This window comes from Legionella lytica (assembly GCF_023921225.1).
GTDB classification, from domain to species: Bacteria; Pseudomonadota; Gammaproteobacteria; order Legionellales; family Legionellaceae; genus Legionella; species Legionella lytica.
Window position 1 is genome coordinate 550,714 of sequence record NZ_CP071527.1, and the last position, 57,671, is coordinate 608,384.

Genomic DNA, 57,671 nt, shown 5'->3' on the forward strand with positions numbered 1-57,671 from the left:
GATAGCAACCAGAAAAGGATGTCATATCATGGGATTTGTCACCGAGCTAAATAAAGCCATTGAATCAGGGACTGAGCGATTTCAAGAATTTATTACCCAAAAACTAGAAGCAGATGAACATTATCTAAAACAATCCTTTTGGATGCCGGATTCCACCCAGTTGACGGCAGTAAATTATTTAATTCAACAACATCAAGAACCTGAGCTCGATGCAGAGCGGGATAGCGCACCATCTAATTTGACTCCTTATATTTCTTTTGTTTTAACAAGAGCACAGGATAAAAATGTTGGAGAGCCAGTACATTATGCAATTTCTTTGGGCAAATATCGTTTGGCGAGCAATCTTTTAGAACAAAGCTTTTTTGATGTAAATCGGCGGAATAAAGAGGGGCGTACTTTATTGTCCCTGGCATTAGCCACTAGAAAAGTACAATTATTGCGTGCAGTTTTAGCACGGAACCCCAATATCCATGAAAGCAATCAATTATCAGATGAACCTATCGAATATCAGCCCCTGCATCAGGCAATTTTGTCTAATTTTGGTTTGGGTGTAAGAGCATTAGTGCAGGCGGGAGCACAATTAAACAACCCTGCGGGGCCTTTGATGGATACACCGCTTTTGCTTGCGGCACGACTAGGGAAAATTAAAGCGCTTGCTGCTTTGCTGGCCTCTTCAGAGGGAGAGCTTGACCTTGAGGCTGAAAATAGTGATCGTGCTGAATCTTACGAACATGGCCATAACCCGATAGAAGCATTATGCCAGCTTTTAGCTCTGGAGCCCAAGAAGACATCATTAATCGACGGTGTTGCTATGTTACTTTGTCATGGTGCGGAACCACCTCGTCGAGAAGAAATGCGTCAATTATTGGCAAGCAAACGCATGGAACTGCTAAAAGCGATTGATTTATATCTTGAAAAACACAGTGAATTGGTTGATCCCTTTGTAAGGCGATGCCATTTGATTGGTACTCCTTTGCATTCAATTATCTATGTGGATCATTCTTGGGGCTATGCATTGCGTCAACTTTTTGGCCGCCCCAGTTCTGCGGGGTTTATCGTAGAAAGTTGGGTTACGCGAAAATATGGAGATAATGCAGAAAATAGTTTGGGTAGTGTGGAGCTGTCTTCTAAGGCGGGTTCAACTTATACCGGAAAGGAAGACCCAATTAAATTACATGCCGTATTCTCAGAGCGTTATCGATTAGCTTATAACAGTCAGCGAATTACGAACCCCTGGAGTACTATGAATTGGATGATTGCGGAGGGGTTAAGCGATTGGGCTGCTGTACTTAAATATTCAAAAGAACATCCTACTAGTAGAACACGTCTTATTATTAACGACATGATTAAAGCAGAAACTAAAAATCTGCATGAAGATATACCAACGAATGCGAGCACTCCGGTTATCGTGACCCCTTAACTGTGGCGATTTTGCAATAGCTCATAGGTTGGGTCTATGGCCTGAGGGATCGACTCGTTTTAATTAAGAGGAGCATGTATTATGCTCCTCTAAAATTATCTCCCAATGAGTCTCAACGTTTATTTTTTTCCTAATCAGTTGGCATCCTAGATAAAAGAAAGACAAGACCCTCCGATGTTTATAAGAGTTTGCTTGAAAATCATAATGTAATTTTAATTTCTCCGCTGAAGCCCCCGTAATCCAGGCAATGAGGCTAGCAATGGCCGCGAGTAGTAACCAAACTGTATACCGTTCTGGTTTGAAGGTGATGTTGTTATCGAAGCTAAAGCCATACCGAGTCGACTTAGTATCTCTAAAGTTTTCTTCAATGGTCATTCTTCGTTTGTATTTAATGCGAGCGAGATTAGGGTGTTCTTTAACTTCCTCTAAAGACGTCACAAGGAACCAAGGTTCTCTCCATGAGGCACTGTATTTCCTAGAGTCCTTGCCTTGGGCAGGTTTTTTCGTTTTGGTCATTTGATGACGCCCTTTAGGCGTTCCTTTGTAAAGGACCACATGATGAAGGAGGACATTGGTTTTCGCGATAGCCCAAAATCCTAAGTAACGTGCTTTATTCGTGGCCTGGGAGAACACCGTTTTAATCGCATAAAATCCACCTCCTGCATCATACTGAGTGATTCCTCGTACACGTCCTACATAATCCCACCCCATAGCTAATACCGATTTTAGATTGTTTAAGAAATTGCGATGGATGTGCGGATTGTTTTCTTTCGATTTAGGATGAATTTCTTCATAAAGAGTAATACCTCGACCTGGTGCAGGAAATACCGCGCGCAGTAGGCACTGCTCTTTACCCTCACAATAATATTGGCTATTTGGAATACTTGACCAATCCACAACTATATCAGGAGTTGCGGTATGTTTAAGAACTCGACTACATATACTTCGATAAATTATGAGCGATTCACGCTGATAAAACTGATTACTTAGAAAACGGTCTATTAAACGAATACCGGAGCGCTCTTTCGCTTGCCCATTCAAACATCGGCCTAATTGACTTAATTGAAGCTCCTTACTCTTTATTACACCGTTTACTATCGTAATTAAGCTTTTTAATCGTGTTTTATGAATTGATGAAGAGAATAGTTCATGTAAAATAGTGCTTACTTGCATCGTATGGCCTCAATGAGTCTTTGGTCGGAATCAATGAGATCACGTTATACGATGCAAGTCCAGATTTTTAAAAACGAGTCGATACCTCAGGTCTATGGCCCAACTTAAAAGTTATAACCGTGGTGCGAGGTGCTATCTTTTAGAAAAAAACCTAGGCATGACTTCACGAGACAAGAGTATCTACTTGCTTAAACTTCATATACCTCCTAAAATCCTAGCTTTCTTAAAATCGGTCAGGAGAGTAGTACATGGGGTGGAACGAGCCAGAGAAAGGCAAAGATCCCTGGAAGGGTAAAAATCAACCTCCAGATTTGGATGAAGCTCTAAAACGTCTTCATGACAAGTTGAAAAAGATGTTGTTTGGGAACACTGGCAAGCCTGGAGCTGAGCCACCCAAAACATCCAATTCGAATACTAGTTTAGTGGCAATAATGGTCGCGGTGTCTGCATTTATTTTGTGGGTATTGGCAGGGATTTTTATTGTTGATCCTGCCGAACAGGCTGTCATTCTTCGCTTTGGTAAATACGTAGAGACTGTAGGGCCGGGGCCACATTGGATACCTAGACTTATTTCATCTAAAGTAGTAATGAATGTCGATAGACTTTTAGATTATTCTTATTCCGCTCAAATGCTGACGAGTGACGAAAATTTAGTTTCTGTATCTTTAGCGGTACAATATCGTATTGGTGATTTACAACAGTATTTGTTTAATGTAGCGAATCCTGAAGAAAGCTTGCAACAAGCGACTTCTAGCGCATTAAGACAGGTTGTTGGCACAACTACTTTAGACCAAATCATCACTGAAGGGCGAGAGATTTGGGGGAATCAAGTACAAGAAACCTTAAGCAAAACTTTGGGTATGTATAAAACAGGTATTGTGATTGTCAACGTATCTCCTCAACCTGCTCGTGCTCCTGAGAGTGTACAGGATGCTTTTGATGATGCCATTAAAGCACAAGAGGATGAAAAGCGTTTTAAAGAGCAAGCTCTTGCCTATGCCGCTAAAGTCGTTCCGATTGCAGAAGGTAATGCTAGCCGTATTAAGCAAGAGGCAGAAGCTTTTTCTAAACAGGTTGTTTTGCAGGCACAAGGTGAGGTCGCTGAGTTTTTAGCATTACTTCCACAATACACGCTTACACCGGAAATAACCGCGAAACGCATGTATCTGGATACAATGCAAATGGTCTTAACTAAGAGCAGCAAGATTATTGTTGATGGTAAAGCAGGCAATTTATTGTATTTACCCTTAGATAAGTTAGCGAAAGGTCAACCAGATCCTTCTCCTATTGCTAGTAAGCACAGTGCGAAAGCAGAGCGTGGAGCTACGGCTGAGGCGGGTAATTTGATTGATGGCCGTATACTTACCAGACCAGTTTATAATCAAGGGGGACAGCAATAATGAAGAATTCTACTAGAGCCCTTGGTATTTTATTGTTCATTGCGCTTTTGCTGTTTTTTGCCTGCGTATTTACTATAACTGAAGGACAGCAAGGGATTATTTTGCGTCTAGGCCGTTTAGTAAATGATGGCGATACGGGTAAGGTTAAAGTATTCGCTCCAGGTTTGCATTTTAAAGTTCCATTCATTGAAAACGTGCGTATTTTTGATACTCGCATTCAAACGATGGACATTAAATCAACACGTATTGTCACCAAAGAAAAGAAAGACGTGATGGTAGATTACTACGTGAAATGGCAAATTATTGATTTGGCTCGCTATTTTAAATCCACAGGCGGTAATGAATTTAAGGCGGAAACATTATTGGAGCAGCAGCTCAATACTTTACTGCGTGCGCAATTTGGTAAACGTACTATTTCTGAAGTTGTCTCTGGTGGTCGTGATGATGTGATGGATTTATTACGTGTTGCTGCGGAAAAGCAAGCGGGTGAATTGGGTATTAATGTAGTTGATGTGCGTATTAAAGGGATTGAATTGCCAGCAAATACCAGTAATGCTATTTATCAGCGCATGCGTGCTGATATGCAAAAAATTGCCAATAGACATCGTGCTGATGGACAAGCCGCTGCTGAAGAAATTCAAGCAAGGGCTGATGCTGATGTGATGGTATTACTTGCACGCACAGAGAGTGAAGCACAAAAAGTACGCTCTATAGGACAAGCAAAGGCTGCATCAATTTATGCGGAAGCATACAGTAAGAATAAGGACTTTTTTACGTTATATCGTAGCTTATTAGCGTATGAGGGTAGTTTTAACAGTAAAAGAGACATCCTGGTTTTGGATCAAAGCAGCGCATTTTTTAATTATTTTATGCAACCAATACCAAAAAATGATGGTATCACTGCTAAAAAGTAACTATAATGTCCGATTTTGCTGAAATCAGGTTCAATTCCTGGCAGTGTTTTCAGATTAAGAGTGGATCATGGGTAAGAACGTTGTTGTTTTAGGTACACAGTGGGGCGATGAAGGCAAAGGCAAAATCGTCGATTTATTAACGCAAGACGCGCAGGTCGTTGTTCGCTATCAAGGCGGACATAATGCGGGGCATACTTTAAAAATTAAAGGGGTGAAAACAGTTTTACGTTTAATCCCATCAGGTATGCTTAGACCGCATGTTACCTGTTACATTGCGAATGGCGTGGTTTTGTCGCCAGAAGCTTTATTGGCTGAAATTAAAGAGCTTGAGGCGACCGGACTTGATGTTCGTTCTCGCTTGCGAATTAGCTTGGCTTGCCCATTAATTCTCCCATTCCATGTTGCTTTGGATAAGGCACGTGAATCTCATATGGGGAAATCCGCTATTGGTACTACAGGTCGTGGAATTGGCCCTGCTTATGAAGATAAAGTAGCGCGACGCGCATTAAAAGTGGGTGATTTATTCCATCCTGAACGTTTTGCACAAAAATTGAATGATGTACTAGGTTATTACAATTTTGTCTTGACTCAATATTTCAAACAACCTGAAGTTGAGATGCAGCCTATTTTGGATGCTGCAGTAATGTGGGCAGATGAACTACGCTCTATGGTTTGTGATGTTCCTACTGCGTTACATGAACACCGTGAAAAGGGTGACAACATTCTATTTGAAGGAGCCCAAGGGGTCTATTTGGATATTGACCATGGTACTTATCCATTTGTTACGTCTTCAAACACCTGTGTGGGTTCGGTAGTCAATGGTGCTGGTTTTGGTCCTAAGTTCATTGATTACGTTTTAGGCATTACTAAGGCATACACAACGCGTGTTGGTGGTGGTCCTTTCCCAACTGAACTTTTTGACGACGTGGGCAAGCGAATCGCTGAGCGTGGTCAAGAATTTGGTGCGGTGACTGGCAGACCTCGTCGTTGTGGTTGGTTTGATGCGGTTTTATTAAAGCGTTCTATCGAGTTGAACAGCATTACTGGCTTGTGCATGACTAAATTAGACGTTTTAGACAATTTAGATGTGTTGCGTATAGCGGTAGCGTACAAAGACAGCAATGGCAATTTAGTATCACGCCCACCTCAAGCAGCGGATGATTTTGAAGGTTTAGAGCCAATTTATGAAGAAATGCCAGGTTGGAAAGAGTCTACGGCAGATGTGACTAATATGGCTGATTTACCGGCGAATGCAATTGCTTATTTGAAGCGTATTGAATCCTTACTAAAGGTGCCTATTCATATGTTATCAACCGGACCAGAACGCGATTCTACAATTATTCTTCAGGATCCGTTTACTGCATAAGACCTCTTGGGTTGGGCTTTACAGCCCAACCTACCCATTCAATCTCATTGTTCAAGATCTCCCGGCAATTGCTCTTTATTCGAATGTAGGTTGGCTGTAAAGCCCAACATTTCATCCAGAGCGGAAGCTATTAGAAACATTTAATACTGACTCTCAAAAGCGTGTAACTTCTGCTCAAGATTCCACTGCAGCTGCCCTTTTTCATTATTCTTAAGGAATTCCTTGCAGTTAGCACTGTTTAGAGCTTGGCATTCTGTCACTAATTGTGCCTTCTCAGCATCTGCCCAAATGCTTTTTCCCGGAGCAAAAGAGTAGGTTAAGGCATTACGGTTTATCTGTTTTACGGTTTGATAATCTAAACCATGTCCAATCACTGCTTCTACATATTGAGTAGTTAAATCCGTACGCAAAATCCCTTCATCATCTGTAGATAAAACTACGGGAACATGATGTTTTAAATAATAGTTTAAAGGATGCTCTTTTCCGGAAACATTTAAGATTCGCTTATTACTAATTAAATTAATTTCCACAGCTTTATGCTGTTTTGCCATATAGTTCAAGGTTTTCTCCGCATCATCTTCATGAGCAATATCAACACCATGGCCAATCCTTTGCGCCTGTCCGGTTAAAAGCGCATCGTGAATATGATAATTTAAGTCACTTGGCGTAGCTATTTCCGAAGTAATTTCGCCCGCATGCAGGGAAATATTAACTTGCGGATAGATTTTATGCAGGTATTGAAAGATTTGCATTTGTTGTCGATAGTCACGCAATGAAATAATGCCATCTTCTGCTTGTACGAGGTTTACGCCCACTAAACTTCCAGCCCTGCTTTGCGAACGAGCAGCTGCTTCAAATGCATTGAGTGTTTGGGCAAAAACGGCATCTAAAGGTTGTTCTCTTAAGGAGTAATATAAAAATTTAAGTGTAAGTTTACAGTTTTCGGATTCAGGATTGCTATCACAACTTAATTCCTGCCGCGCTTGTTTTAGCGCGTTCTCGGTTTCTGCAATGGTATTTTCAATATTTTTTTGAAAGTCTTGATTCGCTAATAAAATTTCTCGCATTTCCGCAAACGAAGTGGCCCCTTTAAGTAATACACCAAAACTAAGTGAGTTTGCATTATCGGGTAAAACCATTAGCTCTAAGTATTGTTCATGTTGATTGGCAGCTCGTTTAACTACATCAACGATGAGTTCAGGACTGTGATCCATGACGATGGGCAAAAATTTGAAGAAGCTATTAAAAAAGTGATCGTGGCTTGATTCTGCTCCTGGAACAAAGTCTTGTAAGGACCAAGCTCTAACCGTTTTAGTATAAAGTGCCGGCGTATTAGTTAGTTCACTCATACTCATTTTGTCTTTACAGAGTTCTGCATTGTCATTGACCGCAAAGGTTTTCGTATCCAGACAATAGTCACCTTTTGCTGCTATTTCAAGCATCGCTTCGGGGTATGCACCTCCGGCCAAATGATAATGTAATTCTCCTCCCTTAGGCATCTTTTTGAAAAAGGCGTATAGGGCGTTGGGATCATTTTTCACCTGCTCAAAATAGCTTTGAACGTTGGCCTGGGCTTGGGAAATTATAAAAAGGCCAAGCAGCGAGGGGAGTGATTTAACTATGTTCATAATGTCCTTTGGGGTCACCATTAAAGTTGGATTATCTCATAAAAAAAGTGAGGATTAAAACGTGAGCCTTAGTAAGACAAGATATTTTAAGATTTGTTGAGGGTTTCATTATACCCATTGTATTTCGACTTTATTCATTGCAAAATGATTTTACCAATATCTAACCAAATCAAATAAATATGACCAAATTACTATCAAGATTTAGCGCTATTTTGAGTGTTTTTATTGGCGTTATGTTTTACCTCGGCCTTATAACCGCTGGGGGCAGTGCTTCCGCAAAAACGATGAGGCAAACCATTAATATTGGTATTTATGCGCCCTTTTCTACGAAATCAGCTTACATCGGCAGAAACATGTTGGCCGCAATGGAAATTGCTCGTGCTCAAATAAAATCTGCTGAAATTAATTATGAGTTTTATACTTTGGATACGCAACACAAGAATGAGCATAGGGCGGATACCTTACAAAAATTCATTGAGGCACGTCATATTAATGTGCTTTTGACCGAAGGTGCTGCATCAGGTGCGGTAGTTGCTCCTTTAGCCGCAAAAAATAATATCATTCATTTTTGCTTAGGCTGTGATGCCATTGCTGATGGCAAAAATAATTTTCAGGCACAAAGTCCAAACCATCAACATGGAGCCGCATTAGCAAGTACCATGAAACCTGAGTTTGTCGCGCAATTCAAACAGGAATATTTTAGCCAACCAGTTACTGAAGCGGGTTATGCTTATGATCTCTTCCATTTATTAAATAGCAGTGCGGTGCTGGCAATGAAAACGAATACTGGGTTTTCCAGCAAGGCGATTGCAAGCCAGTTATTAGCGCTTGAGTCTGGCACAGGCGTTATGGGCTCTTTTAGCTTAAATAAAAATGGGCTTGCTTACAGTAAGAACATTTTGACTGCTTAGTTATTTATTTTTCGTTTATTTTGGCTAGAAGAGCATGTTCTATGCCCTTCTAGTCTCATTTATTTAGCTACTCAATTAAATCGAACGCTCGCTAAGGAATGGTGGCTACCCCCACATCGACTGAGACAAACCCATTATTTCCCACAAGAGCGATTACTTCAGCCACAAAGGGCTAAATACCTTGAGGCAGGGTAGATAAAATAGCGGGAGATAAAGAAATAGTCCAGCTGCCAGCAACATCTGTTGATGTTGTGTAGTTACTCCATTAACTGTTAAGGTAACTGGATCTTCTGCAAGATTACGGTAATTAATACAATTTAATCCTGCTGCAAAACCGTTGCAATTAGTCCCATTGGAAATAAAAGGAACTGCATCAAAGCGCTTGTTATTGGCTTGTGCGGGATTATTTAAAATATTTTCCAGGCGTGCTCAATAAGCATCCTGGTGAACAAGGTAATTGGTTTTTTCAAATTCAAATTGGCAAGGTAATTTCTGTCCTTATCTTTCTGCGCTAAATTTTATTTGTGCAAACGAGGATAGTTCATAGCCTAAAGTGCCATTAAAATGAAATAAACTTATTGACGTAGGTATCCGAATTTCTCTGAAACGGGCGATAACCTGTATGGGGGGGCGGCTATAGCTATTGATGATAGTTGTGGCGATTCATGTCAGCGCAGAATGGGGCATCGAAGACTAAATCTGCAAGCCTACTCAATAGTAGGCTTGTTTAGATGGAGGCTAATGGGGTGGGTTAGCGCACTAAGGATTTCTTCAAGATAACAATACGCTGATACGCCTCATCAATACGTTTCTGCTTAATTTCACCAGAACGGATCTTGGCTTCAATAATTTGAATTATTTGCTCTGGGTCTTGTTTTGCTGCCAAGGTATTACCAAAAATAAGCATATCAGCACCCGCATTGATGGCCAGCACTAAGGCCTGTTCTAAGCCATAATGATCGCTAATTGCTTTCATTTGCAGGTCATCGGTAATAATAACACCATCAAAATGCAGGCGGTGACGTAAAAGATCGGTTAACATTTTATGCGATAACGTTGCTGGCAGCCCTGACGTGTCAAGCTGACGGTTAACTATGTGCGCACTCATGATCATGCCACAAGAATACTTTTGTCCTAATAAGTGCCGATAGGGCTCTAATTCGGACATTCTCCAGGTATCGGTAACATCGACAAAGCCTAAATGTGAATCCGCTGTAGAGCTACCATGTCCAGGAAAATGCTTATAAACGCATTGGAGTTTTTTATTTAAAAAATTTTGCGAATAAATTTCCGCATCTTGAATAACCGTATTGGGATCGCTAGAAAAACTGCGTTCCTTTCTAGCAATTACAGGATTATCTGGATTGATATTCACGTCAAGTAATGGCGAAAAATTTAAATTAAAACCTGAATTGACTAGGGTTTTCGCCATGAGTTCGGCGTTCGCTTCAGCGGCTTGTGGGCCTTGTTTACCTACCTCTCCTGGAGTTAGTGTCGCAGGAAATCCATATTGTTCGCTGAGACGTGTAACTTTTCCACCTTCATAATCCACCGAAATGAGCAGCGGTAAAGCAGGGCGATGGTATTTTAAATTAGCTTGCTTAGTAAAATATTGTAAATCACGATTTAATTGTTTTACTTGTGCAGGAGACTCGATGTTTTTATCAAAGATTTGCGTTTGCCCATTGTAGTCAAATAAAATGACTCCACCAATATTATCTTTGGCAATTATTTTTACTATTTCTGATTGCGCATCAATGTGCTTGCCATCAAACCCAATAAGCAACATCTGACCAATTTTATCATGTAAACTGATGGGAGCAGCTACTGCTGCTATGCTGGTTGTGATACACACTAAGAATAAAAAAATTGACTTTAAGTAGTCCATGTTTCACTTTAATTTAACCAAATATTGCAATAATGTACCATTTTGGTTTATTTTTATCAAGTTAATATTCTCTGTTGCCTGTTGTTTAACGAGTTTAAAACATTCTTTAATAATCAATACGATTTTCGTTGTATTAAATGGAGCAAATGTGGGGTAGAGAATATTGTGAGTAGTGCAAGTTGTAAGCTGGGCTGTAAAGCCCCAGCTTACAAGCTGCTTTTTATTTATTAGTAGCTAACGCCATACCTTCTAATACAGTGAACGCAGTATAAAGTTGATAGTCATTATGTAATAGCTCATCAAGTTGAGCTTGAGGACTTTTTGCAACTTTTCCTGCATTGGTTTTATTGAGTAAGTGACCATTTAAATCTGCTTCACTAAATCCTGTCACATCTTTATTTTTAGTTGCAGTATTTTTAGGAATTTCCAACTCATTAACCACGATATCAGGTACAATTCCTTTCGCTTGAATTGATGCTCCTGATGGAGTGTAGTAAAGGGCTGTAGTTAACTTAATTCCTGTTTTACTATCCAGTGGTAATACAGTTTGCACTGAACCTTTACCAAAACTAGTAGTACCAAGAATCACCGCACGTTTGTTGTCTTTTAGAGCACCGGCAACAATTTCTGCAGCAGAAGCAGAGCCATTGTTAATTAAGACAATCATTGGTGCATGATTTAAGACATCAATTCCCTTAGACAGAGCAGTAAAGTCTGTGCCAGGTAAACGACCTTTAGTAGACACAATCGTTTCTGGTTTTCCGGATTTATCTTTACCAAGGAAGGCATCAGAAACTTGAATTGCAGCATCAAGTAAGCCCCCTGGGTTGTTTCTTAAGTCCAAGATAAGACCTTTTAAGTTACCGCCTGATTGTTGTTTTAAGCGCTCAATAGCTTGCAACATATCTTTTCCAGTTAAGGCTTGGAATTGGGTCAAACGGATGTAGCCATAGCCTGGAGTTAATAGTTTGCTTTGCACGCTTTTGATTTGAATTACTTCACGTACCAAATCAAAAGTTAAGGCTTTATTTACTCCTTTACGCAGCACTGTGAGCTGAATCGTGCTGCCTGATTTGCCGCGCATCAGGTTAACAGCATCTTTTAGAGAGAGGCCTTGAACTGATTCTTTACCTAATTTAATGATGTAGTCACCAGACTTGATTCCTGCTTTAAAGGCAGGGGTATCAACTAAAGGTGTTACGACTTTAACCACACCGTCCTCCATAGTAACTTCAAGTCCTAATCCACCAAATTCACCACTAGTTGATGTTTGTAGTTCTTTAAACTCTTCCTCATCCAGATAACTTGAGTGAGGGTCTAAACCACTGAGCATCCCGCGGATGGCATTATCAAATAATTCCTTGTCGTCTGTGGGTTTCACATAATATTTTTTAATTTCACCTATTGCATTGGAAAAGCGCTGTACATCTTCCAATGGCACACCCTTAGATTCAGAACTGGCACTAGTATCTTGGGGTTCATCAGCTGTAAAGGCCGTCAGAGGTAACATCAATGTGAACGCATATACTACAGCAAGCGTGCAAGGATATAGTTTTCTTATCAACATAGCGATCTCCTCGGATGCAGGCCAACAAAATAAGCCGTCTTCTTTTTTTATTCTTAAATATTTTAAATGCAATTTAAGTGCCAGAGGTGTAGGCGATTACTTTAAATCCTCTTTATTCTAATTTGTTAAAGTAATCAACAGCCTGCCTTTTAACCTACGACAACCAAGCAAGAGGAGGAATTGCTTTTCCCCTTAGTCTTATTTCGAAGTATAGACCGTTTTCTTTAATTCCGCCGCTATGACCTACTGTAGCAATTTGTTCATTTTGTTTGACCGGTTCTCCCTTTCTCTTAAATAGCGATTCATTATGGGCATATAAGGTCATAAACCCTTGTCCATGATCAATAATAATGAGTAAACCATAGCCTTTTAACCAATTACTAAAAACGACTTTGCCTGGATAAACGGCAGTAACTACCGCTCCTTCATCGGCAAAAAATGTCACCCCTTGGTTCATCTTGCGTAAGGCCTGTTTCTTAGACTGGATGGGATACGGCAATTTTTTGCGCATTTGGTTAAATGGCATGCTGGGTTGCGGAACGCTTTGTACAGCAAGAGTCTTTAATAGATTCGCTAAAGTATTTTTATTCTTTTGGGCTTCTTGTAATTTATTTTGTTTACTTTGAATTTCATTATTCAATGAGTTGATTAATGAGGTATGATAATTTTTATTCTTTTCCAGTTGCTGCTGGTTTATTGTTAGTTCCTGTTTAAGCTTTTGTGTGGCAGCCAACTCATTATTAAGTACTTCCTTGCTTTGAGTTAACTCATTTCGGGTTGCATCTACTTGTCCAATAAGTTGTTGCCGTGACTTAATGATGTATTGATAATAAGTTAAAATACGGCTTATCTTGTAGGGATCATCCTGGTTAAGTAGCCATTTTAACGGCTGGTACTCTCCCATTTGATAGCGGGCCCGGATATGATTTGCTAACAATTGCTGCTGTGCGGTTAGCTGTTGGCTCAGTTGATTAACCTGTTTTTGTAAGGTAGTGATTTTTGCCGCTTTATTATTTAAAGTTTTTTGTATGGTTCGTAATTCTTGTACGCTTTTACTGATTTGTTTTGCAGTGACTGATAACTCACGATTCAACACGCCGCGTTTGTCATTGGCGGTAGTTAATGTTTGCTGTAAATTATTAATTTGCACATCGATTTGTTTGAGTTGACTTTGGGTTTGTTGAAGGCTTGATGGCGCTGCGTGCAAGCCCAAACAAAGTAGCATGCCTAAAGACATGCTTACTCCATTATTTCTTAATTTCTTTGTGCATTTAATCATGAGTCTTTTTCTAACAGTTGATGTCCGGACATTTCTGCAGGGGGTGTAATTCCCAATAGCGCCAGAATTGTTGGTGCTATATCCGTTAAATTTCCTTCAGTACGGGTAAAATGCCAATGACCTCCAACATAAACTAAGGGAACTGGCTCACTGGTATGAGCAGTATGGGCTTGGTGTGTTGACTCGTCAAACATTTCTTCGGCATTACCGTGATCAGCGGTGATGAGTAGTTGTCCACTTTGTTGTTCCAGTGCCTCCCAGACTCGGTGCATGCACTGATCCAAACATTCAATCGCACGAATAGTGGCATCGAAATCGCCAGAATGTCCTACCATATCTGCATTGGCATAGTTACAGATAATGACGTCATAGGCTTGGTTGTTAATTGCCTCTACCAAACGATCAGTTAATTGCGGCGCGCTCATTTCCGGTTGTAGGTTGTAGGTGGCTACTTTAGGTGAAGGAATTAAGACGCGTTCTTCATTGCTAAAGACTTGTTCTTTGCCTCCATTAAAGAAAAAGGTGACATGAGCATATTTCTCTGTTTCCGCAATACGTAATTGCCTCAGCCCATGAGCCGCAATCACTTCTCCTAAGGTGTTAGTTAAAGGTATTGGCGGGAATGCGGAAGTAGTCGCTAAATTTTTATCATATTGAGTCATACTGACAAAATGCGATAAGCGAGGACATACTTGGCGGTTAAATTGCGTCAATGTGGTATCGATAAATGCTGTAGTTAATTGTCTTGCCCGGTCTGCACGGAAATTAAAAAATAAAATTGCATCCCCATCATTAATGATTTTTCCGGTGCCAATTTGGGTTGGCGGAATAAATTCGTCGCTGAGATTTTGTTGATAATACGATTTAATGGCGGCTTCTGCATCTGCGAATTGGTGTTGGCTTTGGCCTTGAGTTAATAAGTCATAGACAGGGACGATGCGTTCCCAACGATTATCACGATCCATAGCGTAATAACGGCCACTAATAGAGCAAATTTGTGCAACAGGATATTTTTTCAGTTCAGCATTTAGGCGTTCAATACTATGTAGTGCACTTTTGGGGGGGGTGTCCCGCCCATCCAGAAAGAGGTGCAAACAAACGGAATGAAAATTATGCTCGGCGCAAAGAGCAAGTAAAGCAAATAAATGCCGTTCATGGCTGTGAACACCGCCTGGTGAGAGTAACCCCATAATATGGAGCGACTTGCCGCTTTGTTTTAAGTCGTGGAGCATATTAAGAAATACTGTATTTTTAGCAAACTCACCCTGAACGATGCTTTGATTAATCCGGGTAAAATCTTGCTGAATTACACGACCTGCGCCAATGTGCATGTGCCCTACTTCTGAGTTGCCCATTTGCTCGTCAGGTAGGCCCACAGGTAAGCCTGAAGCATTTAAAAGTATATGAGGGCGTGTTTGCCACCATTCATCCCATTGTGGGGTATTGGCTTGAGCAATAGCATTGTGTTTATTATTCTTATTATAACCCCAGCCATCTAAAATCATCAGCAGCAGGGGGGCTTTCTTGTGCATGCAATGCTCCATACGTTAAATAGAACGTAATTATACGCAACACATCGTTGAATAGCTCTTAAAATTTTATGTTAAAAAGGTTAGACTATGCACATTTTTTTAGGTTGGAAGAGTCGTTTTGGAACAAAAAATTCCCCAGCACATTGCTATCGTTATGGATGGAAATGGGCGTTGGGCTGAAAGTCAAGGTTTGCCACGCATCGAAGGTCATAAAGCGGGAGTTGAATCCGTACGAAAAATGATCCGCGCATGCATGGAAAAAAAAGTTGCTTGTTTAAGCCTATTTGCATTTAGTTCTGAAAATTGGGCACGTCCAATGGACGAAGTATCTTTTTTAATGGGATTATTTATAGAATCGTTGCGCCGAGAACTTAGCGAATTGAATGAGAATGGCGTGCGGATGTGTTTTACTGGAGACCGCAGTTTATTGTCTCCTGCACTGCAACAACAAATGCGTGAGGCGGAGTCCGTTACTGCGAATAATGCGCAATTGACTCTGAATATAGTCGTTAATTACGGCGGCAAATGGGATTTGGTTACTGCTGCGAAAAAAGCCGCACAAGCAATTGCTCAAGGACAATTGACTCTTGATGAGCTTGATGAAGCGTGTTTTGCTAGTTATTTGGATACGGCAAATTTACCTGATCCGGATTTATTTATTCGCACGAGTGGTGAATTACGCATCAGTAATTTCTTTCTCTGGCAACTTGCGTATACAGAGCTTTATTTTACAGACGTACATTGGCCAGATTTTGGTGAGGACGAGCTAGAAAAAGCCTTAGCTTCATTTAGTAAAAGAAAAAGGCGTTTCGGGCAAATTTCTAATTGAACTAATGCATGTAGCTTAGAAACTACGGTGCTTAGGTCAAGATCTATCATCTTCGTGTTGGCGGAGATCCCTCTCTAGGGTGGTTTGAGATCACATTTAGAGATGGATTTCTCCTGACGCGGAAATGACAGTATTCTTAACTTAAGTATAGTGAGTTTAGGGGTTACATCAAATCATCTATAGAGGGCAGTCTTATGTTTTTACAACGATTAATTACTTCCTTAATTTTAGTGCCCTTGGTTTTATTTATTATTTTTTACGGGCCACCTTGGCTATTAGCAAGTATTGTCGTCTTGATTTTTTTAGCTGCAAGCCGAGAGGCTTTTCAATTAATTCCCTTGCAGAACTTAGGCATGCAAATCGGTTTTCTTGTTCTAATGTTAGTGGCATTATGGGGATGTGGCTATTTATTTTCATATTGGCTTGGACTGGGATTAATTCTCTGGGCTTTTAATATTGTTGCTATTGTTACTTTTCCCAAGTCACAGGAATATTGGGGGTATCCTGCGGTGGTTGCCGCTGCTTGTTTAGTGCTTTTACCCTTATTTATTCAAAGCTTGGTTCATTTGTATTATTTGCCAAACGGAAAGGAGCTGCTCGTTTATTTGCTGTTTTTGATTTGGGCCTCTGATATTGGTGCGTACTTAAGTGGTAAATTGATGGGCAAAAATAAGCTGATTCCTCAAGTCAGCCCAGGAAAATCCTGGGAAGGCGTGCTAGGTGGTTTAATTTTGTCTATGATTATAGCAGGGGTTGGCAGTATGTATTTTCATCCCGTTGCTCTGGGATACTGGTTATTTCTAGCTTTTTGCACGGTAATTATTTCAATTTTCGGCGATTTGTTTATCAGTATTCTGAAGCGGCGCTGTCATTTAAAGGACACAGGAACTCTGATTCCTGGTCACGGTGGTATTTTAGATCGCCTGGATAGTTTGATTGCTGCCCTACCTGTCTTTTACTTTGGATTAACTGTGGGGTAGCGCCATGCTTTTAACGTTACTGTATTTTTTATTGGCCCTATTGTTGTTGGTCACGATCCATGAATATGGTCATTTTCAAGTTGCGCGGTGGTGTGGTGTAAAGGTACTGCGCTTTTCTTTTGGTTTTGGCAAGATTTTAGCAAGCTGGAAAGACAAAAAAGGGACTGAATATGCCTGGTCTCTTTTTCCCTTTGGTGGTTATGTCAAAATGCTTGATGAATCGGAAGGTGAGGTGCCAGAAAACGAGCGGCATTTAGCCTTTAATAATCAATCTGTTTGGAAGCGTATTGCTATTGTGCTTGCTGGACCAATGTTTAATTTCATTTTTGCTTTTTTTGCTTTGTGGTTGGTTTTAGTTATTGGTATGCCATCTCTGGCGCCAATGATTGATGGGGTGCGTCCAGGCAGCATTGCCGCAGAGGCCGGACTTAAGGCAAAAGAGGAAATCATTTCATTAAATAATATTAAGATAAACAGTTGGCGGGATTTTCAATATGCCATGATGCCTATGGTGGGTTCTAATGAAACGGTTCATCTCGTCGTCAAATCTTTAGAGAACGGACAACAGAGCCAAATCTCCCTACCTTTAGCCAATTGGGTTCTGGATGATAAAAAGCCCGATCCACTAAAAAGCTTAGGAATAGAACCTTTTATTCCGTCGATCCCACCGATTGTTGGCGAAGTGATTCCTGACTCTCCTGCAGATAAAGCAGGATTAAAAATTGGGGATAAAGTTTTGACGGTGGATGGTAAATCGTTTACTGATTGGTTATTTTTGGTCGAGTACGTACAGGCACGCCCTGATGAGCAAATAAACTTAAAAATTAATCGAAAAGATGTGATACAACAGCTTACGGTACATGTTGGCAGCCACGATAATAAAGGAAAAATTGAAGGCTTCTTGGGGGTAAGATCTCAAAAAGTCAAATGGCCTGAGCGTTGGCTGCGTATGGAGCGCGAACAACCGCTTGCTGCATTAAATACAGCGTTAAGACAAACAGCTCAGTTAACTGGTACAACGTTTATTTTAATGGGACGTTTAGTTACCGGTAAATTAGGCTTAAATAGCATTAGCGGCCCGGTTGGTATTGCTCAAGGAGCTGGAGACTCAGGGCGTGGTGGTTTAGCTGCGTATCTCTTTTTTCTGGCCTTAGTAAGTATTAGTTTAGGCGCTTTAAATTTATTACCAATTCCTATGCTTGATGGTGGACATTTGCTGTATTATGTCCTCGAAGTTATCCGAGGCAAACCCGTATCCGATAGTTTAAAGTCAGCTGGGGCATATGTTGGCTTACTCTTGTTGGCGGCGTTGATGTTTATCGCCTTAACCAATGATTTATCACGATTGACGGGTTAGCGGCAAAATAGAATGTAGCTTGGATGCTTGCATCCTGGCTACGTTAGAAATAGAAGCTTGACAGTCGTTTCTACTTCCTATAAAAAGTGCATCAAAATTTAATGTATCTGGGTATTTTTTATATCCGGAATCACATGCGTACTTCGTATCGCCATAAATTGCCATTTTAGTATTTGCTAAAAGAACATTTAGAATCGAGCGAGGTAAAACTGGACGTAAAATAATAATGAAAAAGATCAGTAGTAAGTTTTTAGTAGGGGTTTGTTGTTCAGCGCTTTTGGCTTGGTCTACACAAACAATGGCAGATGAAGGTTTTGTTGTTCGCAGTATTAAGGTTACCGGTTTGCAACGGGTTTCTACTGGAACAGTATTAAACTATATTCCCGTGCAAGTAGGTGAAGAAGTTGACTCCAGTTCAACTGGTGAAATTATTCGTGCTCTTTACGACACGGGTTTTTTCCAATCTGTTTCCTTAGAGCGTCAAGGTAATACCCTCGTTGTTAATGTGGTTGAGCGCGCAACAATTGGGGCTATTAATATTACTGGAAATAAAGAAATCCCTTCCGACAAAATGAAAGAATTCCTTAAGGAAATGGGATTAGTGAAAGGGCGCGTGTTTCAAACTTCGACTTTAGAACGTTTAGAAAAAGAATTAAAGAAAGCTTATACCTCCAGAGGCAAATATAATTCCCGTATTGAAACCCGTGTAACCCCACTGACAGATAATCGTGTAGCGATTAATATTACGGTTTCTGAGGGACGTGTATCACGAATTAAGAAAATCAAAATCATAGGAAATCATGATTTTAAAGACAGCGAACTATTACCTGAACTGTCATTATCCACATCGAATTTATTTACTTATTTTACGAAAAAAGACCAGTACTCTAAAGCCAATATGGATGCTTCATTAGAAGCATTGCGCTCTTTTTATTTGGATAGAGGGTATTTGAAATTTAATATTGTTTCCTCTCAAGTTTTATTATCTCCAGATAGAAAAGATGTATTCATTAACATTCATGTTGATGAAGGCCCTCAATACCGTTTTTCTGGTTATAAGGTAGTCGGAAAGACGGTAGTTCCCAAAGAAAAAATCGACTCTTTGGTTCAAGTGCGTAAGGGAGCTGTGTTCTCACGCAAGAAGGTAACTGAGTCGATTTCGGCGATTGGTTTGGCATTGGGAGATGTGGGTTATGGTTTCCCTGCGATAAATGCAGAGCCGCAGTTAGATGAAAAAGATAAGACAGTATTTATTACCTTCGTGGTTGAGCCTGGACGTCATGTTTACGTGCGTCGAATTAAATTCCATGGCAATACGAAAACCAGCGATTACGTATTACGTAGTGTGATTCGCCAAGATGAAGGTGGATTGCTGTCTTTACATAATATTAAAGAATCTGAACGGCAATTGCGCTTATTAGGTTATTTGAAAAATGTGGATGTGAAAACAACACCAGTTCCTGGGGCGAATAACCAAGTCGATATGGACGTGCAGGTAGAAGAAGCGCCATCGGCAGAAGCAAGTGCTTCGATTGGTTATGGTACGAACGGGTACCAAGTTAATGCGTCAATTAATCAACATAACTTTATGGGTACGGGTCGTTCCATGGGGGCGGCATTTACGTCCAGTAAATGGGGTCAAGATTACAATGTTAGCTACTATAACCCGTTTTTCACTGATACTGGGATTGGGCGAGGCGTAAATCTGTATTTTGCACGAGTTGACCCGAGAAACCTAAACGTTAGTACCTACAGCTCTAACCGCTTTGGTGGTGATGTGAACTATAACTTCCCATTAGGTGAAGCAAGCAGTTTCCAATTAGGTTATGGCTATCAGGATGTAGAAATTAAAAGCGTAGGTTATGTTATTCCTATCCAGAATTTCGTAACCGCATATGGTCGTCATTTCCAAGAGATTCGTTTATCTTCTGGATGGGCTAGAAACAGCTATGATCAATTCCCATATCCAACACGCGGGATGAACCAACAACTTACAGCTGTAGTGGCGTTGCCGGCTAGTTCCAATTCGTTGTCTTATTATAAGGGCTCTTATCAAGCACGTCTGTACCAGCCTATCATGCGTGGATGGATTTTCTCCTTGCAAGGGTTTGCTGGTTATGGAAACATGTTTAATAACAGAGGCTTACCGTTCTTCGAAAACTATTATGCGGGGGGGACTGCACAACCAGGTCAGGTTCGTGGTTACGACAGCTTCTCTTTAGGCCCATTAGATAATATACATAATTCCATGGGAGGTAACTTCTTGGCGAGCGCAAGTGCTGGTCTTATTTTACCTTATCCTTTAAGCCGTGATAATGTTAGAACCACCATCTTTGCCGATGCGGGTAACGTATTCGCATACAATACGGCACCTATATTTACTGGTTATGACGCCGGCCCAATACGTTATTCAGCGGGCGTATCTGTAGAATGGCGCTCTCCATTTGGTCCATTAGCATTTAGCGTCGCGAAAGCCTTGAATCCACAACGTTTCGACCAACAACAGTTGTTCCAGTTTGCGTTGTCTTCTGGATTCTAGTCAATTTACGCGTAGGCTGGGCTGCGAAGTTCAGCATTGCGCATAATGCATTTGCAGTGAGTAAAAAGGCTGGGCTTTATAGCCCAGCCTACGTATCTACGCACCGTCCAAAAATATTTTCAATCTCATCTTTGTATATATCGCAACCCATTTCGAATTGTGCTAGCATCTTGTTCTTTAATTTAGGAGAGAGCTTATGAAGCGGTTTGGTGGCGTTTTAGCCTTTGTTTTGAGCGTATTCTGTGCTAGTGCATTCGCTGATGCAGCAAAGATTGGTGTTGTTGATTTACAAAAAATCATGCAGACTTCCAGTCAAATGAAAGATGTCCAACAAAAGTTGGAAAAAGAATTCAAGCCACGTCGTGACAAGTTAGTTGCTATGGAAGCTAGCCTGAAAGCGGATATGGAAAAATTTAAACGTGATAACGCAGTAATGAGCGCTACTCAGAAGAAAGATCTAGAAAAGAAAATTATTGCAGCGCAACAACAATTCGAGCGTGATGGTCAACAATACCAACAAGAATTAAGCACTGCCAACAACGAAGCGATGGAAGGTTTATATGCCAAAGTTCGTGCAGCAATTTCTAAAGTTGCTAAAGATGGCAAGTATGACTTAATCGTGCAAAAAGATGCGGCACCTTTCAGTGCTGATACTCTTGATGTAACTGATAAAGTTGTTAAAGCAATTAACTAATTCGGTGCGATAAAGTTGCTAACTTTAGCACAATTAGCTGAGCGTTTAGGTGGCGTGTGGCATGGTGATGCTAATCACGCCATTTTTTCTTTGGCATCCCTGACCCAGGCAGGGGCTCAGGATCTGGCTTACTATGATAATCCTATATTTGCTCAAGCTTTAAGTAATACGGCAGCAGGTGCCGTATTACTTAAAGCAGAGCATCATCACGCGTATTCTGGGAATACAATTATTGTTACTAGTCCCTTACAGGCGATGATCAAGGCTACCCAGTATTTATCCCCACAGAAGCAGCGAATAGTTGAAATTGCAGCAAGTGCACAAATACATCCTACTGCTCAATTGGGGCCTAATGTAGTCGTCGGTGCTTACAGCGTTATTGGTGCGGGTGCACAACTTGCTGAGGGGGTTGTTATCGGAGCGCATAGCGTGATTGAAGCGGGTGTACGTATTGGTAAAAACAGCCATATTGCTAATAATACGGTGGTTCATGCTGGGACTCAAATTGGCGCACAAGTGGTTATTAACTCCGGCACAGTGGTGGGCGCATCACCTTTTAACTATGTAAAACAGCATGGCTTCTGGGAACAAGATCCTGTTGTTGGCGGTGTTATTCTTGAGGATAAAGTTCATTTAGGGGCTAATACGGTCATTGATCGTGGCACCTTAGGTGATACCTATTTAGCGGAAGGGGTTTGTGTTGATAATTTAGTACAGATTGCCCATGATGTGCTGATTGGTAAAAATACCGTGATTGCTGGATGTGCTGCAATAGGGGCTTATACACAAATAGATGCGGATTGCGTTATTGGTGGAGCTAGCAGTGTAGCTGCTTATGTGCACTTGGTGGCAGATGTAGTGATTACCGGCATGTCTACTGTAAGTAAGTCCATTGCGAAGCCAGGTATTTATTCTTCAGGGACTCTAGTTCATGAACATAAGCGTTGGCGTCGTAATGCGGCACGATTTCGACGCTTGGATGATTACATAAATAGATTGGGTGCTATTGAAAAAAAATTAAGCACATAATCATCCGCCCTTGGGGCAAAAATAGTAGAAATATAAACCAACCCTACGATTAACAATTGCTTTGGACAGATTAAAGCAGGATAATGACTCCTCTTTATTAAGAAGCCCGAACGGTGTAATTGAACGTACCTGTTCAGTCATACCCAAACCTGATACTAAAACAGGAAAATAAGAATGAGCGAATCTATGTTGGATATCAAACAAATTTTTAATTTGTTGCCTCACCGTTACCCAATGATATTGGTTGATAGGGTATTAGATTACAAAGTTTTTGATTATTTGACTGCAATAAAAAATGTTACGGCTAATGAGAACTTTTTTAACGGTCATTTCCCAGAAAATCCAGTAATGCCTGGCGTGTTAATGCTAGAAGCATTAGCGCAAGCGAGTGGGATTTTAGCAGGGTTATCCTATGAGCATGGCGATAATGTATTACATTTTTTTGCAGGTATTGATAATGCAAAATTTAAACATGTAGTTACTCCGGGAGATCAATTACGCTTGGAAGTTAAATTCTTAGGAAGGAAAAAAGCGTTTTGGCGTATGCATGGCGAAGCTTATGTAGGCGATAAACTGGCCTGCTCTGCTGATTTATTAAGTGCAGCAAAGGAAATTCAAAAGTGATAGATGAAAGAGCAATAATTCACCCATCTGCTAAACTAGCGAAAGGTGTAACAGTAGGTCCTGGCGCAGTAATTGGTGCAGACGTTGAAATCGGTGAAAATACCTGGATCGGTCCTTATGCAGTGCTTAAAGGTCCAACAACCATAGGCAAAAACAATAAAATTTTCCAATTCGCCTCTTTAGGTGATGAGCCACAAGACGTTACCTATAAAGGAGAGTCTACGCGCTTGGAAATAGGTGATGATAATATCATTCGCGAATATTGTATGATTAACCGCGGTACCGTAAAGGGTGGCGGGGTGACTCGTATTGGTAATAATAACTTCTTAATGGCTTATACGCATGTTGGCCATGATTGCATGTTAGGCAATAACATCATTCTTATTAGTTATGGCGCATTATCAGGACATGTAACGGTTGATGACTATGCCATTGTTGGTGGTTATGCTGCAGTACATCAGTTTTGTCACGTAGGCGCTTATGCCTTTATTGCACGAGCTACTTATGTATCTAAAGATGTGCCTCCTTATATCATGGTTGCTGGATATACCCCTTCGGTATATGGCATTAATACAGTAGGTTTACGCCGACGCGGATTTTCTTCCGAGACAATCACCTCACTGCGTCGTGCTTATAAAGTGATCTTCCGCAAAGGGCTAACAGTGCAGCAATCCATTGCTGAATTGGAGTTGATGCAGAATGAATGCCCTGAAGTGATTCCTATGATTGATTTATTAAATCGATCAACACGCGGTATTGTACGATAAGCTAAAGACTACCTGCTTCGTTGATGAGTGGGCGGATATATCAAACCGGATTTGATACAAACCAATGTAAAAGGTCAGCTTTCATAATTGCCAACGTGCTGCGGCTTGTCCGCGGCATCCAGGGAAGGGGCTGACTTTTAACAAAATCATAAGTTAGAGTGACAGCCTATGTTAGACATTCAATTATTACGAGATGACCCTCAATTCGTTGCTTCCCAGTTGTTAAAGCGCGGTTTTCAATTTGATATCACTTCATTTACAACGTTGGATGAAAAGCGTAAAGAACTTCAAGTTGCAACTCAAGCTCTGCAAAATGAACGAAACACTCGTTCCAAAGCGATTGGTATCGCCAAATCTCGTGGTGAAGATATTGAGCCGATGCGCGAAGAGGTTAATCGCATTGGTGCAGAGCTTGAGCAGAAAAAACAAGAGCTCGATGACTTATTACAACAAATTGAAGCAATAGCTTTACGTTTGCCTAATATTCCCCACGAATCAGTACCTGTTGGTACCGATGAGAATGATAATGTGGAAGTGAGACGCTGGGGAACCATTCCCAGTTTTGATTTCTCCGTGAAGTCGCATGATGAGCTTGGCGAAGCATTAGGACAGATGGATTTTGCTATGGCTGCCAAGTTAACCGGTAGTCGTTTTGTGGTGATGCGCAATCAATTAGCCAGATTACACCGTGCTTTAATCCAATTTATGTTGGATGTTCATACACAGTATCATGGCTACCAGGAGATTTATGTTCCTTATATTGTCAATGCAGACAGTTTATTAGGTACAGGCCAATTGCCAAAATTTGAAGAGGATTTATTTAAGCTAACTGGTGATCAAGGTTATTACTTAATCCCAACAGCAGAAATTCCTGTGACCAATACCGTTCGCGATACCTTACTTACCGAAGATATGTTGCCAATGCAATATGCATGTCATACCCCTTGTTTTCGTAGTGAAGCCGGTTCATATGGTAAAGACACTAAAGGGATGATTCGCCAACATCAATTCGAAAAAGTAGAGTTGGTTTGGATGACCAAACCGGAAGAGTCTTATAATGCGTTAGAAAAACTAGTCAATCACGCAGAAACAATTTTACAGCATCTGGAATTACCCTATCGGGTGGTTACTCTGTGTTCTGGTGATATGGGGCCTAGTGCTGCAAAAACCTATGACATTGAAGTATGGTTACCGAGCCAGAATACGTACCGTGAAATCTCTTCTTGTTCAAATATGGAAGCATTCCAAGCTCGTCGAATGAAGGCTCGATATCGACGTAATGAAGAGCGCGATATAGAACCGATCCATACTTTAAATGGCTCTGGTCTTGCTGTAGGTCGAACCTTGGTTGCCTTGATGGAAAATTATCAGGACAAAGAGGGAAACATTAATATCCCTATGGCTTTACGACCTTATTTGGGTGGTATGGAATCTATTCGCGTTAGCTGATCTCGTTATTGCGAACGCTAATGACGCATTTAGCAGGTAGCCTGTATTACGCTGTGCTAATACGGGCTACAAAAAGCTTTTTTCTTTTCTTCCAATTCAATTCTATAATTAAAAAAGATTCTCTCTGCATGTAAGGCTCAGAGCAGTTAATCAACCAACCAACCCAGGAACCAGTCATGTCAACGCAAGCGATTGTAAAGATGGGTAGCAAACAATTGGGAGTTCCCTCGACACCTCTTGTTAATTTTGATCCAATTAATACACATCCGGAAATTGCAACCTTGCTGCAAAACATGCGTGATACTATGGAGGAGAAAGGCGGGGTGGGGATTACTGCGCCACAAGTTGGTTGTAACAAAAGAATTATCATGCTGGGATTTGAAAAGAGTAAACGTTATCCGAATGCAAAACCTGTCCCTTTTACCATTTTGATAAATCCTTCCTATAAAGCCATTTCTGATGAAATGGTTGATGGCTGGGAAGGCTGTTTGAGTCTTCCTTGTTTGCGAGGTTTGGTGTCACGGTATAAGAAAATTGAATACAGCGGATATGATCCTGAAGGCAATTTTATTACTGGGATTGCGGAGGGATTTCATGCGCGTATTATTCAACATGAATGCGATCATCTTGATGGGATCTTATTTACTTATCGCTTAAAAAGTTTACATGAATTTGGCTATGAGGACGAATTAGGTCCACGAATTTATAAATATTAAAATCCAAGCTCTATACTATTAAAATTAATTAATTTAGATTAATGATATTCCTTCTTTTCAATATCCTTGTTAAAGTAATTTGATTTAAGATTAACGCATAATACTATTAGTGTGCGGACCTAAGATGCAGCATGAATGATTTTTTTGATTCAACGAGTTCATTACAATTTTTATTCAATTATTTAAAACAGCAAATCAGTTTAGCGGGCATTAACACAGAAGCTTTGCTTGAGTTAACGAATCAAGAACAAGAAGATGAGTTGTCAATACTTGAATCCAACACTCTGCAACAAGAACTAGCGGCCAAATGCATTCAGCGTGTGTGGCGAAAAAGGCAAATTAACCTCAGATTTATCCAAGACCCTTATAACACGTATTTATCCATGATGGCTGAAGATGATGAGCAACGCTTGTTCTCCAGAATTATGTTTGGGCGCCATGCGGCTGAATTACCACCAACCTCTAAATATAAAACTACTAATCCCTATATTCATATTCGTGCTTATTATCATCGCGATGATGATTTACCTGCCGTTTTTTTAAAGCAATTACTGTTGCAATTTGCAATTGATCCAGAGCTTGAGAGCGTCAATGAGTACATGCCAGTAAGCTTACTGAGGAATACTCCAATCGAAGAAATCATAAAGAACCATTTTCCTCCAATCAAAGCGCCGATTGAGTTAATTAAGAATGCAGACCATACCATCGGTTTGTTAGTGATTCCGCGTTGTAATTTTGGTCAAATCCTTAAAATAAAGGAAATTGTTCGCGCTTGCGGTGTGGTGGCTTCTCCTTGGGAAATTGCCCAAAATATTAAAACGGAGCTTTATCCTGAGCTTATAAACTCAGAAATTTCAGAGTTTGATGATTTGCCAGTAACCACAGAAGAGTTGAAACAAAGCTCTGTATGGAAAAAAATAATCACGATTGCTGCTGGTGACCGTCATCCCACGCGATTATTAGCCATGAATCTTGCTAAGTTAATACAAGCCTTGCCTGAAATGACTCCTGCGGCCATAAAGCGGATTAGCTTGCTACTTGAGCTAACTCATACCTTTTATGAGTATCACTACCCACGTTATGCATTCTGTATTTATGTGATTATCCATGAGATTAGTTTGGCTTTATTAAGACAATCCGATGAACAATTTCTCGTAAATAGTTTTAATGCATTTATTAGTGAATCCAAAAAAACATTTCTTAGTTCCTTAGACCTTAGTGAAGAGCAAATTGTTAATTCGCATTTTGTCGCTTTTCCCGCGCTTTCAGGAACAAATGCGTATACCGTAGCCATGCAATTAGCTAGGCAGATGCACACGCATACTGGTGCTGAACCTAAGATTAAAGTATGCACTCCCAGCTATTATGAATTTGCTCATATTACTAAAAATAACCTTACTAAGTCTGATGCGGATATTTATATTCTTTCTGCGGGACCCATTGTTAATAAGGATGGTCTAACGCCTGGAGTAGATATTAATCATTTTGTCAGGCGCAAATTGATTGAAAAAAAACGAGACAAACCATTAACTATTATTGTTGATGCGACTACGGCTCTGTACTCTAATTTACGATTAATACCTGAAGTTCAAGCATTAATAGCATCGGGACAGCTTTCAATCATTTTGCATGAAAGTCATCAAAAATTTGGTTTGATTCATAGCGATCAAGCACAATACGGTCGTGTGCTAGGTCTTTGTGCTAAAGGTAATTTTGCTGAAGAGCTTATTCATAGGATGCAGCAAAATTCTCAAGATGATTTTAATCGCCATGTGGATATGCGTATAGGCGCTTTTATTAGTAGTATTTGTGGCAGCTCGCTAGAGGAGATTAAACAACAGCATTTTCGCAACGGAGCGTTGTTAAGAAACCTATTAATTGAATCCTTATTAAGTAATAAGGAGATTGTCACTCATAAAGATATGCTGACTAATTTGGATCAATTGTATTTTACTACATCTCAGCATGCTTCATTTAATAATATTACCCGCAATATTATTGAGCCAAGGGATAGTTTTGGCCATTTTAGTTTTACTAAAATAGGGGTGGGAAAATATCATCGTATTAGTGCTGATGCCTCTGATCCTATTGATTGCCTCATTTTGGCATCTCAAATTTATATTGCACAGCAATACAAGGCTGAGCAGTTAGCAGAAATTTTATTAATGCATGCTCGTGGAAGTGCATGTTTAAGCTTTGAATATCAAATTATGACACTTGCAGTGCTTAATAAAATTAGCGCTGGGTTAACTGAGATGGAGGGGATCAATTTATTAGAGTTATTTGTAGCTATGCATTACTTATTAGAGCGCTGTTCTAGCTTTTCTGGTCGCCAATACTATGCACGGGTTGTTACATACCTTGAAAGTTTAGAAGAAGCACTTGTTGCTCAATACCAGCCGCTAAATCCTACGCCTTTTTTAGGCGCGGTGAAGATTCTATATCAAACGGGGATAACGATCACTCCATTGATTGAGCTCCTACATACACATGGGCACATTGATTTGCTTGCAAAAGTGAGTACGGAAACTTGCTTACATCAATACATTAAACAGAACGCTTTAACGCAAAAGCAAGTAATGGTTGTGTTTGCTCTTTTGGAAGCACAACTGAATATTGCGGATTATTTAGATTTTATATCTAATGAGAAATTTTGTTCTGGGGTCTTAAAAATCCATGATGCAAATCAACAGATCTTAATGAGTTTAAAAAGCGCGCCAGAAAAGTACCAGAAAGCGGGTGCTGCATCTCTTATTTACCAAGCGGAATGTTATCACGCCTTAAAGAATTATTATCAGCTTGAGCAGCCTGCAAGAGGAGCGGCGCAGGCATTAATTGCCTCATTAGAGAAAGCAAAAGACCGCTATACGCAGGATGTACTCCATCATGATCGATGCTCTGAGTCTCAGGCGATGCGGTTAATTTTAATGGTGGTTACTAATTTCATTGCTAGTTTAACCTTAGGAGCTGCGCATGCGATTCATTATAAAAGCACAGGCCGTATTTTCTTTTTTGTAGGTACTAATTCTGAGAATGCATTACATGCAACACATAAAAATTTGAATGCTGAGTTATGCATGCCATTGGAGGTTAAGGCTGGAGCGTGACATGACCGATGGTAAACCAATCTATTGGCATAGCCTGGTTGCTCGCAACCAGGCTATTCGTTTTAATAACTTCTTTGTAACGCGAAATTTGCTAGCTTAGCAAGCGCATCTCTATATTTTGATTCCGGTAAAATCATTAAATGAGACAGGGCTTTGTCAATTTCTTGTGCTGCAATTTTTTTGGTATATTCGATGGCTTTCGTTTCTTCCAGAGCAACCAGAATTTCGGGTAAAAACTCAAGACTGCCTTTTTTTAAACTGTCGATAATTTGTTGCTTTTGTAACTCCGAACCATGCTGCAGGGCATGAATTAATGGTAGAGTCGCTTTACCATCTGCCAAATCATCGCCAATGTTTTTACCTATGGTTTTGGCATCAGAGCAATAGTCCAACGCGTCATCAATAAGCTGGAAGGCATTGCCCAAGTGTAAGCCATAAGCATAAATACTATCTTGGACTTCTTTGGATGCATCACTTAACATCGGACCAATACAGGATGAGGCGGCAAATAACAAGGCTGTTTTTGCACGAATAACATCGAAATACTCATCAAATGTCAGGGCAGGGTTATGGCGGTTTGATAATTGTTTCACTTCGCCACAGCTAATATCCAAGGCGGTATTAGCAAAAAGTTTCAAAATGGCAGGGTTGCCTGAGTCTACCATTAATTGGATTGATTGGGTAAACAAATAATCACCGACTAAGATGCTTGCTTTACTTCCCCAAATATTATTTGCGGTTTCACGCCCTCTTCTTAGCGTAGATTCATCGACAACATCATCATGCAATAAGGTAGCTGTATGAAAGAACTCAACCATGGCCGCTAAAGCAATATGATTTTGGCCTTGATAACCACAAGCATTACTGGCTAATAGCACCAATAGAGGACGCAGCCGTTTGCCACCACTTTCAATAACATGGTGGGACATATCATCAATTAAGCCTATCTGAGATTCAATTTTATTAACAATTAAAGCATTGACCGCGTTAAAATCATCAATTACTGTTTCGCGTATACTCTCAATCGTCATTGTTTTTCCTCAACCATTCAATCAGCAAATGCTAAAGTTGTACCGGGTAATTGTCAAGGCATCCGTTCAGGTAATGGTGATAACTTAAGGTAAAATGGTAAGCAACGAGTAGGCTGAGTCGTAAGGCTCAGCAAATAATTTGTGCTACACCAGATGCTGGACTTTTTAGCCCAGCCTACATTCATCAAGATATGGGTAGGTAAGACCTACACATTAAACAGGAAATGCATTACATCACCATCACAAACAACATACGCTTTACCTTCCAAGCGTAATTTGCCTGCTTCTTTCGCGCCTTGTTCGCCGCGATAGTTAATAAAATCATTATAAGCAATTACTTCCGCACGAATAAATCCTTTTTCAAAATCAGTATGGATTACACCAGCTGCTTGTGGAGCTGTTGCACCTTTATGAATAGTCCATGCTCTTACTTCTTTAACACCCGCAGTAAAATAAGTTTGTAATCCTAACAGATCATAGCCTGCACGAATTACTTTATGCAGACCTGGTTCACTTAAGCCCAAACTTTCCATAAATTCTTTACGATCTTCGTCATCGAGCTCAACCAGCTCGGCTTCTGTTGCCGCACATAAAGCAACAACACTGGCTTTTTCGTGTGCTGCAAGTTCTTGAACCTTATCCAATAGTGGATTATTTTCATAACCATCATCATTAACATTGGCGATATAAAGAACGGGTTTCGCTGTAAGTAAGAATAAACGGCGTGCAATAAGTTCCTCATCAGTCGTTAATTCCAGAGTGCGTACTGGATAGCCTTCATCTAAATGGGCTTTGATTTTTTCTAAAGCTTTCACTTCCGCAATGGCCTCTTTATTACCACTACGGCTGTTCTTACCCGCTTTCAGCATGGCTTTTTCAACAGCTTCCATATCGGCTAAAGCTAATTCGGTGTTAATTACTTCGATATCGCTTAAGGGATCAACTCGACCCTCCACGTGAATTACATCAGTATTTTCAAAACAACGTACTACATGAGCAATTGCATCAGTTTCACGAATATTAGCTAAAAACTGATTACCTAAACCTTCACCTTTGGATGCACCTTTCACAATCCCTGCAATGTCAACGAATTGCATGGTTGTTGGAAGTACTTGCTGTGGCTTAACAATTTCACTTAAGGCATCAAGTCGGGGATCTGGAACAGTCACAATACCCACATTGGGCTCGATGGTACAAAAAGGGTAATTCGCTGCTTCAATACCAGCTTTGGTTAGGGCATTAAAAAGAGTTGATTTACCAACGTTAGGCAAGCCTACGATTCCACATTTAAATCCCATGAATAGTACCTCTGTTAAGCGTTTAATTGATTCATTGCTCTGGAAATATCACCAGATAAAAGTAAGGGCATTGCTGCAATGCCTCTATCGATTGCATCATAAATATGTTGTCTGTCCTGTGCGGACGGTTTATTGAGTACATATTGGTGCACTAAGTCTTTATGCCCAGGGTGGCCTATACCAATACGTAAACGATGGAAGTTTGGGCTGCCTATCTGGCTAATAATATCTCTTAAACCGTTGTGCCCGCCATGTCCACCACCGGTTTTTAATTTAATTCGTCCTGCAGGTAAGTCCAATTCATCATGAACTACTAGTATTTCTTCAGGTTGAATGCGGTAAAATTGGCTGATTAATCGTGTTGGTTGTCCACTATGATTCATGAAGGTTAGGGGTAAAACCAGTCTGCCTGAATGATTATTCAGTTCGAGTTCAGCCAGCTCAGCCTGCATTTTTTTTTCTAATTTGAATGTAGCGCTATGTCGTTGCGCTAGGGCTGTTGTAAGCCATCCACCTGCATTATGACGCGTATGCTCATAAGCTGAACCGGGATTACGTAAACCAATGATAAGTTTTATCGCCATGATGAGTACGTAGGATTAGGATTTGGGGTTAAGTAATCAGAGCCAGGCATGCCTGGCTCTGATCGCGGAGAAAAATTACTCTTCGCCTTTCTCTTCTGAATCAACAGTTGGTACAGCAGATGCTGGAACTTCTGTTGCTTCTTCAGTTGCGCTTACTCGAGCCATATGAATGCTCACAACAGGAGCGTCGTGGCTACCATCTGTAACATCAACAGTTAAGTTTACGCCTTTTGGTAATTTCAGATGTGATAAATGAACAACATCATCAAGTGCTACTTTAGACATATCAACTTCGATGAACTCTGGAAGATCTTTAGCTTGGCAACGAACTTCAACTTGAGTCATTGTGTGGTTAATCATACCGCCAGCCTTGATACCAGGAGCTTTTTGCTCATTGATAAAATGCAGAGGTACTAATTTAACCAGTACGTCTTTCTTAGAAACACGTTGTAAGTCCATATGCATTATTACAGGCTTGTATGGATGGCGTTGTAATGCTTTTAAAATCACGTGTTCTACTTTTCCATCAATAGTAATGTCGAAAACACTAGAGTAGGTACTTTCTGCTTCTAATACTTTGATTACTTTGTTGTGTGGGAAAAGAATAGACATTGGTTTTTTGTCTCCGCCGTAAATTACTGCGGGAACTTTATTTTCAAGACGACGTAGGCGGCGGCTCGCACCTTTCCCCATATCCGTTCTTGTTTCTGCTTCTAATAGAATATTTGACATTATTATATGCTCCAAAAATTAAATGGCCCTTACTTAATCCGCGACCAGATTAAATACCAGATCCAAGAATATATTGACATTTCTCAACTCTTGGCCAAAATATTCAAGTTCGTAAAAAATTACGTACCTTAAAGACTTTGCTAAAAAATCTGGAAAGGGTGGCAAAGTATACAATATTTTAAAATGAACATAAATAGAAATTGCACTTGAAGTCGTTGGCATAATTTCATAGAATATGCGACTTTATTGAATTTGTGATAGCCAATCAGGCGAATTGGAGAAAAATTATGTATGCGGTAATCAAAACTGGCGGTAAGCAATACACCGTGAAGGAAGGCGATGTACTTAAAATCGAATTGCTGCCTGAAGATGTTGGCAACGAAATTAAATTCGAAGAAGTTTTAATGTTAGCTGATGGTGACAAAATTGTTTGCGGCACGCCATTTGTTGCTAAAGCAATTGTAAAAGCAGAAGTACTTGATCATGGCCGTCACAAGAAAGTCAAAATCATCAAGTTCCGTCGTCGTAAGCACCATATGAAACAAATGGGGCACAGACAATATTATTCGCAAGTTAAAATTACTGCGATTAGCAAGTAAGAGGGGATAGCAATGGCTCATAAAAAAGCAGGTGGTAGTACTCGTAACGGCCGCGACTCGAATCCTAAGTTTCTTGGTGTGAAGCGTTATGGTGGCCAGTTTGTTAATGCAGGTGAAATCCTTGTAAGACAACGTGGTACTCGTTTCCATGCAGGTCCAGGTGTTGGCGTTGGTCGTGATCATACTTTATTTGCCTTAGTTGAAGGTTTGGTTAAATTCGTCGTTAAAGGCGAAAAAAATCGTAAGTATGTAACTATTGTTGCTGAACAAGAAGCTGCAAACTAGGAACATTTAAGTTCCACCGATTGTCTTTACACGTAGCCTGGTTGCTTGCATCCGGGCTACTGTGTATTAAGATTCAGAAAACGTAGCCCGTATTCGTAATAGACTAATACGGGGATATGTGCCACAACATCTCGTATTACGATTTCGTCTAATACGGGCTACGAGTTTAGGGACGGGTTTTATGCCGGTGCTCCTTAACTTGCTCACACTATGTTCCCTGTCCCTGACAACTAGAATTTTCTTTATTTTTGAGGTAAGCCATGAAATTCGTTGATGAAGCACTTATTAAGGTTGATGCCGGTAATGGTGGAAATGGTTGCTTAAGCTTCAGACGCGAAAAATTCATTCCTCGCGGCGGCCCTGATGGTGGTGATGGCGGCGACGGTGGCAGCGTTTATTTCGAAGCCTGCAGCGATCTCAATACCCTTATCGATTTTCGTTATATGCGCCATTATAAGGCAGGAAACGGTCAACCCGGTATGGGCGGAAACTGTTCGGGAAAAAAGGGTGACGATTTAATTATTAAAGTTCCCGTGGGCACGTTAATTTATGATGTTGATAGTGGTGAATTACTTGGTGATATTAACAAAGTAGGGGTACCCGTACTTATTGCTCAAGGTGGATTCCATGGTCTAGGAAATACTCGCTATAAAAGCAGTGTGAATCGTGCTCCCCGTCAAACTAGTCCCGGGAGTCCTGGAGAGTCAAGACACTTACGTCTCGAGTTGCGGGTTTTAGCGGATGTTGGCTTGCTGGGCTTACCTAATGCTGGAAAATCGACCTTGATTCGTGCTGTTTCCAGCTCTAAGGCGAAGGTTGCCGATTATCCTTTTACTACCTTGCATCCTGGTTTGGGCGTTGTTAGTGTTTCTTCACATAAAAGCTTTGTGATGGCTGATATTCCTGGACTTATTGAAGGTGCTTCCACTGGTGCGGGCTTAGGGCATCGTTTTTTAAAACATTTGTCTCGTACTTGCGTATTGTTGCATGTAATCGATGTGGCTCCTTTGGATGAGAGTGATCCAGTGGCTTCCGCTAAAGCAATTATCAATGAATTGGCTGAATACAATCCTGAGTTAGTACAAAAACCACGGTGGCTCGTACTCAATAAAATTGATATGTTACCGGATGAGGCCAGTCGTAATGAACGCATCCAGACCATTATTGATGGCCTGGATTGGAAGGATAAGGTATTCACTATTTCCGCAATCAGTGGTCAAGGAACCCAACAATTGTGTTACTCATTGATGCAATTGATTGATGAGATGAACAATCCTGAAGCTTGACCATTCTGCCGCATGCTCTCGTACTGAGGGGGTGCGGTAGGGAATAGTATAAGTTTCTATGCCTTCATTTTTTCCATCATGGTAGTGAATCGTCAGCTGCGTCGTACCGGTGATCGGTTTCTTGTGCCAATAATCTTCTAAGCCAGTAATATGAAAATATGGCTTCGTTTTTTGTAAACCATTAAAATTTACTAAATGGTGTAAGCCAGGTCTGCTTAGAATATTTTGTAATAAACCACCAGTAGCTTCATCAATAATCGTCATTGGTTCATTGCGCGTGCTAATGAGCTCACGTAAGGCATCGGATGCTTTTTTATCCACGGTACTGATTACATGCGGCGCCACAATTGGTTCGATAATGGCCTTAATCTGTTCAACTACGTTTGGCCGGCAACGTACTTTGAATTCAATATAAGGCGACTCCCAACGATAGCCGGTTTGGCAATCAATTTCGGCTAATGCTTCTTCCAATGTCTGGGAGATTTCGCTTTCAGCTAAGCCAAAAACCTTCCACTTTAGGATTTGTTTTTGACTATGCGATGTTTCCTGCAACATAGGGAATGCATAGTCATTAAACATGGGTAAACACTCACGAGGAGGGCCAGGAAGAAGAATAAATGTTTTATCGTTCCAGCGATAATAACAGCCCATGGCACTCCCATTGGCGTTGGGAAGTAGTTTGGCATCGGCAGGAAAGAGACATTGTTGTCTATTGCCTTGATTTAAAGGTATTTTGCTATGTTTTAAGCGTTCTTTAATATGCTCTAGGGCTTCGCTATGTTCTACCAATTCTACTCCGGTAAACTTCGCTAAAGCAAAACGTGTGAGATCATCTGTAGTTGGCCCAAGTCCCCCAATAATAATGATAATGTCGTGATTTGCAGCTAAAAACTGTAAACAGTTAATGATATCTTTTTCTTTATCGCTGCAAGAAAGTTGAAAACCTAAGGACAAACCTTCGGTGCTCAGGGCGTGGGCTAGATCATGGCCGTTCGTATTTAATGTATCTCCATGAACGATTTCATCGCCCGTTGCCAAGATAGCTATGGTCATGTGAGTGCTCCTTGAATGCTAAATCACTCCTTGAGTGTACCGTATAATTTGAAAAATCTGTAATAGTTGTTGACTTTTGTGCGCAGATTGCCTAATAAATGAGATGGTTATGAATCTGCTAAGCTTAAGCTATAACTAGATTGCCCAATTGAGGCAGCACAAATCAGTTTCGTAGTGCATAATAATAATTAGACGAATTAGCGTCATCCTGGGATGACGTTCCCTATGTGAGTAAGGAGAAAGTATGGAGTTTTCAAGCCGTTATGTTGCGCATGTTCCCGATGCACAGGGATATGTTAATTATTCGGCTGAGGAAAATAAAGTCTGGAACATTTTGTTTGAGCGTCAAATAAAATTAATTCCAAACAGGGCTTGTGAGGCATTTATTACCGGGTTGCAAACCTTAGGTATTAATTCACAAAGTATCCCTCAGTTGCCTGATTTGAGCCAGAAACTCAAAGCAAAAACAGGGTGGCAAGTGGCTCCTGTGGCAGCGTTGATTTCAGCACGAGAGTTTTTTGAACTCTTGGCAAGAAAACATTTTCCTGTGGCAACATTTATACGTACCGAAGAAGAATTAAATTATGTAAAAGAGCCGGATATTTTCCATGAGATTTTTGGACATTGTCCCATGTTAACAGACAGCATTTATGCTGATTTTGTGCATGACTATGCCTGTAAGGTATTAAGTTTTCCAGAGGAAGATTGGCCTTTATTGCAACGCATGTTTTGGTATACCGTAGAGTTTGGTTTAATCAAGAGTTCTAAAGGTTTAAGGGCTTATGGTGGTGGAATTCTATCTTCCATTAGCGAAACAGTATACAGTGTTGAAAGTGACATTCCATTGCGTGTTTATTTTGATCCCATAGTTGCGTTCCGTACGCCTTATCGGATCGACAGACTGCAGCCAATCTATTTTGTGATTGATAGCTATCAGGTTCTGTATGATTTTGTTTTATCTGATATTGGCAAATTGTTAGAACGTACACGTGAGTTAGGTGAGTTTCCCCCATTATTTGAGGTGGATCCAGGTAATCCAAATATTCATATTCGGGCTTGTTAGGTTGGATAATTCTTAAACGGAAGTGTTTTTTATCTTTCTCTTGCTATATGATTTTACTGATCTATGGATAAAGCGTATTGTAATGCCGGGATAGTCTTGATAACATCGGCAGACATGCGTTGTCCATTGGCTGTACGTCAAGGAGCATTATTTGATTAAGGTACTAATTGTTGATGACCATGCATTGGTTAGAATGGGAATTCGACGATTACTTGAAGATTTGTCGGATGTAAATGTAGTTGCTGACGCTGAAAGCGGTGAGCAAGCTTTAGCATTGGTTAAACAACATGGCCCTGATGTTGTGCTTCTCGATATGAAAATGCCGGGCATTGATGGCTGGGAAGTAACCCGCCGCTTAAAAAAATCTAATCCTCATGTGAAAGTAATTGCCGTGACTGCGATGTGTTCTGATGTCTTGCCTACTCGTGTTTTACAGTTAGGGGCCATGGGCTACCTCACTAAAGAGTCTGGTGCCGAAGAAATGGCTGCCGCAATACGTAAAGTAGCTAAGGGTGAAAAGTATTTAAGTGCGGAGATTGCCCAGAAAGTGGCGATTAACAGCTTGGAGGAAGTACAAGGCTCACCTTTTAATATGCTATCAGAGCGCGAAATGCAGGTGATGCTCATGATCACTAGCGGGATGACCGTTCAAGAGATTAGCGACCGATTGTTTCTGAGCACCAAAACAATTAATGGATATCGTTATCGTACTTTTGAAAAGCTGGGCATTAAAAATGATGTTGAGCTGACCTATCTTGCGTTAAAACACGGAATTATCGAAAACCCAACTGATATAGCATCAGAAGATTAACATGCAAAATCGCGCTCAAGAGCTGGCGCAATTTCTTACGAAATTGCCCAGCGATCCAGGTATTTATCGAATGCTGGATGAAGCAGGGACGGTATTGTATGTTGGAAAAGCGTCGAATCTTAAAAAAAGAGTTAGTAGTTATTTTAATAAACAAAATACTGGCGCTAAAACTCGTTCTTTAGTCAGCCAAATTGCATCCATAGAGATATCGGTTACCCGCAGTGAGACGGAAGCTCTCTTGCTGGAAAGTAACCTAATTAAAGCACTGCGACCAAAATACAATGTGTTGCTGCGTGATGACAAAACCTATCCTTATATTCATATTTCAGATCATCCTGATTTTCCGCGCATTGAAATCTATCGATCGAAAAAAAAGCCATTAACGGGAAATTTTTTCGGTCCTTATCCGAGTGTTAGTGCAGTTAAAGAAACTATTGTAACCATTCAGAAGGTATTTAAAATTCGTAATTGCCGGGACAGTTTTTTTAATGCACGTTCACGTCCTTGTTTGCAATATCAAATTAAACGCTGTACGGCTCCTTGTGTTGATTACATTAGTCCGGAAGATTATCAGCGTTCCATTCAAGATGCGATACGCTTTTTACAAGGAAAAAGCCAATTAATTCTTGATGAGCTGGCTGCTCGTATGGAAAAGGCGGTAGAGGAGTTGCGTTTCGAAGAGGCTGCGGTACTTCGCGATCAGATTAAAAATTTGCGCTTGGTACAAGAACAGCAAGGTATGATGCAACTCAGTGGGGATGCCGATGCCATCGCTATTGAAGTAAATCCGGGGTTTTCGTGCATCCAATGCGTTACCATCCGCGAGGGACAGGTATTAGCTAGCCAAAGTTTCTTCCCTTCTATGCCTGCGAAAGGTTTAGATGAAGAGCTTAATATGGATGAGTTATGGCAGCAGACATTTGATGCTTTTATGGGCTTTTATTATCTTGATACACCGGAGCGTATCCCGCCACTAATTATTACTAACCATACATTATCGGATCATGCTCCTCTACAAGAAGCATTAACTCAAAAGCGCGGTAAAGCCTGTAAAATACAAATCAACCCTCGTGGTGCTAAATCACGCTGGATGGATTTTGCCGCGAATAATTTGCGTGTTTCTATTGCTGAATATGTGACCAAGCATTCAACGATGCGGTCGCGTTTTACTGAATTAGAAGAGTTCTTACAACTTAACAAACCAATTGAGCGCATGGAGTGTTTTGATATTAGCCATACCCAAGGGGAGTCGACGGTTGCTTCATGTGTTGTTTTTGATCATGAGGGTCCTAATACACGTGAATATCGGCGCTTTAATATTGAAGGCATTACGCCTGGCGATGATTATGCCGCGATGGAGCAAGCAATTACCCGTCGTTTTAAACGGTTGCTGGAAGCCCAGTCATTGCCGGATTTGCTGATTATTGATGGCGGCAAAGGGCAAGTCGGGGTAGCGCAGCGGGTACTTGGGTCGTTAAATATTTCCGATGTGCTGTTATTAGGTGTGGCTAAAGGTCCCTCTCGTAAGGCGGGGTGGGAAAAATTGATTTTAGTTCATGAAGAACGAGAATTAATTTTACCCGATGAATCGAAGGCCTTACATTTATTACAACATATTCGCGATGAAGCCCATCGTTTTGCCATTACGGCGCATCGTAAGAAAAGACAAAAACGAGGTTTGGAGTCTTCCTTAGAAGAGATTGAAGGAGTCGGTTCTAAACGTCGACAAGCCTTATTACATCGTTTTGGCGGGATCCGTGAACTGGTTAAGGCACCTTTAGAGGAAATTGCTAAAGTCCCAGGGATAAGCGAGCATTTGGCTCTGCGTATTTTTCAGTATTTTCATCCTGAGTAAGTTGGTTTGAGTCCGGTTTCCTCGGAAGGATGATAATTAGCACTATTAATCTTCACTTAATCTTTTTTTGTTATGCTTAACCTATGGAACTTTTATATAATGAAGTGACGATATGGGTAAAAAGAAATCAACCGTTGTTTTGCCGATAAAATCTTCTACCTTAGGAAGAAGGATGGAGGTTGATCTTGAGCCTTTACGTGACTACAAGCACTTTTGGCAAGATGGGGAAGGATATAAAAGCCACATATGGCAAGTTTTAGCTGATAATTACATCAATAAACCCTATCTTGATGTTCCGGCTTTATTTCGTGGCTATGTTGATATTACTCATGATAATTTTACTGTATACCATCGTAACCATGACACTACGCATGCCGTAAGACAACGGATTTATGCGCAAAAATATCTGGATTTGATTCAAAATTATGGCAATGAAGAATATGCTCCTCTTGCTACAGAAATTAATAATAATGATGAACTAAAAGCGTGTTTGGAATTGGCCATTTATTTATGCCGTAGTGGTCGAACCAATGAAAAATCAGGCAAAGATGATCCTTCCAATGCCAAACGTTCAGCCGAATTATTTGCGGTTGTGGCTACGGAAATGGGTTTTGAACCAGGTTTGGTTAATTTCTTAAGGTTTGCAATAGGAACACATGCTCCCAAATTAGAAAATCATCACGATTTAGTTGATAAACTACCTGGAGAACATAAATTAGCGTTAGCTCATTTATTAAAAGGGGTAATTGATTTAAGTCATCATACTGATTTGGTGCGATGCAAGGTTGGCCCTCCTAAAGAGCCCGTTCGTGAGCAAATCGACGAAGAGTTAGGCGAGTTTTTAGATCCTAAAAAAATTGACGCGAAGCGTGCGACCACAAACTTTTTAGTTCATGCTACTCAACTGTGCAAAATGACCGGTACACGCGTTAAATTCGAAGCATTTTCACAACAGGATAAAGAAAACAATCCTAAATTAAAAGCGCAACACGCACGCGATGTTAGTACGTCAATGGAACAATTACGTGCCGTAAAACTCGATCCGCATCGAATTATTCATGAAGGCCCACGAGGTGATTTTGCTGAATTATTAAGACAGGTGTCATTGACTGGCGTTTTGGATTTAACAAATAAGCAAATCAACACCGTACAATTGGAGCAAATAAAAAAATGTATTGTAGAAAATCCAATTAAAAAGGCATGCCTATTAGGTGTAAAACCTATCGATGCACAAAGAGACTTGGTCGCGGTTTTAAAAGAAAAAAGCGTCAAGCAAAGCCTTCCTATTGAAATGAACCATACCGAATTTCTCGGACAAAAGCTCGTTGAGGATTTTGATAACCAATTTCGTCAGCAGGCGATAGACCGACAAAAAGTCTCTATGCGTTTTGAACCCTCTCGTCTTGGGGCTGCTTATGCGAAAGGCTGGGGGGCCTTCTTTTCTCAATTATGGAAAGAAATTAAGGGGGATGTGCCTACCTTTGGCGGTGATACCCACTATACGCAAATCACAGAGGTTAAAAAACTATCTAACCCGGCGCTGGAAGAACAATATAATGCGCTAAAAAAACCGGTTGATCCGCTTTCTGGAGTTCTTTCTAAAGAGCTGCAGACCATACAGACTGAGGATATCCAATTAGAGCCTGGAGAAATGTTGCTTTATCATGGTACCAATTCAGATGTTTCGCCGTTAATTATGCAAAATGGTTTTGATGAAGGACGCTGTAAATACGTTAAGGGTAATGGTTATGGGCCATTAGGCAAAGGCGTTTACTTTACTTCAGAATTGTCTAAAGCAGCGACCTTTTCTACATGTACCGAATGTAAACAAAGCGGTATGTGCAACTGTGTAAAAAAAGGAACCGACCAACCTGCAGATCGAGTCGTTTTAGCCTGCAAAGTTTTTGTTGGTCATCCTGAAATTGTGCTGAAAAAAGGAGGCTTGAAAGAGCATACGCGTCCTCAAGAGCCTTTTGATTCATATATGGCTTTATCTAAAGATATTGACCCAATTTCTCAGTTTCGTTCCACCGAAGTCTGTGTGCCTTCAGGAAAGCAAATTATTCCTCTTTATGAAATACGTTTTAGTTCCCAACCAAATCTGCTTAAAGGGTCTACTTGGGAAGAAACTATTGAAGAGAATGGCTTAAAGGAATTTCATGGCCATGAAATTAAGGCTTCAGTAAGCTTATTAAAAGGATTACAGGCATTAAGAGATATTCCGGCTCCTTTTGAAGTCGTTAAAAAGCAGGCGAATAAGGTCGAGACAGTGATTCAAATAGCAATAAATAAATTAGAAAGGAAAGAGCAAGCCTTGCAAGACGAATCGCCTATAAATCAAGGTCATTTGGACAAGATTGCCATTCAATTACGTGACTTACATAATATGAAAGGCCAGTTAAACACCTTGCAAAAACAAGAAGTTGATTTAAAACCAAATTTAGAAAAAGAAGCAATACACAGTAAAGGACCGGGATTTTTACAAAGAGTGCTGCGTTTTATTTTACCAAAAAATTATGCACTCAAAAGAGAAGGTGCGGCATTGGCAACTGAAATTAATAACAATGCAGAGAATCCTCAGGAATTTCAAGCCAACATGACTCAGTGGCTTAATTTAGCCATCGAGCGCAATCAGCATAAAGCAGGTAATGGGGATGTATCTCATCGTGCGGTGATTACTCAAAAGTTGATTCACTTAAGAGATGCCTTGCGTGATTTAGAGCAAAAAAATCTAAATAATGAAGATTTAAGTAAAGAAATTGAACGATTAGTTACGCACACATTAGATGGTTTTAAATCCTATGGTGATCTTGTACCTAGAGTGATGAATTCAACTGCTTATAAGAGTTTATGTACGTTCCAAGAAACGGCATCAACGATTGTTGGTAAGACTTTTACTACAGTGCATAGTGCCTTACGAGGATTGGCTGTTTCTAGAAAGGTTGACTCTGAGCCTGAGTTAGAATTGGGTACCAAAAACTCCGTGGAACCGAGTTTTCTAAAATCACAGCAGGATGTTGATTTGTCCAAATCATTAGCACGTGAATCTCTTGATGAGGATGAGGGTTTTGTTTTGATTGGCGAAGAAGAACCGAATAATTTATCCACTCTGTCCGTTTGATGATTTCCTCATCGCGACCGTATAGCATCTCATAATAGGGATGCGGTGGCATAAGAAATTAAAGTTAATCTTCTAAAAAGATTCGAATTATTAGTGGTTTACGGTATAGTAGCTGAAGTTTTTACTGGATTTGGAATAACGGAGTGATATGGGATCCTGAGCAATACGCCATCGGAAATTATTTTCAGACGCAAATTAATGAAAAATTTCGTAGTACCTTTAGCGTACGTCCTTTTGGGGATATTTTAGATGTTGGCTGTGGAGATGGCCAATATACTAATTTTTTAGCTAAAACCTATAAAAATAGTCGGATTCTTGCTATTGATAATTCTGCAGAAATGATTGCTCATGCAAAAGATTATTGGACGAGTAAAAATCTTTCCTTTGAAGTTCAACGTATTGAGAAATATCATCAGTCCTACATGTTTGATTTTGTCTTGTCTTTTTGGTGTTTGCAGTGGACTAAAATTGAAGTTGCTTTTGCCAATATATTTCAAGCGTTAAAAATAGAAGGGCGATTTTATGCGACCTTTTCTTCTTTTTCTGAGAGTAGTATCTTACAAATTTGGTATGAGTTGGCCAAAAGAGGCCTGCATAGTGAGGTGGCAAATGACAATATTCAACGGTTGTTACCCTATGAGAGTTATTTCTATCGTGTGTTGAATACGGTGCATCGTATCCCTTTTCGCCATGTTAAAATGAATTTAAAAACCTATCGAGTTGCTCTTCCTAATATTAATTACATGAAGAATTTAATATTGATTTTACCAGCCATAAAAAAAATACCTGAAGCACAGCAGGGACAGCTGATCGCTGATATGCTGGATGCCTTTGAACATATTTGCCAGCATAAATATGGGGGTAAGCTCTATTATGAGACACGACCTATTTTTATAGAAGCGGTTAAGTAGTCATCGATATCATTGCATCGGACATCAATTTGCCTTGTATAGGCGCTTAAAGACAACGGAATTTTAGTAAATAGCTATTGACACAATAATAGCCAAAAATCATAATTTATTTTCATCATGATGATGAGGCACCCGGATTGTCGACGGTGTTGGAGTAATAGCTTACGTGAGGGGCGTCATCCTGAACGAAGTGAAGGAGCTCCTGAATAAAGTATCACTCTTCTGGACTAGTATTCTGTCCAATTCAGGATAATCTTCGTTGTAAACGCCTCAGGATAACGTGTTTTTGAGAACTATTACGTTATAGAAACTGATATAAATGGATGTATAAAATGTTCGAAAAACACAATAATAAACAGCGCAAGCAAAAACAGATACAACAACCCAGCAGAGCACTATCGGTGGGACTTATACAAAATGAGGAGCCTGACCGTACCTATTATATTACCAGCACGATTGAAAATATTGGCCATTTTCTTTTTTCTCAAACCCAAGAGCTTTATAAAGCAATTAGTCTTGCATTTTCGGCAGACTCTTTAGATTGGCGCAATTTTAAGCGTTACGCATGGCCTGTTGTAAGTTCAGGGATTGCTTTGTTCTTTGGTGAATTATTGACTCGAGGCATAAGCCAATATCAGACCGACAGTGAAGATTATGATTTTGTTTATAAATTTATTCTTGGCGCTGCAATCTTAAGCTGTAGTGCCTTAAACCGGATTACCGATAAACATTTTAAGTCAACGGCCGCATTTTCTGCCGCAGTTGCCAGTGAAGTTGTTGGTATTGTTTACATGTATTATTCTGTCTTCACCGGAACGCAACGATTGACTAGCGAACAATTTTCCGAAGATTACTCCTTAATTGCTAGCATTGGTACGAGCGCTTTATTTACGCCCTCTGGTATTGCGTTTTTTGCCCAAATAGCGCAGAAACAATTATTAAAATGGCAGCATAATCGAGGAGCACAACGTTCTGATACGGCGACTATTCCTAGTGGTTTAACTCCAGTCGGTAATTTCTACTTTCAACTTGGCCATATCATGGCTAGGGAGTTGATGCCAATACCACGCTTATTTCAGCTCGGCCTTATTGCGGAAAATATCCGTCAGGGAGAAGGGGCTCTTCGGCAATTTCGTAATGTTCCTGCATTAATCGCTGATTTAACGCCGGCAACAATTAGAGAGTCTTTAGCGCAACAGGCGATGATTCAAGATGACTATGAATATAATCATAAGGAATATCAGGTTTTAAAATTTACTCCCCAGGGGGCTCATTTTTTTACGGTGCTAGGATACTTGCTACGTACGGGCGATTTGGTTTTTTGTAATGAGGCAGTTGATTTAGCGTCGGTTAAAATTTCAGGGGAGCTGGTTGCCTTAAAGCAAGGTGAGCAAGGACAATTTCTTAAGGAGCTTGGACAACAAAAGTTTAGTGTGAACCTGAAAGCACAAAATGGTGAGGATGTCTGGATAGAGCATCGTTCCAAAATGGCATGGGATAGTCCTCATAAAACAGTTAGTTTGCGTTTGGTGCGTGATGGCAAGCAGCCAGGGGTGATGGTTGGAGATAAATTAAATTTGTTTGGAGCTAATAATTTTTTTATTCAAATTAAACCAGCAGATGAGTTTTTGTCAAATAATGACATCCACAAAGTAGCAGTAATTAATCAGATCATCGGTGATCGTAAACGCAAGAGTGTGTACCATTCTCTTATGGCATCGGCTGCATTGGCGGTTTGTACGCAACAGGATCTGCGCTTGCTACCTGCAGAAATGTCAAAATATACGTTCAATGTTTTTCAGGCCATGATTCCTTTTTCAGAACAATTTTTGCGAGAAATGGTTAATGGGCAATTACTGAAACGACTAAATAAAAATCTCCGGGATAGACCTTTAGAAACCATTGATGCGCTGCGCGTAGTCGATTTATGTCATGCGCTCAGTGGGTATTATCGCGATCGCTTTCCCAAAGGTGTTGCGATTATTTCTGACAAAACTGGGACTTTAACTACCAATGGTATGAATGTGTTGGGACTGTGGACTACTTCAATGTCTGCTCAAATACAGCATTTAGTGAAAGAGAAGGATCCTCGTCTTTTACCCGACGGCACGCAATTATCAGAAGTGTTCGAGCTTTTTTGTCAGGCATATACTAATAATCCGAAAGAGATGGAGCCTGAGGAAGATGCGATATTACAATTACTTAATTCATTGTTTCATCAAACGTCTAATTTACAGGTTGCTGTGCTCGGAAATAATCATTTTAGAAAAAATATTTCCCTAAATGAGAGCGAAAAAGAAATAGAAACATTTCACTTAGGTTTATATCGCAATTTTGGTGGGCGTTTAACTTTAGTGCGTGACGGTTCAAGCCACCGCCTGGTTTTTTGTGGCATCCCAAAGGCTAGCGCTTTTAATAATACCTCTTTGCTTCGTGATTATTACAGCATGAACACTCGCACAGGTGTTTTATCGCGCGATTGGTGCATTGCGCGAACGGAACTTAACGAAAAACAATTTAAACAGCTGCAGGAGTATTTTGATCAGGATAATAAAAAAGGCATTGAATCGTTCCTTATGGAGAATCCCTTGTTGTTGGAAACTATGCAACATCATGGAACGTTTATTATTGACAACCCTATTAAAAAAGGTGCGGAACAATTTATTAGTTCTTGCCGCAGTATACAGGTGCCAGTATTTGTTGCTACGGGAGACACTACTAAAGCTGCAGAAAATATTGCCAATGTCTTATGTCCTGAGTACGCAAAAAAAATTAGTATTTTACGTGCTGAACATATAGAGAGCGATAATATTCGATTAGATGAGGAGCATATTCCTGCGGAGAGTACAGTCATTTTTTCTGGCATCAATTCTGCGGTGTTGGCAGCATTTCATAAATTATTGGCCCGCGATAAATCAGCACGCCCAGTAATTATTTTTGCGGAAATGAGTACGGAAGGAAAGGGTATTTTGGCCCGCTTTCTGAAGGATAATCAATTTTTTATCGTGGCTAATGGCGATGGTAGCAATGATGTCTTGATGATGAAAGAGGCTCATACGGTAATCGCTCATTGTGCAGAAGATAATTCATTAGCTCCAGGAGTTGGCTCCTTCGCTGATCTTACAGATGTGCAATTACGTCGGCTTTTATGTTCGGATAAATCATTTTATGAGTTGTTTGATATTGCGGATCCACGCAGTATTTTTATCCAGCTTTTTGCAGAAACAGCTAATTCTCAAGAGAAGGGGATGTTGGCGTTGACGCTCAAAAGCTGGAAAATAAACTTTGAATTGATGCGTAATGTCTTAGGAACTGAGTCAGTAAAAGAAATGTATCAGCAACATTGGTTTAGTGTGGGTTTTGATTTGACCTGGCTATGGATTGCTTACTACGAAATCATGCAAAGCGTAGGACTTCCCATGGATAATCAAAATATTAGTGCCTCAGGGCTGATTAGTAACTTTATGGGGCTGGCAATGATGGTCGCCATAGTTGAATCATTAAGCAATTATTTAGCTTTTGGTGAGTCAACGAATCTGATTACTATGTTTTCGATGTTAATGCTCTTACCAATTATCTTAAAGAGTGTATTTTCAAGTTTTCAGGCTGTACAAGATAGGATTTATCCGGAGTCTCCCAATATTGTTGAGCTTGATGAGGAAGAGCAACCTGTGGAACCGCAAAGTCAGCCTCAATCCTGGTGGGGTTCGATACGCTCATTCTTTCATAATTCTCGAAATGCACGCACATTAACTCATGAAGAGGAACATTTGCTTAATTATGAAATGAAGCACTAGTTAAAAATTGTAGCCTTGATGCAGCACGGCGTAATCAAGGCTACATTAGAGCGCCCCTTCAGGAGGACGTGCCTTTTAACGCCTCGTCTAGACTAATAAACCGATACCCATGAGACGCATACATTTGTAATAAATCATCTAAAAAATAACTATTTAAAAGATTCGCATGCAGCAGCAAAACTTGCTTTGTTGAATCGCATCGCTGACGGTATTCCGTAAAAGCCGTTTGGTGCCAGACAAAGTCAAGATACTGTTGGCGTAGTTTATTTAGTAATTCTGGATTTGCGCGCACTTCGTCAGTAAGTTTTAAATTGAAGATAAAATCTCGGCTATCAATAGTTACTGGAGCTACACGATAATGGTTTTTCTTTAAATAATGAAGCACCTGTTGTTTCTTAACGAAACTGCTTTCGGCAAGATAAGGGTAGCGATAATACTTGGTTTCTGTCATGAGGGGAGTAAGAATTTTATCAGCCCGGTCCACATCGGCAATATAAGATGAGGCGGATATTTTTCGTAAGTTAACGTGTGAATAACTATGGCTACCCAAAACAAAGCCACTATCTAAAAATGCATGAAGGTCTTTTAAGTTATCTTCATTGAGATTTTGAGCAATAACAAAGCCAATGGCAGGAGCTTTATGTTTAGTTAATGCTTGAGTTATTTTTTCAAATCTAGCATGTTCAATAGGTAAATCATCCAGGGTAATGGCAATCGTACGCTCTTTAGGAATACAGGGTGTATTAGGTGCTGTTGCATAGGTAATTATTGAGATGATGATTAAAAAAATAGCTAAGGTAACAGAGTTTCTCCGCATTACAAATCCCAATTTAATAAGACGTTCGTTCTTGGATAGAGAGTTTCCATGCTTGCCATTTTACCATCACAATTGTCTAAATTGTAGTTGTCTTAGTGGGACGGTCCTAGGAGGGGGCTGTTGCATCTTCATGAAAAGAATGTTATCAAATTAGACTGGTTTAAAATTAATCTATTTTTTATGTGTATTTTTCAAGGACATGTCTCAAGGAGTGAGCATCATGGGAAGAGAGAAAAAACAGTACACATCATATCAAGCAATGCCGAGTAGCTTGCGTTTTTGGCTGTATTCTGAGGCTTGTTATACTGATGAAGAATTAGACTTAAGGGCGTGGGTATTAGATATTCGTGCCAATTCGGGAATTCATGCAGATTACCTCAGCAATTCAGGCTCTTGGTTTTCTAATGATGATGAACAGGCGTTGATCAATGTTTATGATAATTCTTGGTTTTTTTCAAGAGCGTATAAGACACGTCAGGTTCTAAAGATGGGCGATTTTTTAGTAAAACCTGTAGACGCTCAACGTTTACAATGGCCCCAATTATATGAATTGATGCAACGAACAGGGGATTATTTAAGGCTACGCAATAAAAATTTGCGGGTAGAGCATTTAAACCAGCCAATGAATTTTATTATGCTGGATATAAATAATATCCTGAAAGGGATAAGCCAGAATCCTAATATTGGACAAACTCAGAAGCAATTAGAGCATCTGTATTATTATATTCTTGCTATTGAAACAAATACTTCGCCCTTAGTTGGTTCCGATCGGTTATTTTTAGCAAATTTGCGTACAGCAATTAATAATGAAGTAAAACCTCATTTAACACATCTCTCTGAATCCCAGTTATTAAAAGACCGTTTAATTGAATTAGCTAAGGCAACGCAACAACTTTATACTGAATGTAATCGAGGAGCGCATTTTGCGCTTAATCCTAATGCAATTAATCCGCATCCACGAGACTTGATTAGTGGGCAACTTGATGATTTAAAAGCTTATCCAACATTGGCTGCTAAAGAATGTGCTAAAAAAGAAACTCAAGCGCTTGCAGTGCCAACATCTGTTTTGAGTTTGTCGTCAGTGGAATTACGCGATTGTGCCAATTTTAATCTCATCAACATGGAGGATGAGGTATTGCAGCTTTATGCCAAAGCAGTCGTTGATTTAAATGAGTTGGCGCGATTTCAAAAAATCATCGAGCAAACTATTGGACTTTTAGGGCAAGCTGGAGAAGTTTATACCGTTTATCAATTTAAAGAACAGTTAACACTGTTGCTCAAACAGCTTGACCATTTTGTCGATTTTTCCGCACAAACAATGGACGACTTATTGTTTGAAAACACGCAAGCCTATCATAAGGCGATTCAGGATGAACAAAAGTTATCTTTTTTCCAACGATGGTTTACTTCAGAGCAAGAGAAACTGGATGCCTTTATTAAAAACCAGGATATATTAGCCCAATATCCTTCTACGACATCTGAGCTTGCGAATACAAGACAGGGTTTGAAAAAAAATGTGGCTCAGATTTTAGAGCATTTAAACAAACCAGCAATTCAAGAAACAAATTTTGTTGCGATTGCTGATCAGGCGCAAGAATTAAATCGCTTGATGGGTTCAATGCATGAGTGGGTCACCGTGCAATATGAGGCTAAGGGATTAACTCCACCTGAAAAGCCCGAGCAGTTACATATTTTACCGGAGGTACACGCGCCTCCTCTGGCTGATTGTGCATCACAAACGGTAGAAGAAATTATATCGACTACTAATATAAGCACTCCATTCTATCAGGAACGTATGGCGGCTCCGAATATGACTTCGGCTATTTGTCCTCCGGATCAACCAGAATGCTCCACAGTGAACGTTTCACAGACGAGTACGCAGAATTCCATTTATCTAATCGGTTTAGTCACCTTACTTCCGATTGGGTTAATTCTTCTGTATTTATTTCTTAAATCACGCGAAGCTTCAGAACCCATCGTGTATGGAAGTAAGGAAGAGTTTCACGAGGCGCTTGTGAAGTTAGAAGATTTAATTGCCCAAGTGAAAATGGCTGATGAGTTTGATGAAGATGGATATGATAAATTGGACTTTGATGATTTTATTAGTAAATATGAGCGTTTACGTAAAAAAGCAGGTTTGGGATGTTATGAAGTAGGAAATTTAAATGAGCTTTATGATGATATGAATGTTTATTATGAGGAGTTTTTGAAACAAAAGCTGTATTTGCGATAATGGTATTCGAGGTAAGGTTGCAACTACAGCGAATTACCGCGGCTTGGCCGCGGTATCCATACAAAGGAAGTCCTTACTTGAATTTTGCGTGGAATCCGATCATTGTGATTGTTGATGAGTCAATGAGGTTCATGCTTCCATTCAAGACCTCGCGTGTTCGCTGAACCTACTTTTTTTTCTCTAAAACTCAGGCTAAATTACTGGTAAAAATAACAATATTGGTACTAAACTTATTTTATATGCTCGTAGTACTAAAAAATGCGGTGAAGTTTTAGCAGGGGATCGCTAAAGCATTTTTCTAGGATAAGAATAATTAAAGTAACTTAGAATTTAAGCATAAATCTTGCATAAAATAATAAAAAGTTAGTGAGAAAGGGGCGGCATATGAAAAAAATAATGTTAATTGCATTGATGATGCTTATGGGTGCCGTAGCAAATGCAGGGTTTTACGGTACAGGATTATGTGGGTACCCACAGTATAATTGCATCACCATAGTTTCAGGACAAAATTGGGAAAATCTCTTTCCTGATCCACAGCAACGTGATGTCGTACAACGTATCAATCGAACTTATAACCCGCTATGGGCAGGTAAAGTGATTGCAGTACCTAAAAATTTGGCATACCTAAATATGTTAGATGTTGCACCATTTCCTCTGAAAATACCCAGTGAAAACCAAAAAACGGTTATCGTGGATCAAGATAAACTTGCTTGGGGCGCTTATGATGCTCAGGGACATCTAGTGAAATGGGGACCTATTTCTTCAGGAAGAGATAAATGCTCTGATTCCAATCATTCTTGCCGCACCTTGACCGGAATTTTCCGCGTCTTTAGTAAAGAAAATGAAAAATGTAGCTCAGATGTCTTCCCTATTGGTAAAGGGGGAGCCAAAATGCCGTATTGCATGTACTTCCATAAAGGTTTTGCATTGCATGGTTCAGATGACATTCCTGGTGTGAGAGCTAGTCATGGCTGCGTGCGCATGTTTGTTGAAGATGCTAAATGGTTGAATCGTGATTTCGTCGAGTTATCTAGTGAGCGTAATAATTTCATGGGTACGGTTGTGATTGTACGTCCAATCAATGACAGTGAGAAAATATGATGAATACTCTAAAAAAATTCACCTCAATTTCTTTAATGCTTTTTGTTGGACTATTATCGACCCAGCTTGAGGCCGCGAAAGCTAAAAAAACGGATCCACTCGCGGCCCAACAAAAGGCTGCAAAAGAAGAGGCTAGATTCCCCATAGGGTGTATTCCAGTAGGTCATGAGCAACGTCTTAAGGTGTTATCTCTTTTCCCTGGAAAAGAAGGGGCTTTGCAATCATTATACTTCTTTTATAATAAACTACCTCAGACCGTAAGCTTGTATCAAATGCGGGATGAAGACAGTGAGTATTCCACCCGCTTCAATCACACCATTGGCCCTAATCAGTGGGCTGCATTGGCTACAGGTGAGCCTTTGGTTCGATTTGTCTGTACCTTAGGGGATGGCAAAAAATCATATGGAAAAATAGTTGATTGTGCGGATACGGTTAAAATTTGTGAATATGTGCACGTAAAATTTGGTTTAAATAATAAAGGCAACTTCTGGGTTTCCGATGGCAACTCAAGAAATGGGGCCGTTAATGATGTAGTACATTATGGCATTATACCAGGGGTATAAATATCAATTCAGCAATGGGATTGCCAGTGAATTAAGATTGAATTGCCATGTATAGAGGGAGAATCTTCATGAAATCGCTAGTGCCTTGGGTATGTTTGCTCGCAGCAACCACCAGCCAACAGGTTGTTGCCGATGATTTCAGCGCTTATCGCTTAGGAAATTATAATACGGCGATAGAGCCGTTACTGAGTCAAACCGGAAAAAATGCAGTTGCTGATTATTATTTAGGACGCATTTATCTTTATGGATACGGCCAATTAAAAAATACCCAGTTAGCAATGCGTTATTTTACGCAATCCGCACGTAAAGGTTATTTACCTGCAATCATGCTTGTTGCGAAATATACTTTATTGCACGACAAAGACCCAGAACAAGCGGTAACCTGGTTTAAGCAGGCTGCTGCGGCAGGGAACGTGGACGCACAAATGTTTGTTGCTGCAGCCTATCTCTATGGCATCGGCGTGAAGAAAAATTACGATACGGCAACTCGTTTTTATATTGATGCGGCAAAAAATGGTAATTCGGTTGCCCAATATACTTTGGCTGAAAATTTTATTAACAGTCGTAATGCATCTAACAATAAGTTAGGTCTTATTTGGTTAAATAAGGCGGTTGCTAATGGTAACCCACAGGCCATAACTAAATTAGGCAGTCTGTATCTTGCTGGCAAGTTGGTTGATAAAGATGTTGAAAAGGGAACTGAATTATTAAACAAGGCTGCTGCCCAAGGTTTTGCCCCTGCAATGGTTAAATTAGGTGAAGCCGAATTGGCGCAAAATCAAAAAGATCAAGCGCTAAAATGGTTTGAAAAAGTAGGACAGTACCAAAATAATCAAGCATATCTTGATTTGGCTGAAGTTTATCTGGATGCAAAAAGCCCAGTACATGATCCTAAAACAGCATTTCTATGGACATTGAAAGCTGCACAAAATGATTCGACAGAAGCAAAACGCCAACTTGCCGAATTTTATAAAAAAGGCATAGGTATTGAAGCTGATTTGAACATGGCAAAACAATGGCAAGATCAGGCAAACCAAGATGAAAAAGCAAGTAATCAAGGAAAAGCCTTAGCTGCCGCGGCTCTTTGGTTAAGTAACGGCACCACAGATAAGTTGGTCCAAACAGCTTATCAAATGAATGGCATTTTAAGTGCTTGGAATAATCCTACCGTTTTAGGTGATTATGCATATAATCAAGCGCCTAAATTAAAAACTATCTCTCGCCATCATATCTTTAAGCCTCGATTTGAACTGGTGCAACCTAATGATGTGCCCATTACTAGTTATTATGATGCACTTTTAAGTCGTGAGGCTAGCGCTCAATCGAACCAATGGATGTACCCTATTTATCCATTAAATAGTCAAGTAGCTGAGGTGGAGCGTGCAAATAGTCTTATTGTTGCCCATCCTGATTTACCTGCTCCTTATCTTGATGCCCAATATGCGGATCTTGTTTCACAAGAGCCAAGCATTATGGATATGTGGACGGAAGGTTGGCAAAAGCAAGTTAATATGATGTCGGAATTTTATCAATTGTATAACCGAGCAATATTAGGTGATGCGCAAACGCAATTTGAAATAGGACAAATGTTCCAATACGGGATAGGGGTGGCGCAAAACGACTCTGCGGCGATTGCGTTTTATCAAAATGCGGTACAGCAACAACATTTAGGTGCTGAATATAATTTGGGTATGTTGTATTTACAACGAGCCAAGAGCAAAGAAGATTATCAGCTAGCTTTAGACGATTTAACTGATGCCGCCTTTAAAGGGAATAAAAACTCTCAATACGTATTGTCTCGAATTCTGGAAAAAGGGATAACAGGGGCTGAGGGGACGGTATATATTAAAGCGGATCCTGAGCAAGCTAATTCGATGTTGTATTTGGCTGCAGCAAATAATTATGGCCTGGCTGAATACGACTTAGCCGACCGTTTGGCACGTGACCAAGATAGCAATTTAAGCATTGATGCAAAAAAAGAAAAAATTGCGTTAATTCGTCAATTATATCAAGGAGCTGCAGATCGAGGTATTTCCAATGCCTTGTTACCACTGGCGTTTTATAATGCCATGGACGGGAATGCTAAAAGACAGGCTAAAGCCTTTGCTGTTGCTAAAGAACAAGCGGAAGCCGGAAATGAAAAAGCAGCTTTACTCCTTGGACTGCTTTATGATCGTGGAATAGGTGTTAGTGCTGATCCTGCGCAAGCAATACACTGGTATCAACAAGCAGGACAAAATGCAGTCAGTCAATTTATCTTGGGCACCTATACTGCTGAAGGTAAAGGGGTTGAGAAGAATAATGAGCAGGGAATGGTGCAATTACAACAGGCCGTAAAAGACAAGTTCTCTTATGCTGACTTTAATATGGCCGTACTGTTGCAACAAGAAAAACGGGACTTTTTACCCGACCTGATTCACTCTTATGAATTAGGCAATAGTCACGCAGGTATTGTTCTAGCTGATTATTATCTGGCAGCAAATACGGATGCAGACAAAATGAAAGAAGCCAGAGCGATTTATGATGGTTTGGCTCAGAAAGGAGATAGAGACGCGCAGTTAAAATTAGCCTTCATGAATGAGAATGGTTTAAGTGCTGCTCCTAACATGGTTGATGCACAACGTTGGTATACTGCTGCTGCTGAGCAGGGTGAGCCACTGGCTGAATATTTATTAGGCCAATTTTATCAATTGGGTAACAGTGGTGAGCCAGATTACAGTGCAGCTAAAGAGTGGTACAAAAAAGCAGCTGCGACCCTACCTGAAGCTTATGTTGCCTTAGGTTTTATTAATGAGACGGTGGATGATAATTACCCACAAGCGCTCAAAGCCTATGAAAAGGCTGCGGCTAAAGGCAATGCACTAGGCATTTATAACTTAGGGCTGATGTATTTATATGGCAAGGGTACTCCAGTCGATTACGCAAAAGCTAAAGAGTTATTTGTTAAGGCGGCAAATGACAAAGTACATGACGCAATGAACCAATTAGGTGGCATATACTTCATGGGGCTTGGTCAGCCTCGCGATGAACAACAAGCTTTAGCTTGGTATAAGAAAGCTGCAGATTTAGGAAATGCGAATGCACTTTATGAGTTGGGTCTGCTTTCAGAGACTGGCATTACCTCGAAAATAGATTTTGCTGAGGCGCTTAAGTACTATCAGGCAGCAGCAACTAAAGGTAATGAAAAGGCTATGTTGGCTTTAGCCAGAATGTACCACTATGGATTAGGTGTCGAAAAAGATCCAAAAATGGCGGCTGGTTTCTACCAAAAATTAGCAGCTCGACAAAATGCATATGCTCAATATCAATTGGGTACTTATTACCTCGAGGGTACGGCAGGGGAGTTATCTCCATCAAAAGGAAAACTCTTGCTGCAACAAGCTAGTGACAATGGCAACATCCAAGCACGTAAAGTGTTACAACGTATGGAAGCAAAAACTCAGGCTCGCGTTAGTTTCGTTGAGCCAGTAACCTTGGAACGTGCACCGATTGTTGCTGGAGAGGCGGCAAACAGGTTATATTTTGATGCTTTAAATGAGTGGAATCGAGGTGATGAGGCCTTATCACGAATGATTTTACAACATATCGTGACAAAATATCCTGATTTTGAACCTGCGCGCCGTGCTTACGAACAAGTAAATCAAGCCAAAGTCGCTAATTCCTACAGCTAATTGAGTCGGCCCATGAGCGGATGGTACTTCTTTAAGGAATTCGTTACGCTCATGGCTCCTCAGTTGCAAGCGACTGGGCTACTTCTAAATGTAGCCTAGATACCGCGTAGCGAGCTTCGGGAAGCCATAAGCACAGCGAATTCTTCAAGTTTTCCCTTTGATTTTTTCTATACTTATTCAACCTCTATTTTTTAAGCTTCCCTTTAGCTTAGACACTTGAATCTTTGATAATTTTTAATCAGAATAGCTTGAGGTGTGTGCAGTTAATGCACTAAGAGAATGTTTTCAAAGATTGGATAATTATTAACAGGACGTGGAGAACAACATGACATATTTGGTGACTTTCTGTACTTTTGATCATACTGTAGAAGGTAATCCGGCCTGGCATGGGGCTTTTTTTTTATCTAAATATAATGAGACAAAAAAACAAGTAGAAGTTGTTGAGACTTGGGGGTTTTATGGAGTTCCGGCTACCGGCAGTCCTGATGATTGGTTCACTAAGTTTAAAAGAAAAATAGGTTTAGATGTTGATCTGTGGGGGAACCATGGTTGGTTAATGCATGAAGAGGTTCGGTTTATGGATATGGGCCATGGTTTGCATGGCGATTCTTATGAGCTGACCGAGGAAGACTTTAAAAAATTACAAGAAAAATGCCAAACCCAAGTTCAAGAACAGCAGGCTCCAGTGCGGTATGTATTAGGAGATGAGGGTCTGACTGCGCCTTCAACACGGAAGGTGAGATGTTATCCAGGAGAGAAACACTCAAAAGAAATTTATGAAATTGAACTACGAAAAGCTAAAATTGAACAGCGTGCCCCAAGGCTTCATCCTTTTGATCTTAAGCTTTCGCTAGGATGGAAAGGGCCTACTTTAGAGGGGTCTCATACCTGTAAGACCGAAGCATTGTCTATATTAGAAACTGTTCTTCCTTCTCAGTGGTTAGCCTCCTATCATAAATCAACTTTTCCTCGTTTGGTGAGTGGTGGTATGGAAAATATTATCTTGCATAGCGAAGGGGAGCTGGATATTCATACGCGGTCTTCTGGAGAAAAAGTATATTATCGTGATGGGGAGAAAGCGGGGGTTAAATTAATTTGGACAATACCACCACAAAAAATAAAACCTTTGCCTGGTAGCACTATAGACAAGCTTTGGGCGGTTGATGAGGAGTATTGTTCTAAAGCCAAGCAAGTTGCGGGAACTTTACAAAAGTTAGAGTGGATGATACGCCAAGCAGATGTTCCTGAAGAATGCGAGGCTTATCGGACGCAATTGTTGACGCGAATTGTTGCTTTTTATCAGGAGTTTTCTTTTATCAATCCTGACATCAAAACACCAAAAATCTCAGGCATCTCCGGCTTTTTTTATTCATTAGCCAATTTGCCTAGAAATAAAGAGCAGTATCATTTGCTCAAACAAATAGGACAAGCAGAAAATCTGTTTAATTCATTGTATATGGCTTTAGTGCATGGCATGAAAATCAACGAGAAATTACCTTATGAGCCCGCATTTTTTACTGCAAGCGAAAATGAAACCGATGAGATGTTTTCTGGTGAAAATCCGCTGGAAGTTTTAGTCTCATACCTATCTTTAAATGATCAGAAAAAACTGTGCAAAATTATAGGCCGTAATTATTGTGATCCTGATTCTGAGGATGAGAATCTGCTTGATGACGATGAGGAGCTTTCTG

Annotated in this window: 42 protein-coding genes (1 of these 42 running past the window's edge); 30 read left to right on the forward strand and 12 right to left on the reverse strand. The window is 40.3% G+C overall.

Features of this window, described 5'->3' with window-relative positions:
* Positions 1–28: 28 nt before the first annotated feature.
* Positions 29–1,420, forward strand: a complete 1,392-nt coding sequence (gene ankC, locus J2N86_RS02470; RefSeq protein ID WP_252580733.1) for a Dot/Icm T4SS effector AnkC/LegA12 — start codon at positions 29–31, stop codon at positions 1,418–1,420.
* A 63-nt stretch (positions 1,421–1,483) separates the two neighbouring features.
* Here the strand turns inward: ankC and J2N86_RS02475 are convergent, their stop codons facing one another.
* Complete coding sequence (locus J2N86_RS02475) at positions 1,484–2,593, reverse strand: IS4 family transposase (RefSeq protein ID WP_252580735.1); 1,110 nt, start codon at positions 2,591–2,593, stop codon at positions 1,484–1,486.
* A 248-nt stretch (positions 2,594–2,841) separates the two neighbouring features.
* Here J2N86_RS02475 and hflK point away from each other — a divergent pair, with 248 nt between their 5' ends.
* From hflK to J2N86_RS02490, 3 genes are all read left to right on the forward strand, one after another.
* Positions 2,842–3,993: an FtsH protease activity modulator HflK gene (gene hflK / locus J2N86_RS02480; protein WP_252580737.1), complete on the forward strand. Its 1,152-nt coding sequence runs from the start codon at positions 2,842–2,844 to the stop codon at positions 3,991–3,993.
* Positions 3,993–4,907, forward strand: a complete 915-nt coding sequence (gene hflC, locus J2N86_RS02485) for a protease modulator HflC (protein WP_252580739.1) — start codon at positions 3,993–3,995, stop codon at positions 4,905–4,907. Before hflK ends, hflC begins: the two co-directional genes overlap by 1 nt.
* 67 nt (positions 4,908–4,974) lie before the next feature.
* Positions 4,975–6,273 (forward strand): adenylosuccinate synthase, encoded by a 1,299-nt coding sequence (locus J2N86_RS02490; protein WP_252580741.1) that lies wholly within the window; start codon positions 4,975–4,977, stop codon positions 6,271–6,273.
* Positions 6,274–6,413: 140 nt separating this feature from the next.
* On the opposite strand, the gene J2N86_RS02495 is transcribed toward J2N86_RS02490, so the two are convergent.
* Positions 6,414–7,901 carry an adenosine deaminase family protein gene (locus J2N86_RS02495; RefSeq protein ID WP_252580743.1) on the reverse strand — a complete coding sequence of 496 codons (1,488 nt, stop codon included), beginning with the start codon at positions 7,899–7,901 and terminating at the stop codon, positions 6,414–6,416.
* Between the two features lie 179 nt (positions 7,902–8,080).
* Here J2N86_RS02495 and J2N86_RS02500 point away from each other — a divergent pair, with 179 nt between their 5' ends.
* On the forward strand, positions 8,081–8,812 hold the full coding sequence (locus tag J2N86_RS02500) for an ABC transporter substrate-binding protein (protein WP_252580745.1): 732 nt from the start codon (positions 8,081–8,083) through the stop codon (positions 8,810–8,812).
* Between the two features lie 751 nt (positions 8,813–9,563).
* On the opposite strand, the gene J2N86_RS02505 is transcribed toward J2N86_RS02500, so the two are convergent.
* The 4 genes from J2N86_RS02505 to gpmI all read right to left on the reverse strand — a co-directional run bounded on the left by J2N86_RS02505 (position 9,564) and on the right by gpmI (position 15,078).
* Positions 9,564–10,700, reverse strand: coding sequence for a glycoside hydrolase family 3 protein (locus tag J2N86_RS02505; protein ID WP_252580746.1), 1,137 nt, complete (start codon positions 10,698–10,700; stop codon positions 9,564–9,566).
* 220 nt (positions 10,701–10,920) lie between these two features.
* Complete coding sequence (locus J2N86_RS02510) at positions 10,921–12,267, reverse strand: S41 family peptidase (protein WP_252580748.1); 1,347 nt, start codon at positions 12,265–12,267, stop codon at positions 10,921–10,923.
* A gap of 154 nt (positions 12,268–12,421) precedes the next feature.
* On the reverse strand, positions 12,422–13,504 hold the full coding sequence (locus tag J2N86_RS02515; protein WP_252580750.1) for a murein hydrolase activator EnvC family protein: 1,083 nt from the start codon (positions 13,502–13,504) through the stop codon (positions 12,422–12,424).
* A 38-nt stretch (positions 13,505–13,542) separates the two neighbouring features.
* Positions 13,543–15,078 (reverse strand): 2,3-bisphosphoglycerate-independent phosphoglycerate mutase, encoded by a 1,536-nt coding sequence (gene gpmI, locus J2N86_RS02520; RefSeq protein WP_252580752.1) that lies wholly within the window; start codon positions 15,076–15,078, stop codon positions 13,543–13,545.
* Positions 15,079–15,196: 118 nt separating this feature from the next.
* Here gpmI and J2N86_RS02525 point away from each other — a divergent pair, with 118 nt between their 5' ends.
* The 11 genes from J2N86_RS02525 (at position 15,197) to J2N86_RS02575 (ending at position 29,169) form a co-directional block, all read left to right on the forward strand.
* Positions 15,197–15,907, forward strand: coding sequence for an isoprenyl transferase (locus J2N86_RS02525; RefSeq protein WP_252580754.1), 711 nt, complete (start codon positions 15,197–15,199; stop codon positions 15,905–15,907).
* A gap of 194 nt (positions 15,908–16,101) precedes the next feature.
* Positions 16,102–16,887: a phosphatidate cytidylyltransferase gene (locus tag J2N86_RS02530; RefSeq protein WP_252580756.1), complete on the forward strand. Its 786-nt coding sequence runs from the start codon at positions 16,102–16,104 to the stop codon at positions 16,885–16,887.
* Between the two features lie 4 nt (positions 16,888–16,891).
* On the forward strand, positions 16,892–18,244 hold the full coding sequence (rseP, locus tag J2N86_RS02535; protein WP_252580758.1) for an RIP metalloprotease RseP: 1,353 nt from the start codon (positions 16,892–16,894) through the stop codon (positions 18,242–18,244).
* Positions 18,245–18,470: 226 nt separating this feature from the next.
* Positions 18,471–20,783, forward strand: a complete 2,313-nt coding sequence (gene bamA / locus J2N86_RS02540) for an outer membrane protein assembly factor BamA (protein WP_252580759.1) — start codon at positions 18,471–18,473, stop codon at positions 20,781–20,783.
* A gap of 196 nt (positions 20,784–20,979) precedes the next feature.
* The gene (locus J2N86_RS02545; protein ID WP_252580761.1) at positions 20,980–21,477 is read left to right on the forward strand and encodes an OmpH family outer membrane protein; all 498 of its coding nucleotides are present in this window, start codon (positions 20,980–20,982) and stop codon (positions 21,475–21,477) included.
* Positions 21,478–21,492: 15 nt separating this feature from the next.
* Positions 21,493–22,506 carry a UDP-3-O-(3-hydroxymyristoyl)glucosamine N-acyltransferase gene (lpxD, locus tag J2N86_RS02550; protein ID WP_252580763.1) on the forward strand — a complete coding sequence of 338 codons (1,014 nt, stop codon included), beginning with the start codon at positions 21,493–21,495 and terminating at the stop codon, positions 22,504–22,506.
* A 174-nt stretch (positions 22,507–22,680) separates the two neighbouring features.
* Positions 22,681–23,130: a 3-hydroxyacyl-ACP dehydratase FabZ gene (gene fabZ / locus J2N86_RS02555; RefSeq protein ID WP_252580765.1), complete on the forward strand. Its 450-nt coding sequence runs from the start codon at positions 22,681–22,683 to the stop codon at positions 23,128–23,130.
* Complete coding sequence (gene lpxA, locus J2N86_RS02560; protein WP_252580767.1) at positions 23,127–23,897, forward strand: acyl-ACP--UDP-N-acetylglucosamine O-acyltransferase; 771 nt, start codon at positions 23,127–23,129, stop codon at positions 23,895–23,897. Before fabZ ends, lpxA begins: the two co-directional genes overlap by 4 nt.
* 168 nt (positions 23,898–24,065) lie before the next feature.
* A complete protein-coding gene (serS, locus tag J2N86_RS02565; protein WP_252580768.1) occupies positions 24,066–25,346 on the forward strand; it encodes a serine--tRNA ligase in 1,281 nt (426 codons plus the stop codon).
* 176 nt (positions 25,347–25,522) lie between these two features.
* Entirely contained in the window at positions 25,523–26,062 is a 540-nt protein-coding gene (gene def, locus J2N86_RS02570; RefSeq protein ID WP_252580769.1) for a peptide deformylase, read from the forward strand.
* 131 nt (positions 26,063–26,193) lie between these two features.
* On the forward strand, positions 26,194–29,169 hold the full coding sequence (locus J2N86_RS02575) for a hypothetical protein (RefSeq protein ID WP_252580771.1): 2,976 nt from the start codon (positions 26,194–26,196) through the stop codon (positions 29,167–29,169).
* A 62-nt stretch (positions 29,170–29,231) separates the two neighbouring features.
* Here the strand turns inward: J2N86_RS02575 and J2N86_RS02580 are convergent, their stop codons facing one another.
* The 4 genes from J2N86_RS02580 to J2N86_RS02595 form a co-directional block, all read right to left on the reverse strand.
* Positions 29,232–30,200 (reverse strand): polyprenyl synthetase family protein, encoded by a 969-nt coding sequence (locus tag J2N86_RS02580; protein WP_252580773.1) that lies wholly within the window; start codon positions 30,198–30,200, stop codon positions 29,232–29,234.
* Positions 30,201–30,406: 206 nt separating this feature from the next.
* Positions 30,407–31,498 (reverse strand): redox-regulated ATPase YchF, encoded by a 1,092-nt coding sequence (gene ychF, locus J2N86_RS02585; RefSeq protein WP_252580775.1) that lies wholly within the window; start codon positions 31,496–31,498, stop codon positions 30,407–30,409.
* 14 nt (positions 31,499–31,512) lie between these two features.
* Positions 31,513–32,082: an aminoacyl-tRNA hydrolase gene (pth, locus tag J2N86_RS02590; protein WP_252580777.1), complete on the reverse strand. Its 570-nt coding sequence runs from the start codon at positions 32,080–32,082 to the stop codon at positions 31,513–31,515.
* A gap of 75 nt (positions 32,083–32,157) precedes the next feature.
* The gene (locus tag J2N86_RS02595; protein ID WP_252580779.1) at positions 32,158–32,814 is read right to left on the reverse strand and encodes a 50S ribosomal protein L25/general stress protein Ctc; all 657 of its coding nucleotides are present in this window, start codon (positions 32,812–32,814) and stop codon (positions 32,158–32,160) included.
* Between the two features lie 287 nt (positions 32,815–33,101).
* On the opposite strand from J2N86_RS02595, the gene rplU reads away from it, so the two are divergent.
* The 3 genes from rplU to cgtA all read left to right on the forward strand — a co-directional run bounded on the left by rplU (position 33,102) and on the right by cgtA (position 34,984).
* A complete protein-coding gene (rplU, locus tag J2N86_RS02600; RefSeq protein ID WP_058533224.1) occupies positions 33,102–33,413 on the forward strand; it encodes a 50S ribosomal protein L21 in 312 nt (103 codons plus the stop codon).
* A 12-nt stretch (positions 33,414–33,425) separates the two neighbouring features.
* The gene (gene rpmA / locus J2N86_RS02605) at positions 33,426–33,698 is read left to right on the forward strand and encodes a 50S ribosomal protein L27 (protein ID WP_252580781.1); all 273 of its coding nucleotides are present in this window, start codon (positions 33,426–33,428) and stop codon (positions 33,696–33,698) included.
* Positions 33,699–33,958: 260 nt separating this feature from the next.
* On the forward strand, positions 33,959–34,984 hold the full coding sequence (cgtA, locus tag J2N86_RS02610; RefSeq protein ID WP_252580783.1) for an Obg family GTPase CgtA: 1,026 nt from the start codon (positions 33,959–33,961) through the stop codon (positions 34,982–34,984).
* On the opposite strand, the gene J2N86_RS02615 is transcribed toward cgtA, so the two are convergent.
* Positions 34,940–36,037, reverse strand: a complete 1,098-nt coding sequence (locus J2N86_RS02615) for a competence/damage-inducible protein A (RefSeq protein ID WP_252580784.1) — start codon at positions 36,035–36,037, stop codon at positions 34,940–34,942. The genes cgtA and J2N86_RS02615 overlap by 45 nt on opposite strands.
* A 244-nt stretch (positions 36,038–36,281) precedes the next feature.
* Here J2N86_RS02615 and phhA point away from each other — a divergent pair, with 244 nt between their 5' ends.
* The 6 genes from phhA to J2N86_RS02645 all read left to right on the forward strand — a co-directional run bounded on the left by phhA (position 36,282) and on the right by J2N86_RS02645 (position 47,595).
* Positions 36,282–37,100: a phenylalanine 4-monooxygenase gene (gene phhA, locus J2N86_RS02620; protein WP_252580786.1), complete on the forward strand. Its 819-nt coding sequence runs from the start codon at positions 36,282–36,284 to the stop codon at positions 37,098–37,100.
* 151 nt (positions 37,101–37,251) lie between these two features.
* On the forward strand, positions 37,252–37,911 hold the full coding sequence (letA, locus tag J2N86_RS02625; RefSeq protein WP_252580788.1) for a two-component system response regulator LetA: 660 nt from the start codon (positions 37,252–37,254) through the stop codon (positions 37,909–37,911).
* A 1-nt stretch (position 37,912) separates the two neighbouring features.
* Positions 37,913–39,766, forward strand: coding sequence for an excinuclease ABC subunit UvrC (gene uvrC / locus J2N86_RS02630; protein ID WP_252580790.1), 1,854 nt, complete (start codon positions 37,913–37,915; stop codon positions 39,764–39,766).
* Positions 39,767–39,878: 112 nt separating this feature from the next.
* Positions 39,879–42,887 carry a SidE phosphodiesterase domain-containing protein gene (locus J2N86_RS02635; RefSeq protein ID WP_252580791.1) on the forward strand — a complete coding sequence of 1,003 codons (3,009 nt, stop codon included), beginning with the start codon at positions 39,879–39,881 and terminating at the stop codon, positions 42,885–42,887.
* Between the two features lie 143 nt (positions 42,888–43,030).
* Positions 43,031–43,798 (forward strand): class I SAM-dependent methyltransferase, encoded by a 768-nt coding sequence (locus J2N86_RS02640; RefSeq protein ID WP_252580793.1) that lies wholly within the window; start codon positions 43,031–43,033, stop codon positions 43,796–43,798.
* 332 nt (positions 43,799–44,130) lie between these two features.
* Entirely contained in the window at positions 44,131–47,595 is a 3,465-nt protein-coding gene (locus tag J2N86_RS02645) for an HAD family hydrolase (protein ID WP_252580794.1), read from the forward strand.
* Between the two features lie 58 nt (positions 47,596–47,653).
* Here J2N86_RS02645 and J2N86_RS02650 read toward each other — a convergent pair whose 3' ends face one another.
* Positions 47,654–48,412: a polysaccharide deacetylase family protein gene (locus J2N86_RS02650; protein ID WP_252580796.1), complete on the reverse strand. Its 759-nt coding sequence runs from the start codon at positions 48,410–48,412 to the stop codon at positions 47,654–47,656.
* 220 nt (positions 48,413–48,632) lie between these two features.
* Between J2N86_RS02650 and J2N86_RS02655 the strand changes: the two genes are divergently transcribed.
* From J2N86_RS02655 to J2N86_RS02675, 5 genes are all read left to right on the forward strand, one after another.
* Complete coding sequence (locus J2N86_RS02655; RefSeq protein WP_252580798.1) at positions 48,633–50,645, forward strand: hypothetical protein; 2,013 nt, start codon at positions 48,633–48,635, stop codon at positions 50,643–50,645.
* Positions 50,646–51,029: 384 nt separating this feature from the next.
* Positions 51,030–51,746 carry a L,D-transpeptidase gene (locus tag J2N86_RS02660; protein WP_252580800.1) on the forward strand — a complete coding sequence of 239 codons (717 nt, stop codon included), beginning with the start codon at positions 51,030–51,032 and terminating at the stop codon, positions 51,744–51,746.
* Positions 51,746–52,309, forward strand: coding sequence for an endopeptidase IV (locus tag J2N86_RS02665; RefSeq protein ID WP_252582326.1), 564 nt, complete (start codon positions 51,746–51,748; stop codon positions 52,307–52,309). Before J2N86_RS02660 ends, J2N86_RS02665 begins: the two co-directional genes overlap by 1 nt.
* A gap of 68 nt (positions 52,310–52,377) precedes the next feature.
* Positions 52,378–55,980, forward strand: a complete 3,603-nt coding sequence (locus tag J2N86_RS02670) for a tetratricopeptide repeat protein (protein ID WP_252580802.1) — start codon at positions 52,378–52,380, stop codon at positions 55,978–55,980.
* 325 nt (positions 55,981–56,305) lie between these two features.
* Positions 56,306–57,671, forward strand: partial view of a hypothetical protein gene (locus tag J2N86_RS02675; protein ID WP_252580804.1) — the 5' portion only. The gene runs 29 nt beyond the window's last position; only the first 1,366 of its 1,395 coding nucleotides appear in the window; its start codon is at positions 56,306–56,308; its stop codon lies beyond the right edge, outside the window.

Bases quoted from the DNA above. Each gene is read 5' to 3' on its own strand.
- J2N86_RS02615 (WP_252580784.1), bottom strand. From the start codon at position 36,037: ATGACCATAGCTATCTTGGCAACGGGCGATGAAATCGTTCATGGAGAT.
- J2N86_RS02655 (WP_252580798.1), top strand. From the start codon at position 48,633: ATGGGAAGAGAGAAAAAACAGTACACATCATATCAAGCAATGCCGAGT.
- uvrC (WP_252580790.1), top strand. From the start codon at position 37,913: ATGCAAAATCGCGCTCAAGAGCTGGCGCAATTTCTTACGAAATTGCCC.
- J2N86_RS02665 (WP_252582326.1), top strand. From the start codon at position 51,746: ATGAATACTCTAAAAAAATTCACCTCAATTTCTTTAATGCTTTTTGTT.
- ankC (WP_252580733.1), top strand. From the start codon at position 29: ATGGGATTTGTCACCGAGCTAAATAAAGCCATTGAATCAGGGACTGAG.
- J2N86_RS02500 (WP_252580745.1), top strand. From the start codon at position 8,081: ATGACCAAATTACTATCAAGATTTAGCGCTATTTTGAGTGTTTTTATT.
- J2N86_RS02505 (WP_252580746.1), bottom strand. From the start codon at position 10,700: ATGGACTACTTAAAGTCAATTTTTTTATTCTTAGTGTGTATCACAACC.
- J2N86_RS02635 (WP_252580791.1), top strand. From the start codon at position 39,879: ATGGGTAAAAAGAAATCAACCGTTGTTTTGCCGATAAAATCTTCTACC.
- J2N86_RS02645 (WP_252580794.1), top strand. From the start codon at position 44,131: ATGTTCGAAAAACACAATAATAAACAGCGCAAGCAAAAACAGATACAA.
- J2N86_RS02575 (WP_252580771.1), top strand. From the start codon at position 26,194: ATGAATGATTTTTTTGATTCAACGAGTTCATTACAATTTTTATTCAAT.
- def (WP_252580769.1), top strand. From the start codon at position 25,523: ATGTCAACGCAAGCGATTGTAAAGATGGGTAGCAAACAATTGGGAGTT.
- ychF (WP_252580775.1), bottom strand. From the start codon at position 31,498: ATGGGATTTAAATGTGGAATCGTAGGCTTGCCTAACGTTGGTAAATCA.
- J2N86_RS02530 (WP_252580756.1), top strand. From the start codon at position 16,102: ATGTTTTTACAACGATTAATTACTTCCTTAATTTTAGTGCCCTTGGTT.
- pth (WP_252580777.1), bottom strand. From the start codon at position 32,082: ATGGCGATAAAACTTATCATTGGTTTACGTAATCCCGGTTCAGCTTAT.
- J2N86_RS02595 (WP_252580779.1), bottom strand. From the start codon at position 32,814: ATGTCAAATATTCTATTAGAAGCAGAAACAAGAACGGATATGGGGAAA.
- J2N86_RS02510 (WP_252580748.1), bottom strand. From the start codon at position 12,267: ATGTTGATAAGAAAACTATATCCTTGCACGCTTGCTGTAGTATATGCG.
- serS (WP_252580768.1), top strand. From the start codon at position 24,066: ATGTTAGACATTCAATTATTACGAGATGACCCTCAATTCGTTGCTTCC.
- rseP (WP_252580758.1), top strand. From the start codon at position 16,892: ATGCTTTTAACGTTACTGTATTTTTTATTGGCCCTATTGTTGTTGGTC.
- J2N86_RS02495 (WP_252580743.1), bottom strand. From the start codon at position 7,901: ATGAACATAGTTAAATCACTCCCCTCGCTGCTTGGCCTTTTTATAATT.
- fabZ (WP_252580765.1), top strand. From the start codon at position 22,681: ATGAGCGAATCTATGTTGGATATCAAACAAATTTTTAATTTGTTGCCT.
- gpmI (WP_252580752.1), bottom strand. From the start codon at position 15,078: ATGCACAAGAAAGCCCCCCTGCTGCTGATGATTTTAGATGGCTGGGGT.
- J2N86_RS02650 (WP_252580796.1), bottom strand. From the start codon at position 48,412: ATGCGGAGAAACTCTGTTACCTTAGCTATTTTTTTAATCATCATCTCA.
- phhA (WP_252580786.1), top strand. From the start codon at position 36,282: ATGGAGTTTTCAAGCCGTTATGTTGCGCATGTTCCCGATGCACAGGGA.
- J2N86_RS02545 (WP_252580761.1), top strand. From the start codon at position 20,980: ATGAAGCGGTTTGGTGGCGTTTTAGCCTTTGTTTTGAGCGTATTCTGT.
- rplU (WP_058533224.1), top strand. From the start codon at position 33,102: ATGTATGCGGTAATCAAAACTGGCGGTAAGCAATACACCGTGAAGGAA.
- bamA (WP_252580759.1), top strand. From the start codon at position 18,471: ATGAAAAAGATCAGTAGTAAGTTTTTAGTAGGGGTTTGTTGTTCAGCG.
- cgtA (WP_252580783.1), top strand. From the start codon at position 33,959: ATGAAATTCGTTGATGAAGCACTTATTAAGGTTGATGCCGGTAATGGT.
- J2N86_RS02660 (WP_252580800.1), top strand. From the start codon at position 51,030: ATGAAAAAAATAATGTTAATTGCATTGATGATGCTTATGGGTGCCGTA.
- J2N86_RS02490 (WP_252580741.1), top strand. From the start codon at position 4,975: ATGGGTAAGAACGTTGTTGTTTTAGGTACACAGTGGGGCGATGAAGGC.
- J2N86_RS02475 (WP_252580735.1), bottom strand. From the start codon at position 2,593: ATGCAAGTAAGCACTATTTTACATGAACTATTCTCTTCATCAATTCAT.
- hflC (WP_252580739.1), top strand. From the start codon at position 3,993: ATGAAGAATTCTACTAGAGCCCTTGGTATTTTATTGTTCATTGCGCTT.
- J2N86_RS02515 (WP_252580750.1), bottom strand. From the start codon at position 13,504: ATGTCTTTAGGCATGCTACTTTGTTTGGGCTTGCACGCAGCGCCATCA.
- J2N86_RS02670 (WP_252580802.1), top strand. From the start codon at position 52,378: ATGAAATCGCTAGTGCCTTGGGTATGTTTGCTCGCAGCAACCACCAGC.
- hflK (WP_252580737.1), top strand. From the start codon at position 2,842: ATGGGGTGGAACGAGCCAGAGAAAGGCAAAGATCCCTGGAAGGGTAAA.
- J2N86_RS02580 (WP_252580773.1), bottom strand. From the start codon at position 30,200: ATGACGATTGAGAGTATACGCGAAACAGTAATTGATGATTTTAACGCG.
- rpmA (WP_252580781.1), top strand. From the start codon at position 33,426: ATGGCTCATAAAAAAGCAGGTGGTAGTACTCGTAACGGCCGCGACTCG.